The 57,671-nt window shown below is 62.7% G+C and carries 49 protein-coding genes and 4 pseudogenes (2 of these 53 only partly in view); 23 read left to right on the top strand and 30 right to left on the bottom strand.

Annotated elements, in window-relative coordinates; translation table 11 throughout:
- The 7 genes from BEI_RS11845 to BEI_RS19015 all read left to right on the top strand — a co-directional run.
- Positions 1 to 718: the 3' portion of a hypothetical protein gene (locus BEI_RS11845; protein WP_097789715.1), read on the top strand. 5 nt of this gene lie to the left of the window's left edge; the window shows 718 of its 723 coding nt (coding positions 6–723); its start codon lies beyond the left edge, outside the window; it ends in the stop codon at positions 716 to 718.
- Complete coding sequence (locus tag BEI_RS11840) at positions 712 to 1,761, top strand: AAA family ATPase (protein WP_097789714.1); 1,050 nt, start codon at positions 712 to 714, stop codon at positions 1,759 to 1,761. The genes BEI_RS11845 and BEI_RS11840 overlap by 7 nt, the downstream gene beginning before the upstream one ends.
- Positions 1,758 to 2,279, top strand: coding sequence for a hypothetical protein (locus BEI_RS11835; protein ID WP_097789713.1), 522 nt, complete (start codon positions 1,758 to 1,760; stop codon positions 2,277 to 2,279). Before BEI_RS11840 ends, BEI_RS11835 begins: the two co-directional genes overlap by 4 nt.
- A 33-nt stretch (positions 2,280 to 2,312) precedes the next feature.
- On the top strand, positions 2,313 to 4,829 hold the full coding sequence (locus BEI_RS11830) for an McrB family protein (RefSeq protein ID WP_097789712.1): 2,517 nt from the start codon (positions 2,313 to 2,315) through the stop codon (positions 4,827 to 4,829).
- A gap of 6 nt (positions 4,830 to 4,835) precedes the next feature.
- Positions 4,836 to 7,259, top strand: coding sequence for a DUF2357 domain-containing protein (locus tag BEI_RS11825; RefSeq protein ID WP_097789711.1), 2,424 nt, complete (start codon positions 4,836 to 4,838; stop codon positions 7,257 to 7,259).
- Positions 7,259 to 10,132, top strand: coding sequence for an ATP-binding protein (locus BEI_RS11820; RefSeq protein ID WP_097789710.1), 2,874 nt, complete (start codon positions 7,259 to 7,261; stop codon positions 10,130 to 10,132). The genes BEI_RS11825 and BEI_RS11820 overlap by 1 nt, the downstream gene beginning before the upstream one ends.
- 697 nt (positions 10,133 to 10,829) lie before the next feature.
- Positions 10,830 to 11,225 carry a hypothetical protein gene (locus BEI_RS19015; RefSeq protein WP_153045788.1) on the top strand — a complete coding sequence of 132 codons (396 nt, stop codon included), beginning with the start codon at positions 10,830 to 10,832 and terminating at the stop codon, positions 11,223 to 11,225.
- A gap of 317 nt (positions 11,226 to 11,542) precedes the next feature.
- Here BEI_RS19015 and BEI_RS11810 read toward each other — a convergent pair whose 3' ends face one another.
- The 5 genes from BEI_RS11810 to BEI_RS11790 all read right to left on the bottom strand — a co-directional run bounded on the left by BEI_RS11810 (position 11,543) and on the right by BEI_RS11790 (position 17,555).
- Positions 11,543 to 12,613, bottom strand: a complete 1,071-nt coding sequence (locus BEI_RS11810) for a tetratricopeptide repeat protein (RefSeq protein ID WP_097789708.1) — start codon at positions 12,611 to 12,613, stop codon at positions 11,543 to 11,545.
- Positions 12,614 to 12,754: 141 nt separating this feature from the next.
- Positions 12,755 to 13,945, bottom strand: a complete 1,191-nt coding sequence (locus BEI_RS11805) for a tyrosine-type recombinase/integrase (RefSeq protein ID WP_097789707.1) — start codon at positions 13,943 to 13,945, stop codon at positions 12,755 to 12,757.
- A 624-nt stretch (positions 13,946 to 14,569) separates the two neighbouring features.
- The gene (locus BEI_RS11800) at positions 14,570 to 15,868 is read right to left on the bottom strand and encodes an amidohydrolase (protein WP_097789706.1); all 1,299 of its coding nucleotides are present in this window, start codon (positions 15,866 to 15,868) and stop codon (positions 14,570 to 14,572) included.
- Between the two features lie 18 nt (positions 15,869 to 15,886).
- A complete protein-coding gene (locus BEI_RS11795; protein ID WP_097789705.1) occupies positions 15,887 to 17,350 on the bottom strand; it encodes a sodium:solute symporter family protein in 1,464 nt (487 codons plus the stop codon).
- On the bottom strand, positions 17,343 to 17,555 hold the full coding sequence (locus BEI_RS11790; RefSeq protein ID WP_097789704.1) for a hypothetical protein: 213 nt from the start codon (positions 17,553 to 17,555) through the stop codon (positions 17,343 to 17,345). The genes BEI_RS11795 and BEI_RS11790 overlap by 8 nt, the downstream gene beginning before the upstream one ends.
- A gap of 181 nt (positions 17,556 to 17,736) precedes the next feature.
- Between BEI_RS11790 and BEI_RS11785 the strand changes: the two genes are divergently transcribed.
- The 9 genes and pseudogenes from BEI_RS11785 to tnpC form a co-directional block, all read left to right on the top strand.
- A complete protein-coding gene (locus tag BEI_RS11785) occupies positions 17,737 to 18,627 on the top strand; it encodes a LysR family transcriptional regulator (protein WP_097789703.1) in 891 nt (296 codons plus the stop codon).
- Positions 18,628 to 19,320: 693 nt separating this feature from the next.
- The gene (locus BEI_RS11780) at positions 19,321 to 21,024 is read left to right on the top strand and encodes a sodium:solute symporter family protein (protein WP_097789702.1); all 1,704 of its coding nucleotides are present in this window, start codon (positions 19,321 to 19,323) and stop codon (positions 21,022 to 21,024) included.
- A 57-nt stretch (positions 21,025 to 21,081) separates the two neighbouring features.
- Positions 21,082 to 21,210, top strand: a complete 129-nt coding sequence (locus tag BEI_RS19290) for a putative transporter small subunit (protein WP_227644464.1) — start codon at positions 21,082 to 21,084, stop codon at positions 21,208 to 21,210.
- A gap of 151 nt (positions 21,211 to 21,361) precedes the next feature.
- The gene (locus tag BEI_RS11775; protein ID WP_097789701.1) at positions 21,362 to 21,535 is read left to right on the top strand and encodes a group II intron maturase-specific domain-containing protein; all 174 of its coding nucleotides are present in this window, start codon (positions 21,362 to 21,364) and stop codon (positions 21,533 to 21,535) included.
- Positions 21,536 to 21,605: 70 nt separating this feature from the next.
- Entirely contained in the window at positions 21,606 to 21,974 is a 369-nt protein-coding gene (gene tnpA / locus BEI_RS11770) for an IS66-like element accessory protein TnpA (RefSeq protein WP_097788507.1), read from the top strand.
- Entirely contained in the window at positions 21,971 to 22,306 is a 336-nt protein-coding gene (gene tnpB / locus BEI_RS11765) for an IS66 family insertion sequence element accessory protein TnpB (RefSeq protein ID WP_097788508.1), read from the top strand. Before tnpA ends, tnpB begins: the two co-directional genes overlap by 4 nt.
- 80 nt (positions 22,307 to 22,386) lie before the next feature.
- Positions 22,387 to 23,097, top strand: a pseudogene (locus tag BEI_RS11760) (transposase domain-containing protein); the annotation flags it as partial.
- 93 nt (positions 23,098 to 23,190) lie between these two features.
- Positions 23,191 to 24,444 carry an IS256 family transposase gene (locus tag BEI_RS11755; RefSeq protein WP_097788505.1) on the top strand — a complete coding sequence of 418 codons (1,254 nt, stop codon included), beginning with the start codon at positions 23,191 to 23,193 and terminating at the stop codon, positions 24,442 to 24,444.
- A 32-nt stretch (positions 24,445 to 24,476) separates the two neighbouring features.
- Positions 24,477 to 25,328 (top strand): annotated as a pseudogene (gene tnpC, locus BEI_RS11750) (IS66 family transposase); the annotation flags it as partial.
- A 322-nt stretch (positions 25,329 to 25,650) separates the two neighbouring features.
- On the opposite strand, the gene nqrF reads toward tnpC, so the two are convergent.
- The 3 genes from nqrF to BEI_RS19160 all read right to left on the bottom strand — a co-directional run bounded on the left by nqrF (position 25,651) and on the right by BEI_RS19160 (position 29,438).
- A complete protein-coding gene (nqrF, locus tag BEI_RS11740; protein WP_097789700.1) occupies positions 25,651 to 26,874 on the bottom strand; it encodes an NADH:ubiquinone reductase (Na(+)-transporting) subunit F in 1,224 nt (407 codons plus the stop codon).
- Positions 26,875 to 27,114: 240 nt separating this feature from the next.
- Complete coding sequence (locus tag BEI_RS11730) at positions 27,115 to 28,368, bottom strand: IS256 family transposase (RefSeq protein WP_097788505.1); 1,254 nt, start codon at positions 28,366 to 28,368, stop codon at positions 27,115 to 27,117.
- A gap of 296 nt (positions 28,369 to 28,664) precedes the next feature.
- On the bottom strand, positions 28,665 to 29,438 hold the full coding sequence (locus BEI_RS19160; RefSeq protein ID WP_193765104.1) for a Spy/CpxP family protein refolding chaperone: 774 nt from the start codon (positions 29,436 to 29,438) through the stop codon (positions 28,665 to 28,667).
- A gap of 852 nt (positions 29,439 to 30,290) precedes the next feature.
- On the opposite strand from BEI_RS19160, the gene BEI_RS11720 reads away from it, so the two are divergent.
- The gene (locus BEI_RS11720) at positions 30,291 to 30,980 is read left to right on the top strand and encodes a cation diffusion facilitator family transporter (protein ID WP_227644463.1); all 690 of its coding nucleotides are present in this window, start codon (positions 30,291 to 30,293) and stop codon (positions 30,978 to 30,980) included.
- A gap of 66 nt (positions 30,981 to 31,046) precedes the next feature.
- Positions 31,047 to 31,673 (top strand): annotated as a pseudogene (locus tag BEI_RS11715) (transposase family protein); the annotation flags it as partial.
- Between the two features lie 208 nt (positions 31,674 to 31,881).
- Here BEI_RS11715 and BEI_RS11710 read toward each other — a convergent pair.
- The gene (locus tag BEI_RS11710; RefSeq protein ID WP_097789698.1) at positions 31,882 to 33,165 is read right to left on the bottom strand and encodes an IS110 family RNA-guided transposase; all 1,284 of its coding nucleotides are present in this window, start codon (positions 33,163 to 33,165) and stop codon (positions 31,882 to 31,884) included.
- A gap of 88 nt (positions 33,166 to 33,253) precedes the next feature.
- Here BEI_RS11710 and BEI_RS11705 point away from each other — a divergent pair.
- The 3 genes and pseudogenes from BEI_RS11705 to BEI_RS11695 form a co-directional block, all read left to right on the top strand.
- Positions 33,254 to 33,619 (top strand): annotated as a pseudogene (locus BEI_RS11705) (integrase core domain-containing protein); the annotation flags it as partial.
- Between the two features lie 132 nt (positions 33,620 to 33,751).
- Positions 33,752 to 33,895 (top strand): hypothetical protein, encoded by a 144-nt coding sequence (locus BEI_RS19285; RefSeq protein ID WP_227644462.1) that lies wholly within the window; start codon positions 33,752 to 33,754, stop codon positions 33,893 to 33,895.
- The gene (locus BEI_RS11695) at positions 33,892 to 34,806 is read left to right on the top strand and encodes a DMT family transporter (RefSeq protein WP_097789697.1); all 915 of its coding nucleotides are present in this window, start codon (positions 33,892 to 33,894) and stop codon (positions 34,804 to 34,806) included. Before BEI_RS19285 ends, BEI_RS11695 begins: the two co-directional genes overlap by 4 nt.
- A 299-nt stretch (positions 34,807 to 35,105) precedes the next feature.
- Here BEI_RS11695 and BEI_RS11690 read toward each other — a convergent pair whose 3' ends face one another.
- From BEI_RS11690 to BEI_RS11600, 18 genes are all read right to left on the bottom strand, one after another.
- Positions 35,106 to 36,209 carry an ABC transporter permease gene (locus BEI_RS11690; protein WP_097789696.1) on the bottom strand — a complete coding sequence of 368 codons (1,104 nt, stop codon included), beginning with the start codon at positions 36,207 to 36,209 and terminating at the stop codon, positions 35,106 to 35,108.
- Positions 36,210 to 36,212: 3 nt separating this feature from the next.
- Positions 36,213 to 37,358, bottom strand: a complete 1,146-nt coding sequence (locus tag BEI_RS11685) for an ABC transporter permease (protein WP_097789695.1) — start codon at positions 37,356 to 37,358, stop codon at positions 36,213 to 36,215.
- The gene (locus BEI_RS11680; RefSeq protein ID WP_097789694.1) at positions 37,355 to 39,085 is read right to left on the bottom strand and encodes an ATP-binding cassette domain-containing protein; all 1,731 of its coding nucleotides are present in this window, start codon (positions 39,083 to 39,085) and stop codon (positions 37,355 to 37,357) included. The genes BEI_RS11685 and BEI_RS11680 overlap by 4 nt, the downstream gene beginning before the upstream one ends.
- The gene (locus tag BEI_RS11675; RefSeq protein ID WP_227644461.1) at positions 39,082 to 40,089 is read right to left on the bottom strand and encodes an HlyD family secretion protein; all 1,008 of its coding nucleotides are present in this window, start codon (positions 40,087 to 40,089) and stop codon (positions 39,082 to 39,084) included. The genes BEI_RS11680 and BEI_RS11675 overlap by 4 nt, the downstream gene beginning before the upstream one ends.
- 407 nt (positions 40,090 to 40,496) lie before the next feature.
- A complete protein-coding gene (locus BEI_RS11665) occupies positions 40,497 to 42,257 on the bottom strand; it encodes a PHA/PHB synthase family protein (protein ID WP_097789692.1) in 1,761 nt (586 codons plus the stop codon).
- A complete protein-coding gene (locus tag BEI_RS11660) occupies positions 42,257 to 43,276 on the bottom strand; it encodes a bifunctional enoyl-CoA hydratase/phosphate acetyltransferase (protein ID WP_097789691.1) in 1,020 nt (339 codons plus the stop codon). The genes BEI_RS11665 and BEI_RS11660 overlap by 1 nt, the downstream gene beginning before the upstream one ends.
- Positions 43,273 to 43,788 (bottom strand): hypothetical protein, encoded by a 516-nt coding sequence (locus tag BEI_RS11655; protein WP_097789690.1) that lies wholly within the window; start codon positions 43,786 to 43,788, stop codon positions 43,273 to 43,275. The genes BEI_RS11660 and BEI_RS11655 overlap by 4 nt, the downstream gene beginning before the upstream one ends.
- 45 nt (positions 43,789 to 43,833) lie before the next feature.
- Entirely contained in the window at positions 43,834 to 44,292 is a 459-nt protein-coding gene (locus BEI_RS11650; RefSeq protein WP_097789689.1) for an ATPase, read from the bottom strand.
- Positions 44,293 to 44,349: 57 nt separating this feature from the next.
- Complete coding sequence (locus BEI_RS11645; protein ID WP_097789688.1) at positions 44,350 to 46,152, bottom strand: DUF3141 domain-containing protein; 1,803 nt, start codon at positions 46,150 to 46,152, stop codon at positions 44,350 to 44,352.
- Between the two features lie 17 nt (positions 46,153 to 46,169).
- Positions 46,170 to 46,751, bottom strand: a complete 582-nt coding sequence (petA, locus tag BEI_RS11640) for a ubiquinol-cytochrome c reductase iron-sulfur subunit (RefSeq protein WP_097789687.1) — start codon at positions 46,749 to 46,751, stop codon at positions 46,170 to 46,172.
- Positions 46,748 to 46,933 carry a Na+/H+ antiporter NhaA gene (locus tag BEI_RS11635; RefSeq protein ID WP_097789686.1) on the bottom strand — a complete coding sequence of 62 codons (186 nt, stop codon included), beginning with the start codon at positions 46,931 to 46,933 and terminating at the stop codon, positions 46,748 to 46,750. Before BEI_RS11635 ends, petA begins: the two co-directional genes overlap by 4 nt.
- A gap of 21 nt (positions 46,934 to 46,954) precedes the next feature.
- Positions 46,955 to 47,614 (bottom strand): methyltransferase family protein, encoded by a 660-nt coding sequence (locus BEI_RS11630; protein WP_097789685.1) that lies wholly within the window; start codon positions 47,612 to 47,614, stop codon positions 46,955 to 46,957.
- Positions 47,607 to 47,852, bottom strand: coding sequence for a DUF2933 domain-containing protein (locus BEI_RS11625; RefSeq protein ID WP_097789684.1), 246 nt, complete (start codon positions 47,850 to 47,852; stop codon positions 47,607 to 47,609). The genes BEI_RS11630 and BEI_RS11625 overlap by 8 nt, the downstream gene beginning before the upstream one ends.
- A 2-nt stretch (positions 47,853 to 47,854) precedes the next feature.
- Complete coding sequence (locus tag BEI_RS11620; protein ID WP_227644459.1) at positions 47,855 to 50,290, bottom strand: copper-transporting P-type ATPase; 2,436 nt, start codon at positions 50,288 to 50,290, stop codon at positions 47,855 to 47,857.
- A gap of 90 nt (positions 50,291 to 50,380) precedes the next feature.
- On the bottom strand, positions 50,381 to 50,635 hold the full coding sequence (locus BEI_RS11615; RefSeq protein WP_097789682.1) for an SHOCT domain-containing protein: 255 nt from the start codon (positions 50,633 to 50,635) through the stop codon (positions 50,381 to 50,383).
- A gap of 399 nt (positions 50,636 to 51,034) precedes the next feature.
- Positions 51,035 to 51,361 (bottom strand): DUF5676 family membrane protein, encoded by a 327-nt coding sequence (locus BEI_RS11610; protein WP_227644458.1) that lies wholly within the window; start codon positions 51,359 to 51,361, stop codon positions 51,035 to 51,037.
- Positions 51,354 to 51,659: a YHS domain-containing protein gene (locus BEI_RS11605; protein ID WP_227644457.1), complete on the bottom strand. Its 306-nt coding sequence runs from the start codon at positions 51,657 to 51,659 to the stop codon at positions 51,354 to 51,356. The genes BEI_RS11610 and BEI_RS11605 overlap by 8 nt, the downstream gene beginning before the upstream one ends.
- A gap of 209 nt (positions 51,660 to 51,868) precedes the next feature.
- Positions 51,869 to 52,294, bottom strand: coding sequence for a hypothetical protein (locus BEI_RS11600; RefSeq protein ID WP_097789681.1), 426 nt, complete (start codon positions 52,292 to 52,294; stop codon positions 51,869 to 51,871).
- Positions 52,295 to 53,011: 717 nt separating this feature from the next.
- Here BEI_RS11600 and lgt point away from each other — a divergent pair.
- Positions 53,012 to 53,836, top strand: a complete 825-nt coding sequence (gene lgt, locus BEI_RS11595; RefSeq protein WP_097789680.1) for a prolipoprotein diacylglyceryl transferase — start codon at positions 53,012 to 53,014, stop codon at positions 53,834 to 53,836.
- Positions 53,837 to 53,850: 14 nt separating this feature from the next.
- Positions 53,851 to 54,933: a L,D-transpeptidase family protein gene (locus BEI_RS11590; protein WP_097789679.1), complete on the top strand. Its 1,083-nt coding sequence runs from the start codon at positions 53,851 to 53,853 to the stop codon at positions 54,931 to 54,933.
- 216 nt (positions 54,934 to 55,149) lie between these two features.
- Here the strand turns inward: BEI_RS11590 and BEI_RS11585 are convergent, their stop codons facing one another.
- From BEI_RS11585 to BEI_RS11575, 3 genes are all read right to left on the bottom strand, one after another.
- The gene (locus BEI_RS11585) at positions 55,150 to 55,872 is read right to left on the bottom strand and encodes a cytochrome c biogenesis CcdA family protein (RefSeq protein ID WP_097789678.1); all 723 of its coding nucleotides are present in this window, start codon (positions 55,870 to 55,872) and stop codon (positions 55,150 to 55,152) included.
- A 343-nt stretch (positions 55,873 to 56,215) separates the two neighbouring features.
- A complete protein-coding gene (locus BEI_RS11580; RefSeq protein WP_097789677.1) occupies positions 56,216 to 57,295 on the bottom strand; it encodes a YncE family protein in 1,080 nt (359 codons plus the stop codon).
- A 150-nt stretch (positions 57,296 to 57,445) separates the two neighbouring features.
- On the bottom strand, positions 57,446 to 57,671 hold the 3' end of the coding sequence (locus tag BEI_RS11575; RefSeq protein WP_097789676.1) for a hypothetical protein. Its footprint extends 455 nt past the window's final position; the window shows 226 of its 681 coding nt (coding positions 456–681); its start codon lies off the right edge, out of view; it ends in the stop codon at positions 57,446 to 57,448.

Here is a 57,671-nt window from a genome sequence, read left to right as displayed (position 1 = left end):
CGAGCAGACGGAAATCTTTTTGGCGCGCTTTGCTCGGCTGGAGAAGCTTGCAGCCCGTGAGGCACGACAGGAAGAATCGCGGGGAGTGATGGCCAATGTCAGGGTTGCGCAAGAGCGCAATGCGATCTTCCGACGCAACGCCAGCGACATCGAACTACTGGCCAAGCTACGCAACGTGCTGGTCCACGAGCGAGGTGCACGATTCGGGCCACGCTATCTGGCCGAGCCGTTGCCTGAGCTGGTGGTTCAGCTGGACAACATCATTCAGCAGATCGAGAAGCCGGCTCTTGTTGTCCAGCACTTTCAGGTGCCGATCCGTGAATTCGATCCGGATGACTCTATGGTGGAGGTTCTGCACTTCCTTGCATCTCAGGACTTTTCCCAGACTTTCGTGAGGGTCGATGGGGCACTGAGGATCTTAACCGCTAACACCATCCAACGATGGCTGGGCCGCAACGCCACGGATGAGTTGATCGAGTGTACTGTGCCAGTCAGCCAGGTGATGGCCTATCAGGAACTACCAGGCGAGCTGCGCTTCGCTTCTCGCCAGACGACTCTGGTGTCTGCCCTAGACGCCTTCGATGGTGAGAAGCACCCTCATCTAGCCGCCTTGGTGATTACTGAGCATGGGCGTGAGCATGAGAAGCCCTTGGCCCTGCTGACGCCGTCGGACCTTGGACGAGTCTCCCAGATACTGGAAGGAAAAGCGCCATGTTGAAGTCCCTGGAGCTACAGCAATTCACTCTATTCCCCGAGGCCAGGCTGAGCTTCGCACCGGGGCTGAATGTGATTGTTGGGGAGAACGGCACCGGTAAGTCGCACCTGCTCAAGGTGGCCTATAGCGCTATCGCCAACGCTTACGAGCAGGGCAACGAGCCCAGTGTGGCTGACCCGACGAAGGCGCTGCTGCAGAAAAGTATCGCCGACAAGCTGATCAAGGTGTTTCGGCCAGAGTCTCTAGGCCGGCTGGCAAACCGTCGTCAGGGAACTCAGACCTGCAAGGTGTCAGCCTCCTTCGAGCAGACGGCGCTGGATACCGCTTTCAGCTTCAGCACCCGCTCTCAGACCGAAGTCAAAGTCGAAAACCTTCCCGGTGCCTGGCAGGAGAAGGCGCCGGTCTTTATGCCGACGCGTGAGCTGCTGAGCCAATATCACTGGCTACTGCCGCTCTACGAAAGCCGCCATGTGGATATCGAAGAGCACCACATCGATCTCTGCAAACTGCTGGGCGCACCCGCTATCAAGGGGGCGCGCGAAAAGGCCGTGGCCGAGCTGGTGGCCCCGCTGGAAGAAGCCATGGGCGGCAAGGTGGTGCTGGATAAAAATGGCCGTTTCTACCTGCGCATCCCGGGGCAGGGTAACCTGGAGATGCCGCTGGTGGCCGAGGGGCTTCGCAAGTTGGCGATGCTGGCTCGCTTAATCACCACCGGCTCACTGCTCGACAAGGGCTATCTGTTCTGGGATGAGCCCGAGGCCAATCTCAACCCCAAGCTGATCAGGCTGGTGGCTCGCGCTGCCTTCGCGCTGAGCCAACAGGGGATTCAGGTGGTGATCGCTACCCATTCGCTATTCCTGCTGAAGGAGCTGGAACTGCTCGCCCTTGAAACCAAGGGCGTCGAGAATCAGCAGCGCTACTTTGCTCTGGTCAAAGGTCCTGAAGGGGTCCAGGTGGAGCAGGGCAACCGCGTTGATGACCTTCAGACCCTAGTGCTGCTGGATGAGGAACTGGCCCAGTCGGATCGCTATCTGGAGTTGGCATGACCACCACGCTGACGGAACAGCAGCTCGCCTTCACCTTCGCGGATGGTGCCGAGCCCTCTCAGTATGATGACTGGTCCTTCTACCGCAACCAGTTCAATGCGGTTTGCGGAGGTACCAAGGCCGTGGATTTCGTCTGCCTCGACGGCGACCAGCTCTGGCTGATCGAGGTCAAGGACTACCGGCGGCACCGTCGCACCAAAGTGATTGATCTAGGTGATGAAATTGCCCACAAGGTGCGCGACACACTCGCCGGTCTGGTAGCGGCCAGCTGTAATGCCAACGATGCAGAAGAACGGCATATGGCACGGCAGGCAGTGGGCCGCTCACGGCTGCGGGTAGTCCTGCATCTGGAACAGCCCCGCAATCCGTCGAGGCTGTTCCCGCGTGCAGTCGATCCGGATGATGTGCGGCTCAAGCTTAAACAGCGGCTCAAGGCCGTCGATCCACACCCAAAGGTCGTTGACCAATTCGCCTTAGGCGCTGAGGTGCCCTGGACGGTTGATGGAGTGGCAGGATGAGTTTGACACCATGGAAGGGGACTGAGGGTCGGTATGAGCATTGAACAGGCGATACAGCAGCTCACGCGCAGCGATGTGATCCGCACCATCGATGCGAACGGTCAGCGCATACCGCCTGGTGAGCGCTTCTCATGCCTCTATCAGGGGCGCCGCTTCGATCCTAAGCAGCTGGTGGCGGAGTCTCTGGCGCAAACCAAACAGCACAAGGTCGACCCTGAGGCGCTGGAGCAAGCGCTTTACGAGCCCTTTGTCGAGGCGCTTAAGGAACGCGAGTTTTCGGTGGTCAGCAATCCCCGTCAGATCGGTGATACTGGCCTGACCGTGATGGTCTACGAGGTGAAAAAGCCGCCTCTGGTGCAGGAGAACTTCAAGCGCCTGTTCTCGGCCAACCAGAACCGCTTCTACTGGAATCGGGACAAGTTCTCTCGGCTGCGCCAGGGGGCCCCGGTGTTCGTGGTCAACAACAGCGCTGCCCGAGTGCTGTTTGGTTACGTTCAAGACACCCTGATTCGCGCCGAGTTTGATGAGGAGAGTCATGTCAGCCGCTTTACTCATCAAGGCGAGACGTTCGAGGTCAGCGGCGAGTATCCAGAGTTCGTTTGCATCGAGGTCAGATCGCTTCAACATCCGCCGTCGGGGTGGCAGTGGAAGACCTTCGGCAGCGGTGAGCACTCCTACATCGCTGGGCCTGAGGTGAACGCTAAGGCTGTGCCGAATAACCTGGAACGGGTCAATCTGCTGCTCGAGGTCTTCGCAAGGGAAGAGGAGATAGTCCTGCAGCTGCAGACCTGCTACCAGGCGCTGCTTAGCCACCTGGTGGATTACGATGAACCCGAGCAGCAGCACGAGCCCCGCGTCTGGTATGTGATGCAGGGGAAAAGCTTTACTTCTGAGATGGGGTTGTCCTACCTCCTGTCGAAGCTTGAAGGTAAAGGCGGACGTTCCTTGAATCACTGGCTGGCGGTGGGGGACGTCAGGCCGGGTGACATCATCGTTCACCACTCTGCGGGCGAGGTTCGTGCCATCTCGCAGGCCGACTCGATGCCATACGTGACATCACAACCTGACGATCTCCATGATGTTAGGAGTGGTGATGGTCAACGTGTTGACCTGAGAGTGCTTGTTCACCTGAAACACCCTGTCACCCTGGATGACATTCGGAAGAAGAAGGGCAGGCTGCAGAAGGCCCTGGCCGATGTGCGAGGCCCCTACAATCGCGATGGCACCGGAAAGCAGGGCTACCTTTTCGAGTTTACCTGGGAGGCCTTGGCGATCCTGCTGGATGGGCGCTCCCTAGCGCTGCCCGAGGAGCTCCAGCGCTGGCTGCCTTCCCTCGATGAACTAGCGGATGACGCTGAGGAGACACCTGACGAGGAACTTCTCTCTGAGGAAGCCCAGGAACGCCGCCTGCCCGTCGAAATCACCCAAACCTCGGCCAGGGAGTGGCTTCCTCGCGTGCAAGCCTATATGGCGAGTCAGGGATTCCATTACTCACTGGCAGAGGTAGCCAACTTCTACCTTTGTATGCGGACTAAACCGCTGGCGATGCTGGCGGGCATCTCGGGGACCGGCAAGACCCAATTGGTGCGCCAGTTTGCCAAGGCCATCGGATACGGGGACTCCGACCACTGCGTGCTGATCGCCGTGCGCCCCGACTGGGCCGATAGCTCAGATCTGATTGGCTACGCCAATATCCAGGGCAAGTTCGAGACCAAGCCGCTGCTGGACGTGATGGCCCGTGCCATCGAGCACCCCGACGAGCTCTACTTCGTGATTCTGGACGAGATGAACCTGGCCCGGGTTGAGCATTACTTCTCTGAGTTCCTGAGCTTTATCGAGACGCGGGAGCGTGACAACGACGACGTCATCGTCACCGAGGCGCTGATCAGCCGCGCCGACGTGAACGGCGGTCGTCCGGTCTACCTTCCGCAGAACCTGATGGTGGTGGGGACGGTGAACATGGACGAGACCACCCACGCCTTCAGCCGCAAGGTGCTGGACCGTGCCAATGCCATTGAGATGAACGATATTGACCTGGCGTGGGTCAGCCCGGAGCGCGATGTGGCGGCGGTCTCCGGCATCTATGCGGATGCCTTGAGGGCACCGTTCCTCAACTCGAATGACCTGAGCGATACCCACAAGCGGAACCTCGCGGCCCCCATGGCGATGCTGATGGAGGTCAACCGAATACTGGAGCCCGCCGGGCTGCACTTCGGCTACCGGGTGCGTGATGAGGTGGCCTTCTACCTTACCCTGCATGGTGAGGAAGCGCTGGAGAGCCTTGATGGCTTCGGAGTTGATGCGGCCATCGACTTCCAGTTGATGCAGAAGGTGCTGCCACGCATCCAGGGTAGCTCGCTGAGTGTGCTCAAGGTGCTAATACGCCTGCTGGAGCTGCTGGCCGAGAAGCCCCTCGACGACGAGGCGGAGTACCACAGCATCGAGAAGGAGGTCGATCCGCACGCCACCCGTTATCCCCGTAGCGTCAAGAAGCTGCTGTTCATGCTGCAGCGCTTCCATGACGACGGCTTCACTTCCTACTGGCTGTAAGCGGATATGACGGCGCTTTGCTTCGATCATCCCAACGGCACTATTTGCCACCTCTCGGTGAGCGATGTGCGGCTGCCGCGGGCGATCCTGGCGCAGCGGCATGAGGACCAGCGGGTGCGCTTTGCCACCCACGGATTGAGCCTGAACCGCGAGGACTCCGAACTGGAGGGTTCCCTGGAGGCGCCGTTGTTCTTCGAGTGGCAGCGGTTGGAGTGGTTGTTCGAGCCGGGCGAAACCTGCCACTTTCAGCCTCCGCTCAGGCTGTTCGTCAATGATGCTCCCCAGGAGCGGGTGAAATCCAAGCCGCTGCACGGCAAGACTCGACTGATGGGGTCCATCAACCTCGAGAACAGCGTAGGGCTGACGCGCTTCGATGTGCGCGACGCCAACGGCAAGGTGCTGTTTGCGCTGGACACCGAGGTGTTTCCACAGAAGCTGGATTACAAGGATGACTTTCCAGCGATGCTGGATGAGATCACCGAAATCCTCTATTCGCTGGCGTTCGATGCCTTCACTAAGACCTTCGCTTCGACCCGGCCGCGCTCCACCTACCATCAGCTCACTTCTGAGTGGTTGAACCTGTTCAAGGCGCTCTACCACAGCCTGGAGCAGAGCCTGGATACGCTGCTGCGCTCACCCAAGTCAGAGCTGCGCCGAGAGTCGCGGGTCAAGCCCATCCACAGGGTGAAGAGGGCCACACCTCGGGCGATCAAGGCCGCCACCCAGCGGCCGGACCGCTACTGCCGCGGGGAAGGGCTACAGGTCGCCCCCGGTGTTCGGCTCTCTCATCTGAGCGAGCAGCATAAGCGCATCAGCTACGATACCCAGGAGAACCGCTTCGTCGCCTGGGCGATCACCGACATCCTGCGCCAGATTCAGCGCGCCATTCGCCACCTGAGTGGCAAGCAGGGGCTCGATCCACAGCGCATACAGCTCGAGGTAGAGGCGCTGGAGCGCAGCAAGTCCCATCTTCGCCGCCGCTTACGGGGCCCGGTGCTTAGCGAGGTGGGCAAGTTCAACCACCAGATGTTCTTCTCCACGGCACTGACCATGGCGCCGGGATACAAGGAGTTCTATCACCGGTTTCTGCTGCTTCGGAAAGGCCTGACCATGGCCGAGCACCCGATGTTCAAGATGGACTACAAAGATGTTGCCACCATCTACGAGTACTGGTGCTTCCTGAAGACGGTGAGCCTGCTGCGGGAGAACCCCAAGTACGACCTGGCCAGCAACGACATCGTCAAGCTGGAGCACAACCGCTTCAAGGTGAGCCTGAAGAAGGGCAAGTGCTCAGGGGTCAACTTCGTCCAGCGCGGCACCGGCGACGACATCTCGATCTACTTCAACCGCTCGTTCCAGCGTGTGCCCTATACCTACACCTTCGACCAGCGCCCGGACCAGTTCATCGAGTTCTCGCGTCGCGGCTTCGGTAAGGATCAGGACAAGAAGTCGTTCAAGGTGGTGATGGACGCCAAGTACCGCTTCGATCGGGAGTCGGCCGGCTACCCGGCGTCGGCGAACCCCTATGGGCCGCCGCTGGATACCATCGCTCAGCTGCATCGCTATCGTGACGCCATCCTCTGGGAGCAGGGGCAGGATGAAACCGTCAAGGTGGCCAACAAGAGCATCGGCGGCGTGATCCTGTTCCCGTACCCCGAGGACGAGCAAGACTTCGTTGCACACCCCTTCTACAAGAGCATCGACAAGGTCAATATCGGGGCGATTCCACTACAGCCGGGCCGAACCAGGAAGAACACGCTGTTCCGGCAGTACCTGGACAGCCTGTTCGAGCAGCCGGGTGAGGTGATCACCGAGTCGCTCTACCACTACGATAACCGGGTCTATCAGCAGCGCCGCCAGTCGAGCAAGGACCTGGTGATGGTGGGGCTGATCCCTGACCGGCAGCGGGCGGCCAGATTGGAGTACCATTTCGAGCAACAGGTCTTTTACACCCAGCGCCATGAGTCATCGCGCTATCCGCTGCATGAGGTGAAGGCGGTGGCGCTCTATGACCAAGCCAGCCGCTCGATCATCGGCTGGGCTGATGTGCTGGACATCGAAGTGCTGCTGGGCAGGGAGCTCAGGCAAACGGGCACAACCTGGGAGCCCAGCAAGCCCGATCAACCCTACTATGTCTATCGCCTCGGCCCGATCCAGCATATCAGCCTGCCGTCAGGCGTCCAGATGAAGGGCTACCGCACCGGTCGCTACTTCATCTCGCGGCTGGGCCTGGAGCTGGCGATCGACGAGCAAGAGCCGCAGCTGCAGTTCATCGACAGCTGGGAGCAGTTCATCAAATGGAAGACGCTGAAGACGCGCTACCCGGTGGTGCGTGTGCAGCGCAATCGTAATCAAGACAACGATCCGGTCACTGGCAGGCCAGTGAGCGATCTGAAGTTTATCCCGGAATCAGACGTGGAGCCGTCATAATGTCACTGAAAGCCTGGCGAGACATCGCTACGCCACACAAGGATGTGCTGGGAGGCACCTTCAAGCAGTCGGAATTCGCGGCTGACATCACCCAGGTGGCGACTGGAACTGCCCCCGAGGAGTACCAGGACGCCGAGAAGTTCTTCTCACGCACTTACATCACCGAGGGCATGCGGCTGCTGCTGATCTCGGTAGCTCAACGGCTCGCTGGTCAAGGCGGTGATCCGGTCATTCAGCTGCAGACGGCCTTCGGTGGGGGCAAGACCCACACCATGTTGGCGGTCTATCATCTCGCTTCGCGCAAGATCACCACCGATAAGCTGCATGGCGTACCGCCGGTACTGGACGAAGCCGGTGTCAGCGAGCTGCCGAGCGCTCGCGTGGCGGTGATCGATGGCATCAACATGGCACCGAGCCAGCAGTCGGTGAAGAAGGAAGGGCAGAAGGTCTCCACGCTATGGGGAGAGCTCGCCTGGCAGCTGCTAGGCGATGAGGGGCTGGCCATGGTCAAGGACTCCCATGAGCAAGGCACCTCGCCCGGCAAGCAGGTGCTGGTGGAGCTGCTTGAGAAGGCCGCGCCCTGCGTCATCCTGGTTGACGAGCTGCTGGCCTACATTCGCCAATTCGAGCTGGGGAAGTCCTACCCGGCGGGTACCTACGACAGTAACTTCAGCTTCATTCAGGCACTCACCGAGGCAATGAAGGCGGTACCCAACGCCATACTGCTGGCATCGCTGCCGGAGTCGGAGCTGGAAGTGGGCGGCACCATGGGCCAGCAGACACTCACCGCGCTGGAGAAGTATTTCGGACGCGTGGAGTCGGTGTGGAAGCCTGTCGGAGCCGAAGAAGCCTTCGAGATCGTTCGCCGTCGCTTGTTCGAGAACGCCGGCGATCGTGCTGAGGTAGAGGGTATCTGCCGCCAGTTTTCGGATTTCTACCGACAGCATGCCCAGAAGTTTCCCACCGAAACGCAGTCCAACGAGTACTTCGAGCGCCTCTGTAGCTCCTACCCGATCCACCCAGAGGTGTTCGACCGTCTCTACGAAGACTGGTCGACGCTGGACAAATTCCAGCGCACCCGCGGCGTACTGCAGTACATGGCGATCGTGATTCACCAGCTGTGGGTCTCGGGCAACCGCGACGCCTTGATCATGCCGGGGTCACTGCCGCTAGAAGACAGCAGCGTTCGCGACAAGAGCATTCACTACCTGCCTCAGGGCTGGCAGCCGGTGATCGAGCGTGAGATCGATGGGCCGCGCTCCGCGGCTCTCGACCTGGATAGCCATGTCGCCCTGTTCGGCGGTGTGCAGGCGGCGCGGCGTGCTGCCCGCACCATCTTCCTGGGCAGCGCCGCTTCCAGTAGCGTCCAGGCGGCCCGGGGCATCAAGCAGGAGCGCATCCTGCTGGGTACCGTTCAGCCTGGTCAGTCGCTAGGCGTTTTCGAGGATGTGCTCAAGCGCTTGCGTGACCGTCTCCACTACCTCTACTCCGAGCAAGATCGCTTCTGGTTCGATACCAAGCCCAACCTGCGTCGTGAGATGGAGAGCCGCAAGCAGAACATCAGCGAGCGCGATGCGCTGATACCTCTGCTCAAAGAGCGCACTACCCAGCGGATGGGGCGTCAGCACCACTTTTCCGGCATACATGTCTTCACTCAATCGGGCGATGTGCCAGACGAATATGGTTCAGGGCCCCGGTTAGTGGTATTGCCCACCGACGCCGCCTATAGCCGCACTGAAGCCAATCAGGCCTACAAGGTGGCCGAAGAGATTCTGCGCAAGCGCGGCGAGCAGCCGCGACAGAAGCAGAACCGACTGATCTTCCTAGCAGCCGACTTCGACGTGGTTAGTCGCCTTAAGGATCAGGGGCGTACCTTTCTGGCTTGGAAATCGATCGTCGAGGACATCGATAACGGCACCCTCAACCAGGATCTCGTCCATCTGCGCCAGGCCAAGCAGAGTCGCGAAGCCGCGGAATCCTCGCTGTCTCAGCTTATACGTGAGACCTACAAGTGGCTGATGGCGCCGGTCGAGGAGTTCGTCAGGGGCAAGCCCACACTGGAGTGGGAAGTGGTGCAGATTTCCACCACCACCCCCAACCTGGTCGAGACCATCGAGAACAAGCTGCGCGAGGAGGAGTGGCTGATCTACGAATGGTCGCCAATCTTTCTGCGCAACATCCTCAAGCAGTGGTATTTCAAGGATGGTGTGACCGAGGTCAGCGCCCTCAAGGTCTGGCAGGACAGCTGCCACTACCTCTACCTGCCGCGCCTGGTGAACGACGAGGTGTTCAAGAACGCTATGCACCAGGGCGTCGCCTCGGAGGACTTCTTCGGTTACGCCTCCGGCAAGGAAGGGGATACCTATCTTGGTTTCGCCTTTGGCCAGGGCAGCATCGGCGGCTTGGATAGCGAGGCGCTCATCATCGAGCGTGAAGCTGCTAAAGCCTACCGTGACAAGCTGGCCGCGGAGGCTGCTCAACGTGCCCGAGAGCAGGATGAGCGCAGCGGTGATCAACCTGCACCTGCATCCATTGGAGAGGGGGCCCCGAGCACAACAGGCTCCTCTGGACCCACCGTGCCGATGGGCGGAGGGCTGGCTGGCGGTTCTTCCGATCAGGCAGAAGTTGCTAATGCAATCAAGAAGCACTTCTACGGCAACGTAGACCTGGACCCTCTCAAGGCGAAGATGGACTTCGCCACGTTGGTCGACGAGATCGTGGAGCAGTTCACCCTGCGCAGCGGCGTCGAGGTGAAGATCTCCGTGGAAATCGAGGCCACCAGTGCCGATGGCTTCGATGAGGCGCTGCAGCGGACCATCAAGGAGAACTGCAACGTGCTGAAGTTTAGCAGCTCGGAGTTTGAGGGGGAGTAGCCGGATATGAATGCCCAGAAAGTGAACTTCCACTTTCTGGGCGCACTCTTATAAGGCTGATGAGTTATAAGGAAAAATCCCTGGTCGGTTTTGCTATGTTTTCAGTATGGGGCCGGAATGTCTAAGAGTGTAAGAAACCGTGTTCTTAAAGAATACGTTGGTGATGATGTCGCGGGTGTCAATAAAATCCAGTGTGGTGTTGTTTATCATGTCGTTGAGGGAAGGAATGCGTGGCATTCGACATGGGTGAGTCAGTACTCGAAAAAGAGCATGCATACTTCTTTGAAATCTGCGAAAGAATATGCTGAGAGGTGTAGGAAAAGTGGTAGCGTTTTTAGAATAAAAGAGCTTCCTTGTCTTGTTTTTAGAACGTGCAAAAAAACCGTGATAATAACTGCTATCAACTCTTCAAAACCTCTCTCTGAGCACTATCTTGCCTGTGAGTGTTTGGAAGATTTTGGTGAGATTGTAAGTGATTACAGGAAAAGGCTTTCTTGTTCGAGAGATATGGTAAAAGGGTTTTTCCCTAACAGCTTTGGCTGGAAGCGCAGTGTAAAAAAGAAAGATCATGTGATTATTCTTGAGCATGAGAATAATGAGATAAGAGTCGAGCCGTTAAAGAGTGAGAGTAAGTTGTTTGTTTCGAAATCAGTGGGGAGCGATAATTTTCTAGAGTGGAAGATGAGGGGGGGCAAGTTTGTGCGATCTTTCAGTTCGCCAAATATGTAGTAACTTATCAAATATTGCTGATGGTTTTTTTGAGGATGAGGAAAGTCAAGACAAAGTGGTTGGGATAAGAGGTGATGATGGTAGGGAAGAGCTGGCGAAGAAGCTCCGTGTTCACATTAATAAAGGAAATTATAAAATTAAGGGTAGTGAAGAATCAAGAGAAAATGCAATTGGGGTCTTTCTTGATGTGATTCTACTGTCTTACACTTTTGACGCTTTGCGTAAAGTAGATGGTGATGAGTTGGTCATGGTTTTTGTGAATTGGCTAAGGGTACTGGAGCATCGAACTGTGGACGAAACTAAAGAGATCGTGATGAAGTCCGCTTTTAGTTCCCCGGCGTCAACTATTTTTATTAATAAATGAGTCTGGGAATCATAGCGATGTGGTGCTACCTATTCTCATGGCTCCAGACTTACACGCTGTGAGTGGTGTTGGTGAGCATCGCCAACGACGATGCCAGTGGGCTCGACTATTCGCCGGACGAGGGGGAGGCCGAGGCCCGGGAGCGTGAGATTCGCGGGGCTATCGCCGAGATCCAGCGTGAGGAAGTCGGCACTAGCGACAGAGATAACGAGTTCTCCTCGAGACCCTGCGCTTGCTGTGGCACACACTTGGCGGGGGCGCGGCACCAGATCCTGGGAAGCAGCCGGGAGCGGTGAGCTCCCGGCCAGGGTGGCAGCTTACTTGCCAGCCATCCGCTTGGCGGCGTCGTATTCGGCGTCTAGTCCGGACTGCGAGTCCAGCGAGGGATCGATCTGCTTCAGGCCGACGTGCATCATCGACAGCAGCTGCAGACCGGAGAAGTCGCCGTCCAGGCTCTTGAGCGTGTAGCGCTTGTCCGGGTCGTTGATCGACAGGCCGCTCTCGCCGAGCTTGGCGATCTCGAATACCACCTTGGCAAGCTCCTGCTGCTCCATGTTCTCGAAGGTCTCGAAGGCGCCGGTCATGTACATCACCGCATCCATGCGCAGGCCACCGTCGGCCTTTTCTTTCATGGTGCCCTGGGCGAGGCGGCTCAGCGCCTTCTTGGCCTCGGTGGTGATGGGGGAGTTCGGCTCTAGCTCGATGATGCGCTGGTAGATGCCGATGGCCTGTTCGTGATTCTGCGGGCCAAGCTCCTCCAGGTTCAGCGCCAGGCCGTACAGAGTGCCGATATCCTTGGGGTTGGCCGCCAGGGCGCGTTCGAAGAACGGTTTGGCCTCTTCGTGCTTGCCACGCTTGGCCAGCAGGCCTGCCAAGTTCCGATTGACCCAAAGGTCATCGGGCAGCTTCTCCGCGGCGTTACGCAGGGTGGTTTCCGCTTTGTCCAGCTCGCCGAGCTTTACGTAGGAGAAGCCCAGGGCCGCATGGGCGTGGGCATAGTCCGGCTCTGCCTCGACGCAGGCCTGCAGCGGCGAGATCGATTCCTCAACCCGGCCCATCTCCGAGAGGCAGACACCGTAGTTGTAGAGAATCTCAGGGTCGTCGGTCATCTCGGCCATGACTTCGAGCGCCGGCAGCGCATCCTCGAGGAAGCGGTGCTCAAGCAGACCCAAGATGTACTGCTTGGGTTCGACGCCCTCCTGCGGGACCGCCACCCCGCGGACATGCCCGTCCTGGATGACGATCGCAGCTGTGTAGCCCTTGGCCGCGTACTGTAAGGTAATGCTCTGCAGGACGGCATCCTCAAAGCCCGGGTCATCTCGCGGCGGCAGCCCATCGAGATGGATGTCGTCGAGGCTGCGTTTGAAGATCTCGGGGGCTTGCGGCATTGCTCCACCTACGATGCGAAGATTTGTGAGGCCGACATGGTATCAAGGATTCCATGGGGATAGTGACCGTCACGCTGGATTTGCTCTTGCGCTCAGCGCTGTCTCTGGTTCGCAACGGGTCATGGTGCAGGCATAGGCAGCTCAGGCAATGTAGTCAGCCCACTCCTGCATCATCGCCCGCCGCTTCTCGAAAAGGTCGCCACGGCGGTAGGCGGCTTCCACCTTGTTCTCGATGGTGTGAGCGAGAGCCATTTCGGCGACATCCCGCGGATAGCTGGTGACTTCCCCCGTCCAGTCGCGAAAGCTCGAGCGGAAGCCGTGGGGTACGTAGTCGCCACGCTCGCCACCGACGCCATACCCCATGCCGCGCATCAGCTGCAGCATGGCCATGTTGGAGAGGGGGCGACCATGACGAGCGCCGGGGAATACGTGTGTATTGCCCTGTACCTTCGGCAGCTGGGCCAACAGCTCCACTGCTTGCCGTGACAGTGGCACACGGTGTTCGCGGCGTGCCTTCATCCGGTCAGCTGGGATCGTCCAGGTTTCATTGTCGAGGTCGATCTCCAGCCAATCAGCGCGCAGGACCTCTGAAGTGCGCGTAGCTGTGAAGATCAGGAACTGCAGTGCCTTGGAGGAGAGGCTGGTATAGCCCTGAAGCTCGGCCATGAAGGCAGCGACATCGTCGTAGGGCATGGCAGGGTGGTGAGTCACCTTTTTTACCCTTGCCGGCTTGGCCAGCAGCTTGTCGAGGTGACCACGCCAGCGGGCAGGGTTTACGGGGTCCCGGTAGCTGTGCGCTGCGGCGTAGTCGAGAACGTTCTCAATGCGGCCTTGAACGCGCTTGGCCGTTTCGGTCTTGTTGGTCCAGATCGGCGACAGGATCTTCAGGACGTCCTGGGTGGTGACCTCATCGACCGGCATGGAACCGATCACCGGTCGGGCATACGCCTTGAGCGTGCTGACCCACTGCCGCGCGTGCTTGGCGTTCCGCCAGCTACGGCGGTGAGATTTTATGTAGCGAGCGGCACAGCTGGTGAAGGTAGGAGTCGTCTCGTCTGCTTGCTCTTCCTCTACCTTTGCCTCAAGAGGGTCAAGGCCCTCCTTGACCAGGCTACGGTTCTTGCCGGCACGATCACGCGCCTCAGCAAGGCTGACGTCCGAATAGCTACCAAGGCCCATGTCGCGAAGCTTGCCATTGCGCCGGAACCGATAGATCCAGCTTGCTCCCCCTTTCTTGCCGATCTTGAGGTACAAGCCTTCGCCATCGTTGGTCAATCCGGGCTTGGCCTCCCTGACCAGCTTTTGCACCCCGCGTGTGGTGAGCTTGCCCATGGCCGCCTCCTGCCTCCTTGTTGTCGGAGGGATCAGCGTACCATAACCTAGCCCATACTCCAGCCCATACTTAGATTCTGCAATCGACGATACAGCTTTGGATTCTCTTGGACGGAAATGTCAAAAAAATATAGTTAAAACAATGAGTAAATGGATTGGGTTGGACTTGCCTGTATTATAAGTAGGCGGACTCCCCCTCCGCCACATAATATCGAAAAAGCCGCTGAGATCAGCGGCTTTTTCTTTATCTGTTCTTATTTAACCCACACTTTGATCCCCACCTAGTGCCTGGCTTCCATAGCTCCTTCTAGGATGTAAGATGCCTCTGGCCTGCTTTCCTCTCCGCGCTCTCGCATTTCCTGTGATCTTCGCTCGCCCCTTACCTGACCGACCGTAAGACGATCCGCCAGCTGGAGTATCATATATCAGGCGACACGCTCACCCACTCGGCGGAGAGCATTCGGGTCAGCAATACCATCGACGATGATGTTTCCTTGATCGAGCCCACGCAAGGTGAAAGTTCGAGCTCTCAAGGCTTGATCGTGTCGGCATTTCCCGTGGGCGCACGTTGGCGGTCCTCCCCCTGGGGGAGGACCGCGAGCGATGCAGAGGGCGAAAGCGACGTCAGATCAGGTAGGCGAGCGCCCCGGCCGCCATGGCCTCGATGCCGGTGCGCAGGGTCACGGAGTTGCCGGGGAAGTAGTAGGGCGAGTGCGGCATCTCGAGGTGGCGCATCTTCTCGGAGACGCTCTTGCCCGGGGTGGCCTCCCAGCGCTCCTCGAGGGTCGATCCGATGAACCAGTAGACGTAGGGAATATCCTCGCCACCGAAGCCACCCGCCTCGGCGTTGCCGAAGAAGGGGAAGTCCTCGCTGCCGTTCAGGCGGGGCATGTCGTAGAGATTGGCCTCGCCGAAATGGTCGCCATGGGCGCGGCGGACTCGCGCCACCGCCGCCGGGTCATTGTCGAGGGCGATGGTCTCGTTGAGTACACGGAACTCCGGTGGTTTCGGAGAGCGGCCGGCCTCGCACTCGGCCCGCACGATGCGCTCGATGGCCTCCACCACCTGCCGGTGAAGGCTATTGTCGAAGCTGCGGATATTGATCTCGAGTGCTGCCGTATGGGGAATGATGTTGGCCTGGGTGCCGGCGTGCAGCTTGCCGACGGTCACGACCACGGTCTGCTCCGGCGGCACCTCGCGGGAGACGATGGTCTGCAGGCGGGTGACCACGTGGGCGGCGATCACCACCGGGTCCACGGCTTGGGCGGGCATGGAGCCATGACCGCCGGCGCCATGGATCGTCACCGCCAGGTTGGTGCAGGCGGCCATGGTGCTGCCGGCGCGATGGCCGATGGTGCCGGCCAGCGCCGGCATGTTGTGCTGGCCGAGGATCACGTCCGGCCGGGCGAAGCGGTCAAAGAGGCCATCGTCCAGCATGGCCTTGGCCCCGCCGAAGATCTCCTCGGCGGGCTGGCAGACCAGCATCAGGGTGCCGGACCAGTGCTCCTTGAGCCCTGCCATCACCGCGGCGGCCCCCACCACGCAGCTGCTGTGCAGGTCGTGACCACAGGCATGCATCACGGGGACCGAGCCGCCTTCGCTCTCGACCGTCCGTGTGCTGGCGAAGTCCACGCCCGTGTCCTCCTTGATGGGCAGGGCATCCATGTCACCGCGCAGCATCACCGTGGGGCCCTCGCCGTTATGCAGCAGGGCCACCACACCGGTGCCGCCCACGCCGCGGGTCACCTCATAGCCCAGTGTCTCCAGGGCCGTGGCGAGTCGCTGGCTGGTCTCGTGCTCCTCGAAGGGCAGCTCGGGATGCTGGTGAATCTGGCGGTAGAGCGCCTGAACCTCCTCGAGGGTCGCCTCCACCTGGGCGCCGATGGCGCCCTTGAGATCCGACATGTCGGTTGGTGTCGTCATCGTGGTCTCCATGGCGGTTCAGTGGCTCGAGGTGTCGGGCACGCGATGGTCGTTGTGCGAGGCATGGCTCAGGCGCTGCCAGACGGCGACCGCCACCACGTTGAGCAGCATGGCCCAGACGCCGGCGTGCCAGCCCAGCGGTGAGCTCCACACGAACTCCATCAGCAGGAAGGTCAGGCTGCCGATCAGCGCCCCCGCCATCACGCTGGCGCGGCGCAGCTGAGGCATGAACAGCGCACCGATCACCATCGGGAACAGCTGAATGATCACCCCGTAGGCGGTGAGCAGGATCATCACCAGGGAGCCGGGGTTGAGCAGCGCGATCAGATACGCCGCCAGCGACAGCCCCAGCACGCTCCAGCGTGTCACGTTCACCGTTGTCTTCTCGCTGGCGTTCTTCATCACGGTGGGGCCCATGACGTCGCGCACCAGCACGATGGCCGCGGTATGCGCCAGGTTGGCCCCGGTGGACATGGCCGCCGCCAGGGCGCCGGAGAGCATCAGGCCGATCACCCAGGGCGAGAAGTTGGCCACGTCCATCACCATCTTCAGCAGCACGGTGTCGGCACGCGCCAGGGGCGAGTCGGCGAAGGCCAGGATGCCGGCGAAGCCGATGAACAGCAGCGGCACCAGCAGGTAGGCGTAGAGGGGGTAGAAGACGCTGACCTTGCGCAGGGTCTTGCCGCTGTCCGCGGAGTAGAACTTCATGAACAGGTGGGGCCACATGGCGCCGCCGAAGGCACTGACCAGCACCGCGGTGCTGAAGTAGCCCCAGCCCATGCCGGTCGCCCCGGGCATGGTCAGATACTCCGGTGCCTGCTGCTGAAGCTGGGCGAACATCTCGCCCACGCCGCCATAGAGGCGTTCGGAGATGGCGAGCCCCAGGAACCAGGCGATGGCGATCATCATCACGCCCTGCACCAGGTTGGTCCAGCCGATGCCGCTCAGGCCGCTGCAGAACACATAGGCGGCCACCACCACGAAGGCCAGCAGGCCGCCCAGCCAGAAGGGCACCATGCCGTCGGTCGCGGCCTGGAACAGCAGGCCGGCACCGGCGATCTGTATGGTCAGGTAGGGCACCAGGGCCACTACGCCGATGAGGCCGGCCAGAATGCCGAGCGGTTTGCTCCGGTAGTGATCGGCGATCATGTCGCCCTGGGTCAGGTAGCCCCGCTCGCGGCCCAGCTTCGCCACCCGCGGGCCCAGGGCCCAGATGGTGATCGGCACCAGCGACAGGTAGGCGAGGATATAGAAGGCTGGCGCGCCGTGCTTATAGGCCCATCCGGGGGTGCCGAGGAAGGCGAAGGCGGAGAAGATCTCGGCGCCGAGGATGAAGAACAGGATCACCACGCCCACGTGGCGGCCGCCGGCCACATAGCCTTCCAGGCTGGAGCTCGACTGGCCACGAGCGCGCAGGCCCACCACCAGCACCATTGCCAGGTAGACCAGCGTAATGCCGACGATAATCACGGAATCACTCATGGCGGTTACCTCCGTGACGGACGACGAAGGCGACCCACATGCCGGCGAAGAGCACCAGCATCCAAAGGGCGTACCAGAAGAACAGGAAGGGCAGGCCCAGCACGGTGGGCTCGAGGCGGTTGGCGATCAGGGCGCCGGGCCAGATCATGGCCAGGGTGCATACCAGGAAATGCAGCCCCGTGAGGAGGTGGTAAGTCTTGCTCATGGGAGTCGTCCAGCTCGCCCAGGGCGAGTCTTGTTATGGGTTGTCACCTCACTATGGGGCAGGTCAATTGATACCGAAAATATAGGTTTTGGATGGCACCCATGCCTTTTCGGCATGGTAATGCGCTACTCCATCGTCGATACTGGGCGTCCTCGTAGCCTGCGGCGGTATCGGTGCCCTGATGGAATTTCGACAGCTTGAGTACTTCGTGGCGGTGGTGGAGACCGGCTCCATTTCCGCGGCCAGCCGGCGTGTACACGTCGCCCAGCCGGCGCTCACGCGGCAGATGCGGCTGCTGGAAGACGACGTGGGCACGCGACTCTTCGAGCGCCACGCCCGAGGCGTCAGGCTCACGGTGGCGGGTCGCGCCCTCTATGACGAGGCCCTCTCTCTGCTTGATGAACGGGTGCAACTCAAGGCGCGCCTGACGGCGCTGGGCAGCGGCCTGAGTGGCAAGCTGAGCCTCGGCATCACCGTGACCCATCTCTGGGTGCCCGAAGTGGCCCAGTTGATGGGGAGCTACCGGACCCGTTACCCCGGGGTCGCCTTCGAGGTCTTTCCGCTACTGTCGGGCCCCCAGCTGGACCGGCTCAGGGAAGGCACGCTGGATGCCGGCATCCTCTATCTCGATGGTCCCGATTCTCCAGGATTGGCAACGCGTCTGCTGCAGAATGACCACCTGATCCTGGCGGTGCCGGAAAGCTCGCCCTGGGCATGCAGGCCACCGTCGAGCCTGGAGGAGCTGGAGGATGCCGATTTCGTCTGGGGGTTCCGCAGTGCCTCACCGGTCTACTACGACCGGATGCTGGCTCACTTCGAGCGTCTGGATTTCTCACCCCGTGTCGTCCAATACGGAGCGGATAACATCACCATCCTGAGCATGGTGGCGGCAGGACTGGGGATCGCCATCGTGCCCGCGGCCAGCAGCGCTCACCCCATGCCCGGTATCCGGTTCATGCACCTGCCGGAGCTCGATACCTGTGATATGCCGCTCTGGATGGCCTGGCGCTCGGCGAGTGATGCGCCGGCACTCCACAACCTGATTGGCCTGGTCGACGAGGTATTGGGGTGATCAGGTTTCCCGGGCCGTGAAGCGAAGCGCTTCTGAGCCGTATAGGCTATCCCCCGGCCAACTGGAGAACCGGGTGCGTCACGACAGACGCATCAAGTCATGGAGCTCCCGCTGCCAGACTCGGTGGTCACAGATATCTTCAGGGGTAACACCACGGTGGCCGTGGCTCGTCGGCATCGGCTCATCGTTTCAGGGTGATGTGTCCTGGCTCGATGCAGAAGGCGGCGCGTTTGCCTCCAGTTGGACATCTTGCCGGCAAAGCATTAGGGTACGTCGCCCGGGTCATTGGCTCATGCCATTCAGGCCCGCCTTCATCCCGCAACGGGATACGCTGGTTTCGCTACCCCGATGACGCTCATCAGCCAGTTCGCATGTGCTTTGCTGATGTCATCGATAGAGAGGAAACTCATGTCGCCCCATTACACCGATCAGGGCCGCTGCATGCCACGCCGCCCGCCACCGCTTCCCCCCTGCCAGGGCTGACGTCGACCCCACGACGTTTCCCGCCATTGCCGTCACGACGGCGACAACGCGCTTCCCATCGCTCCGGGGTCGGGTTTTCCAGCCGCCCGGCATGGCCTCCTCGTGCGTGTTCTCCGTGTCGTCGCGGCAGCATTTCATCGCGACCTACACACGCCGGCAGGGCTGGCGTGTGTGTGGAAAGCGTCCCTTCCACCCACCGAGGGATTGCCCTTGAACAACGCATCACTCCATCAATTCTCGACCCTGACCGTCATCCTGCTGATGCTCGCCTTCTATGGCGGCACCTACCTGCTGACGCTCGGCATTCGCAAGAAGAAGGAGGATGCCGATGCCTTCATGGTCTCCAACCATCGCGTCGGTTTCGGCATCGGCGCGGCCAGCATGACCGCCACCTGGATCTGGGCCGCCTCCTTCTACGCCGCCGCCACCTCCGGTTACACCTACGGTGTCTCGGGCCCGATCCACTACGGGCTGTGGGGCGCGCTGATGATCCTGTTCATCTATCCGTTCGGGCGGCGCTTTCGCCAGCTGGCCCCCAATGCCCACACCCTGGGCGAGCTGATCCACGCCCGCCACGGTTCCTCCAGCCAGCTGATCCTGGCCATCTCCAACGTGCTCGGCAGCATCATCAGCCTGATGGTCAACTTTACCGCGGCCGGCGCCCTGGTCTCGGTGCTCTCGCCGCTCTCCTTCCAGGCCGGGGTGATCATCGCCGGGGTCGGCGTGCTGCTCTACACCCTGTGGTCGGGCTTCCGCGCCTCGGTATTGACCGACTTCGCCCAGCTGGTGGCGCTGATGGCCATCGCCGTGGTGATCATTCCCGCGGTCTTCTTCGCCATGGGCGGCCCGACTGAGCTGGTCGCCGGGCTCGACAACCTGACCGCGGAGCAGGCCGATTTCTTCTCCGTCGATGCGATCCTCAACCAGGGCGCGCCCTTCTTCGTCGCCGTGCTGGCCTATGCCATCGGCAACCAGACCATTTCCCAGCGCCTCTTCGCGGTCAACGAGGATCACATCAAGCCGACGTTTCTCACTGCCACGGTGGGCTACGGCGCCATCGTCATCGGCCTGGGCATGATCGGGCTGATGGCTCTGACGCTGGGCATCGAGCCGCTGAACGGCGACATGAACAACCTGATCCCGCAGATGGTGTCGGGCTATCTGCCGCCGCTGTTCATCGCGCTGTTCTTCATCCTGGTGATCGGCTCGCTGTCTTCCACCGCCGACTCCGATCTCTCGGCGCTGTCGGCGATCATGATGGCCGACGTCTATGGCAAGAACATCGCCCGAGGCAGGGCCGATCCCCAGCGCATGCTGCTGGTCGGCCGGTTGACCATGATCATCGCCACCGCGGTCGGCATCGTCTTCGCCAGCTTTTCCCTGGACATCCTGGTGATGCTGGTATTCGTCGGCGCGCTATGGGGGGCCATCGTCTTCCCGGTGATCGCCAGCTGCTTCTGGAGCCGAGTCACCAACGCCGCCTTCACCACCTCGGTGCTCGTCGCCATGCTGACGTTCTGCGTGGCGCGTTTCGAGTGGCTGCCGCTGACCGGCCTCATCGGCCTGGGCTTCGAGGCTCTGGCGAGCATCGGCGGGGGGATCATCATCGGGCTGATGGTGTTCGGCTTCCTCGGCCGGGTGGCCGGCTTCATCGCCGGTATGCTGGCGTTCGTGGCGATGCTGGCCTTCGCCACGGACTTCCTGCGCGACTACACCGTGCTGCTGGCGTCCCTCACCGCCTACGGGACCAGCACCCTGGTGTGCGTGGTGATGAGCCTCGCCAGTCGCCAGGAGCGCTTCGACTTCGACAGCATTCGCGAGCGGGTCGGTGACTATGACGATCACCTCACCGACGCGGAACCGACCGAGTCGGCCGGTGATCCAGCCACGGCATCTCTCGCAGCGCAGCGCTGAGCCATTCCCCTGTCAACGTGGCGCCGGTGCGCCGGCGTCCCCCATCGGAGATCGACCATGACCACACTCTTCGCCTTCTATGTACTGATCTGGCCGGCCCTGACCCTGGGCGTGCTGCTGCTGATCTGCCGCGCCGTACTGCGCGATCGTCGCGAGGCGCGTCGCCAACACCGTGGGCTCGTCTGAATTAGCTGCCACTTCACGTTGCCGGTTCAGGTGAATGACCCTCTTGCCAAACGGTCGGTTCGTGAGGGGCAGCCGGCTCAGGTGCAAACTCCCTAGAGCGCGACGCCTTCGCGCGGTATTTACTTCCACGGAATCGGGATAACTCCACCCGCTGGAAGCGCTGGATGGCTGGATACGCCGTCGACTGCGCTGTGTGAGCTGGCGACAGTGGAAACGCCCGAGAGCTCGGCGCCGGAAACTCCTGGCGCTGGGCCTGGATGCGCAACGTGCCCGGAAATCAGCGGGGAACGGGCGAGGCCCCTGGTGGAATGTAACCGGTCGCTGAACACACCTTCTGCGAAGGGCCTTGGCCGGTGACAGTAGGTGCCCACGTAACAATAGATGGGCACCTATTCATGACATCCCCAAGCACCGAACGCGAGGTCCGTCGTCGCCGTCGCTATACCCCGTCGTTCAAGGCCAAGATCGTCGCGGCCTGCCTACAGGGCGACGCCTCGATTGCCCAGATCGCCCTGCAGCACGGGCTCAACACCAACCTCGTCCAGACCTGGATTCGCAAGGCCAAACGCCAGAGCCAACTGCCGACCGTGCCGGAGTTCGTGCCACTTCCGGCCCCGGCAGCAACGGCTGATTCCCCTACGCCTCCCACTTCCGCCGCGGCAATCCGGATCGAGGTGCCCTCGGCGCATGGCACGATCACCGTGCGTTGGCCGGTCGCCGAGGCGGCCCAGTGCGCGCAGTGGATGAAAGGGCTGCTGGGATGATCCGTATCGACGAGATCTGGCTGGCCACCGAGCCGCTGGACATGCGCGCCGGCCCGGATACGACGCTGGCTCGGGTGGTGAAGGTGTTCGGCGCGGCTCGCCCGCACTGTGCCTATCTCTTTGCCAACCGTCGCGGCAACCGCATGAAGGTGCTGGTTCACGATGGCCTGGGCGTCTGGCTGTGCGCCCGGCGTTTGAACCAGGGCAAGTTCCACTGGGCCGGTAACTGGCACGGCGATCGCGTCGCGCTGTGTTCCGAGCAGGTGACGGCGCTGGTGCAAGGCCTGCCCTGGCAGCGTCTCGGTGCCGACGGGGTGATCTCGGTCGTGTGATGAGCGGCACAGACTTGGCGGCCCGGCTATTCGCGGATGCGCTAATCCCGCTGTCGCCGGCGGGCTGGCATACTTGGCGGATGAAAACGCCGCCCGATCTGTCCCAGCTCACTCCCGATCAACTCCGTCACCTGGCGGCAACCCTGATGTCGCAGGTCGAGCAGCAGGAACAGGCACTGGCGCAGAGTCAGAAAACGCTGCGGCATACCGAGCAAGTCAATCAGAAGCTGAGCTACGAACTGGCGCTGCTCAAGCGCCATGCCTTCGGCAAGCGCAGCGAGCAGCTCAACGTCCTGCAGATCAGCCTGCTGGACGAGGTGGTGGATGCCGACATCGCCGCCATCGAGACCGAGCTGGAGGACCTGAAGCTCGCCTCCGCGACACCGACGCCCAAGAAGGCGCCCAAGCGCGCCCCCTTGCCGCCCGAACTCCCGCGCACCGAGATTCACCATGATCCGGAGAATGATCTCTGCGCGTGTGGTTGTCAGCTGCGGCGGATCGGCGAGGAAATCAGCGAGAAGCTCGACTACACGCCGGGCGTGTTCCACGTCGAGCGCCATATCCGTGGCAAGTGGGTCTGCGACCAGTGCGAGACGCTGACCCAGGCGCCGATGCCGGCGCAGATCATCGACAAGGGCATTCCCACCGCCGGCCTGTTGGCCCAGGTGCTGATCGCCAAGTATGCCGACCACCTGCCGCTCTATCGTCAGGAGCAGATCTTCGCCCGGGCTGGCGTGGCGATTCCGCGCTCCACCCTCGCCGAATGGGTCGGCGTCTGCGGCGTGGAGCTATGGTGACTTCTGGTGTATGGGAGGAGGTAGGAAGGGTGGCGTATCCTGTTGATTGATCTCGCCAGATCACAATCAACACGGAATGGATACGCCATGACCGATTCTACCCTCCGAGCTCTTTCACAACCAGAACCCCAGGCCACTGACCCGCTGCACGAGCTGCTGCGCCAAGGTGCCCGTGACCTGATCGCCAAGGCCATCGAGGCCGAGTTGACCACCTTCCTGGCGCAGTATGCCGATCAGCGGCTCGACGATGGGCGCCAGGCTGTGGTCCGCAACGGCTACCTACCTGAGCGCACGGTCCAGACCGGGGTCGGGGATGTCAGCGTGCAGGTGCCCAAGGTGCGTGACCGCAGCGGGGGTGGCGCTCGCTTCAACAGCAGCCTGCTGCCGCCCTACCTGAAGCGAGCCCGCAGCATCGGGGAGCTGATCCCCTGGCTCTACCTGAAGGGGATTTCCACCGGCGACTACCAGGAGGCCCTGGCGGCGCTGCTGGGCGACCAGGCCAAGGGGCTGTCGGCCAACACGGTGTCACGACTCAAGAAGCAGTGGGAAGACGAGCATACCAAGTGGCGGAAGCGAGACCTGGCCGACCGGCGCTACGTCTACTGGTGGGCCGACGGTGTGCACAGCAACGTCCGCATGGATGACCGCCTGTGCCTGTTGGTCATCATCGGTGTCACCGAGCATGGTCGTAAGGAGCTGGTGGCCGTCGAGGACGGCTTCCGCGAGTCGGCGGCCAGTTGGGAGACCCTGCTGACGGGCCTGCGAGAACGTGGCCTGACCACGACCCCAAAACTGGCGGTGGGCGACGGTGCCATGGGGTTCTGGGCGGCGCTGAGCAAGATTTACCCGGAAACTGACCATCAGCGCTGCTGGGTCCACAAGACAGCTAACGTGCTGAACAAGCTGCCAAAGTCGGTACAACCCAAGGTCAAGGCCGACCTCCATGACATCTGGATGGCCGAGACCCGCGACCAGGCGCACCAGGCCTTCGATCGCACCCTGAAACGCTTCGAGGCCAAGTACCCCAAGGCCATGGCATGCCTGGCCAAGGATCGGGACGAGCTGCTGGCGTTCTACGACTACCCGGCAGAGCACTGGGTGCACATCCGCACCACCAACCCGATCGAATCGACCTTCGCCACGGTCAGGCTACGGAGCAAGCGGAGCCGGAACTGCGGCTCCCGGGCGACGACCCTGGCGATGGTTTTCAAGCTGCTTCAGAGCGCTCAGAAGCGCTGGAGGCGCATCAAGCACTTCCAGAAGCTGGAGCTGGTCGTCAGCAACGTCAAGTTCCAGGATGGAGAGCAGGTAACCGATCAATCAGACAGGAATGCGGCCTGATCGCCATCCACCAGAATTGACAATAACTGTGCGGCGTGCGGCTCCAACCGCTGATCGATGCCTTACGTGACCTACTGCTCAGCGAGCCGGTGCTGCATGCCGACGAGACCCCGGTGCCGATGCTGGCCCCGGGCAAGAAGAAGACGCACCGCGCCTACCTCTGGGCCTACGCCACCACGCCCTACGCCGGGTTGAAGGCGGTGGTCTACGACTTCAGCGAGAGTCGCGGCGGGCAGCATGCCCGTGACTTCCTCGGCGACTGGCGGGGCAAGCTGATCTGCGACGACTACAGCGGCTACAAGCAGAGCTTCGCCAACGGCGTCACCGAGATCGGCTGCATGGCCCATGCGCGTCGCAAGTTCGTCGACCTGCATGTGGCCGGCAAGAGCCAGATCGCCAAGCAGGCCATCGAGCTGATCGGCCAGCTCTACCAGGTGGAGCGCGAGGCACAGACGCTCACCGCGGAAGAGCGCCAACGACTGCGAGAGACACGAGCGAGGCCCATCGCCGACGCGCTGCACCGCTGGATGCTGGCTCACCGCGAGAAGGTGCCGAACGGCTCGGCGACGGCCAAGGCGCTGGACTACAGCCTGAAGCGTTGGGTGGCGCTGACACGCTACCTCGACGACGGCGGGCTGACGATCGACAACAACCGGGTTGAGAACCTGATTCGCCCCTGGACGCTGGGCCGCAGCAACTGGCTGTTCGCCGGGTCACTGCGCAGCGGCCAGCGCGCCGCCACCATCATGAGCCTGATCCAGTGCGCCAAGCTGAACGGCCATGAGCCCTACGCCTACCTGAAGGATGTGCTGGAACGGCTGCCGACACATAAGGCCAGCCAGCTCAGCGAACTCCTGCCTCACAACTGGCAGCACACCGACTGATTACCGGCAAGCGGTGTTGCCCGTTCGCTTACGGTGGAATGCCGGTGCCTCGCACATGAATCAGGCCCTGCCGCGCAAGTGGTTCGGGCAGTTGGGCCTGATTTCGGTACTGGATACGGTAAGAGGACTTAGTCGTTCTTCATGAACCGCCGTATACGGAACCGTACGTACGGTGGTGTGGGAGAGCGCCGGGGCTGACCCCGGCCCCTACCCGATGCGTTCGTGCTGCCGGGCCAGCGAATGGATGACACCTTCTTGGGTTTCGGCGAAGAAGGGGCCTTGTGGCTCGGTGGGTTAGCCGGGACCCTGCCCATATGGATATTCAGCCGAACTTATCGAACAGGATGTTATCCGGCTCCACGCCGAGGTCCGTCAACATCTCCACGCAGGCATCGATCATGGGAGGCGGTCCGCACAGGTAGTACTCGATATCCTCAGGCGCAGAATGATTTGCCAGGTATCGGTCCCGTACCACCTCGTGGATAAAGCCATGTGCCCCTTGCCAGTCATCTTCCGGCTGGGGAGCCGATAGGGCCAAGGTCCACTGGAAGTTCTCGTGTTCAGACGCCAGGCGGTTGAAGTCCTTTACATAGAAGGCTTCCTGAAGGCTTCTGGCTCCGTACCAGAAGCTGATCCGTCGCCTGGAATGCAGGCGTTCGAGCTGATCGAAGATATGAGAGCGCATCGGAGCCATCCCTGCGCCCCCGCCGATGAACACCATCTCCGCATCACTCTCGCGGGCAAAGAACTCTCCGAAGGGGCCACTGACCGTCAAGGGAGCACCGGCCTTTAGGCTGAAGAGGTAGGAAGAGACGATCCCCGGCGGTGCCTTAGGATGGGAGAGTGGGGGCGGCTCGATACGCACATTGAGCATCAAGATGCCTTTCTCTAAGGGATAGTTGGCCAAGGAATAAGCTCGCTCCGTCATTTCTTTCACATAGGAGGAGTACTGCCACAGGCCAAGCTCATTCCAGGACGCATGAAACTCCGGGTCAATATGGAAATCCGCATAGTTCAGTTGATGAGGTGGGCATTGAACAAGGACGTAGCCACCTGCGCGGAAGGGGAGCGATTCGCCTTCAGGAAGTTCCAGCACCACCTCCTTGATAAAAGTAGCCACGCTACGACTGGAGAGAACCTGACATTGCCATTTTCGAGCGTTTAGGTGTTCCTCCGGCAACTCGATGGTCATGTCCGACTTGACCTTGACTTGACAAGCCAGTCGGATCCCCCTACGTCTTTCGGATAGTGTGGTCAATGACAACTCGCTTGGTAGGGGGGAGCCGCCACCCTCGCGTACGCAGACTTTGCAAGTGCCGCAAAGTCCCCGTCCACCGCAGCCCGCCGGGAGATAGATATCTCGGCTAGCCAAGGTATCCAGCAGTGTTCTGCCTGGCTCGATGTTCAAGGGGGCCGAGGCATTTCCGTTAAGGAACAGCTTTACTTGCCCCCCAGCGACAAGCCACTTCCTGGCGATGAGTAACGCTGCCACCAACAACATCACCACACCACTGAAAGTTGTGATCCCGATCAGAATCTCGGCCATATCCCTACTCCAGGCAGTGATAAGGGAGAGCGAATGACATTGCCAATCCGAAGGAGACTAGCCGCACTTCATGGTGCATGAGCCTTCTAGCATGACTGCCCGAAGGATCAGCATGATGACGTCGTTGACCGTGCTCCTGACGGAGTTGTTCATGCCCTTGTCATCTGGGTCCGCGGCTCCCACCACGTTGATGCGATGGCTGATGGGGGCGCAGTTATTGTCAATTCTGGTGGATGGCGATCAGGCCGCATTCCTGTCTGATTGATCGGTTACCTGCTCTCCATCCTGGAACTTGACGTTGCTGACGACCAGCTCCAGCTTCTGGAAGTGCTTGATGCGCCTCCAGCGCTTCTGAGCGCTCTGAAGCAGCTTGAAAACCATCGCCAGGGTCGTCGCCCGGGAGCCGCAGTTCCGGCTCCGCTTGCTCCGTAGCCTGACCGTGGCGAAGGTCGATTCGATCGGGTTGGTGGTGCGGATGTGCACCCAGTGCTCTGCCGGGTAGTCGTAGAACGCCAGCAGCTCGTCCCGATCCTTGGCCAGGCATGCCATGGCCTTGGGGTACTTGGCCTCGAAGCGTTTCAGGGTGCGATCGAAGGCCTGGTGCGCCTGGTCGCGGGTCTCGGCCATCCAGATGTCATGGAGGTCGGCCTTGACCTTGGGTTGTACCGACTTTGGCAGCTTGTTCAGCACGTTAGCTGTCTTGTGGACCCAGCAGCGCTGATGGTCAGTTTCCGGGTAAATCTTGCTCAGCGCCGCCCAGAACCCCATGGCACCGTCGCCCACCGCCAGTTTTGGGGTCGTGGTCAGGCCACGTTCTCGCAGGCCCGTCAGCAGGGTCTCCCAACTGGCCGCCGACTCGCGGAAGCCGTCCTCGACGGCCACCAGCTCCTTACGACCATGCTCGGTGACACCGATGATGACCAACAGGCACAGGCGGTCATCCATGCGGACGTTGCTGTGCACACCGTCGGCCCACCAGTAGACGTAGCGCCGGTCGGCCAGGTCTCGCTTCCGCCACTTGGTATGCTCGTCTTCCCACTGCTTCTTGAGTCGTGACACCGTGTTGGCCGACAGCCCCTTGGCCTGGTCGCCCAGCAGCGCCGCCAGGGCCTCCTGGTAGTCGCCGGTGGAAATCCCCTTCAGGTAGAGCCAGGGGATCAGCTCCCCGATGCTGCGGGCTCGCTTCAGGTAGGGCGGCAGCAGGCTGCTGTTGAAGCGAGCGCCACCCCCGCTGCGGTCACGCACCTTGGGCACCTGCACGCTGACATCCCCGACCCCGGTCTGGACCGTGCGCTCAGGTAGGTAGCCGTTGCGGACCACAGCCTGGCGCCCATCGTCGAGCCGCTGATCGGCATACTGCGCCAGGAAGGTGGTCAACTCGGCCTCGATGGCCTTGGCGATCAGGTCACGGGCACCTTGGCGCAGCAGCTCGTGCAGCGGGTCAGTGGCCTGGGGTTCTGGTTGTGAAAGAGCTCGGAGGGTAGAATCGGTCATGGCGTATCCATTCCGTGTTGATTGTGATCTGGCGAGATCAATCAACAGGATACGCCACCCTTCCTACCTCCTCCCATACACCAGAAGTCACCATAGCTCATGGGGGCGCCCCAAGACCTTTAGGCGCTTGAAGGTCATACATACGATACTGAATCAGAGAGTCTTTCCCATATGAGTAACCTTCAGTTCATTTCATGAGGCATTGGCCGCGTGGGAGTCTCCATGGGGCATGGTGACAGGTAGCTGAGTCAACTTCCTGTCACCATGCTGTCCAGCTTGTTGGTGCGTAGAGAGCCTTACTGACGCTGTCGACGAGGCATGTCCTCCTCGAGTTGCTGTCGCTGATCGTCCGTCAGCAAGTCGTGCATGGCATTACGCAGCCGAACCATCTCCGCCACCATCTCGCCCTGCAGGTCGGCCATTTGGCCATGTAGAGCCTTTACCTGCTCGGGGTTGGGGCGTTCATCATTCATCTCGGCCATGAGGTCATCGCGCAGGTTCATCAGTCGACCCATTCGTTCGAATTGGGTTAGTCGGTGTTCATGCCTCAGTTGGCGAAAATCGCTGCGCTGCTTGGAATCGAACACCTGCATCATATCGAACCTCGGGCCACCCATCATGCCGGGTCCCATGCCCATGCCTGGGCCACCCATCATGCCGGGCCCCATGCCCATGCCTGGGCCACCCATCATGCCGGGTCCCATGCCCATGCCTGTGCCACCCATCATGCCGGGTCCCATGCCCATGCCTGGGCCACCCATCATGCCGGGTCCCATGCCCATGCCTGGGCCACCCATCATGCCGGGTCCCATGCCCATGCCTGAGCCCCCCATGATGCCGGGCCACATTCCTGTGCCCGAGCCACCCATGATGTCGGGGCCCATCCCTGTTCCAGGGCCAATCATCATACCGGGCCCCATACCTGTGCCTGGGCCGCTCATCATGCCGGGGCCCATGCCCGATCCGCCCATCATCCCGCTGGGCATATCCTGGGCGAGGGCGAGGTCGACACTGCCGCTTCCGAGGGCCATGGCCAAGCCAAGGGCTAGGATGCGCTTGCGAATGTTCATGCTCTCCTCCTTACCTGGTGGGCGTTTGCCTATCCAGGGATTGTCTTGACCGAATCTGGATACGTCTGTGCGGATGTGTGTTCGGCTCAGGACCGCAGTCGCTGGGTCAGAAGATAGATCGGAACTGGTGATGGCTCGGGGAGAGTTCGCGGTTTGCCACTGGTTACGACAACCCAGGGGGACATGGCCTGGGCGTCTATGTTCATGGGAAGGGGATCGAACTTGAGATCCGTACGCACTAGGGCGTTGCCGACGGAGCGAGCCGCATGGTCATGGTGGCAGTCCGGCCCGGTGGGGTATGCCTTGTCAACAAACCTGCCATGCTCAGCTGTATCCGACGGAGACATGGCGCTGACATGGAGGGACGTGGTGGAGAAGGGCGGCTGGCCGGTGACGACGGCACTGAAGAGGAGCAGGACTATACCCAGCAGGACGGACATCCCATGGCGACGCCAAGTGGCAGTGGGTAGCGTGAAACGCTTGGGAGGAAGGACGCGCCTGACCATGCGGCAAGGCTCCAGAAGAAAGCTACGCCACTTCACCATAGCCCAGGGGCAGCCCTTTTCCCTTGACCCGCATCAAGTTCATTTTGGGCTGACTACCTCGGGGCGGCACCGACGTTGTTGTCCTTATTAGCGTTGTGGAATATTCGCCTCATTGACGAGGTTGCCCTCGAGCCGTTCGTAACAGTCGGTGACCCAATCAAGTGGCGAATCGAAAAGGGGACGTGACAACACTGGCCAGGGGAGGGCGTCATGAATGAGCCCCTGGCCATGCAGGAGCCCGGACGTGATCGCTCAAAACGACGTCCAAGACCGAACAGCACGTACTGAAACGGAGAAAGGGGGACTTATGAATCACGGTCACGGCGGCCACGGCCATGCGGGGCACATGCCTTCCAGTGGACCCGGCATGGCGATTTCGGCCTGGCTGACGGGGATCTACTTCTTCATCGAGATGGGCATCGGCCTGTGGACCGGCTCGGTCGCGGTGATCTCGGACGCCTTCCACACTTTCTCGGCGGTGGGTGGCGTGCTGGTGGCCATCATCGCCGCCCGGCTCGCCCGCCGACCGGCCGATGAGGATCGAAGCTTCGGCTGGTATCGCGCCGAGATCGTGGGTGCACTGGTCAACGGCGGCTTTTTGCTGGGTATGGCGCTGATCGTGATCGTGATGGCCGGCATGCGCATGACCGCCCCCATTGATCTGCCCACATCACCCATGCTGTGGGCAGCGGCCGGCGGTCTGCTTACCGAGATCATCTCGCTGGGCCTGATCTGGAAACAAAGCCGCAGTGACCTGAACGTCAAAGGCGCGTTGTGGCACATCATCCAGACTTTCGTCGGCAGCCTGCTCATCATCGTCACCGCGCTGGTGATTCGATTCACTGGGTTCTTGCTGATCGACCCGCTGCTTGGCATGGCCTTCGGCTTCGTACTCTTGTGGGCGAGCTGGGGTATCCTGCGCGATGCCACCCATTTGCTGATGGAAGGCACGCCCGCCGAGATTCGCCTAGCTGTAGGGTCCCGGATGATCAGATGAGCTATAGGAGTTATCCTTTGCTGGCCGCCAAGGAGCTTCTTCAGCAGCTCATCCGGGAGCAGGGATATGGACATCAAGCTACATAAACAGGCGACCACCACACCGAAGATTCGCGCCGAGATCCAGGCAGCGCCTTCCAGCATCAGCGACAGCGAGCTGGCGCGCCAGTACGGCGTCGCCGACGCGACCATTCGCCGCTGGCGGTATCGGGATGATGTGCAAGATCGCTCGCATACCCGGCACAACCTGCTGGCGACGCTGACCTCTGAGCAGGAAGCCGTATTGATCGCCGCAAGGGAATTCCTCCGTCTCGGCTTGGATGACTTGCTGGTGGTCGCTCGTGAGTTCCTGAACCCCCGGCTGTCCCGGTCAGGCCTGCACCGCATGTTGAAGCGACGCGAAGTTCCGACCTTGGCGGAGCTGGCCCGACAGGACGCGGGTGATCGCGAGCAACCAACACATCAGCGATTCCGGGCCTATGACCCTGGCTTCGTGCATGTCGATATCAAGCACCTGCCGCAGATGCCCGACGAGCAGCAGAAGCGGTACCTGTACGTGGCCATCGACCGTGCGACCCGCTGGGTGTACCTGGAGGTGCGACGCAGCCAGTCTGCCGAGGATGCTCGATCCTTCATGAAGCGCTTGGTTGAGAAAGCGCCGTTCAAGGTCGAGAAGGTCCTGACCGACAACGGGCTACCTGCGGTTGCCGTGCCATCATGGACAAAAAGATCCTTGCCGATGTCAGCATAGCTCAGACATCAGCAAGGCCAATCATTCCTGGCAGCCCGCCATATCCGGATTCAGCGGCTCACCATAGTGACAGGAGTCCGAACCAAGGAGGTCGGCTCGACTGGGCTTAACAGAGGCTCATAACATCCTGGCGGGCGGGCTCAACCATTATCTACGGGGTCCTTGCGGCCCTACGGCTTGGTAAAGAAGTCCCGCCGCCAGGAATGCAGTACTCATGATAGCCGCGATAGTCGACATCATGCTTGATCAGGGCATGAGCCACCCGTGCCATCTTCACCGCCACGGCCGTCAGCCCTTTTCGTTTGAGATCGCCATCGGTCGGGTCCTTGCCGACGTAGCGATCGAATTTGGTATGGAAGCTGTTGTCTCGCATCCGTACGGCAACCGTGGCTGCGAGCCAGTAGGCATAGCGCAGCCGGGCATTACCTCGCTTGGCCAATCGGTAGCGACTGCACGTGTTGCCGCTCTGTGACGCGGCGAGGTTGAAACCACAAAACTTCAAGTACTGTCGATGGTGCGAGAAACGCCGCAGGTCCCCGCTCTCCGCCAGAATCATCAAGGCAATGATTGGCCCCACGCCGGGAAGTGTCTGAAGGCGAGCGAAGTCCTTGTTATCTCTCATGCACGTCGTTGCCATCGCCTCCAAGGCCTGACGTTGCTCTGTCAGTGAGAGGTACTGCTTCACCTGAAGCTGAAAAGTGCGCACCGCCGGAGAATCCGGCACGACCGGCAGGCCCATGCTGGTCTGAGCTGCTTCGTAGATGCCTTCCAGAAACTGCTGCTTGGCTACCTTGCGCCCTACGCTCTCCCAGGCGGCTTCGACAAACGACTCGCGGGCTAACGCGGTGATACTGGCCGGTGTGGGAAACGCCAGCAGGAAATGACAGAACCAGTGGGCCCGTGACCTGCTGAGGTAGCGCTCCATCTCCGGGAAGTACAGCGCCAAGTAGTGGTTGACCAGGCTATGCTGGCAGCGTGTTCGGGCTCGAGCGATCTGCTGATAGGTGTTCGAGATCTCCTGGAGGTCGAAGTAACCTTCACGGAGAGGATCGTGAAAGGGATGTGTCATGCCCTGGGTCAGCAGATACATCAGAACACGTGCATCCTTCCGGTCATGTTTGTCCCACGAGGTATACAAGGCCTCTCGAACCCGAGCAGCTGCCAAGGATGAGGCGAGGTGCACCGATATCCCTGCCTGAGCCAACCGGTAGGCAAGAGGCCGATGAAAGTCCGCTGTGGGCTCCAGCACGGCCAGCACAGGGGCGTGCTGCTGTTGCAAGAAGTGAATCAGGTCGTCGTGCCCAGCGCGTGTGTTGGGCATTTTAAGCACCTTTTCGCGACCATCGGGCCAGCGAACCAGTACATCGTGGTAACGCTTGGCAATATCGATCGCGACACACACGGTGTCTGGCATAAGCTGAGTGGAGGCAGCCATCGTCGGTCTCCTTGTGATGATGTGGGTCACACAAGGATCTCTTAGGCCACGATGGCTGCCGCTAACCAGATTGTTCCGTAGGTACTATGGGAAATCATTCACCGATCGCTTCACACGCGCGGGAGAACGGCAACCGAGTGGTCGTCACCCCTTCGATCGGGAATGCCAAGCACATGGCATCCAACATCGACTCATCAAGCCAGGGCGACCACAAACCAATGGTATGGTCGAGCGCTTCAACGGCCGCATCAGCGATGTACTGGCGACCCGAAGGTATGAGTCCGGTGAAGATCTGGAACAGACGCTGAAACGCTACTGCTGGCTTTACAATCACCACATCCCGCAAAAGGCACTGGGTCATCAGCCGCCCATCTCAGCGATGAAAGACTGGCAGACGAAGCGGCCGGCGCTATTCAAGAAACGTGTTATCAATCACGCGGGACCCGACACCTAGCTGAGGTGACGGAAGCACTGGTAGCGCTTGACGGCGTGGAAAATGCCCATCACGTCCACGCCTGGGCATTGACCAGCGGCCGTTACGTATTCTCCGCACCTGCGAATCTCCGATGACACCGATCCACAGGCCGTGCTCAAAGCCGCCTATAGCATGCTCAAGGATCATTACGGCTTTTTCTTCGCCACACTGCAGGTGGAGACCGCCTGTCTCGACGAGTCCGGTGCCGAAGCGATCGATATCACGCGTCTGGGGAGCAAGGGAAGCCAGGTATGAATACCCTCCTTCTGCTTGCGTTGATCACGGTCTCCGAGGCGACCATCGGCGTGTTCGTAAAGCTCACCGATGGGCGGATTCCGATCCAGAAGTTGACCTTCTATGCCATGGCCTTCGCGGCCGCTTTCCTGTTCTTGGCGCGGGCTCTTGCTACTCGGCAACGGCCGCGGTTTCCCAAGGGCAACGTCAAGGACACCGCCATCATCGGCGTACTGATCGCCGCTCAGGGCGGCGTCTTCAATTTCGCCATGTCGCTGGTGCCGATCGCCAATGCGGTGATCTTCTGGAGCATCGCGCCATTCTTCGTGTTCATCTTTTCGGCGCTATTCTTGGGTGAAAAGGCGCGCAGGAGCTATGTCCTGATCTTCGCCGTCGCCCTGGTCGGCATTGCGCTGGCCAATCCGCTCGGCGGCGGCCATATGCTGGGCAACTTCGTGGCGCTGGCCACCGGGGCGATCTATGCCGCGATGGTCACCTACATGCGCTACGAGGGCAAGACCGAGACCGGGAATGACATCGCCTGGTCGCTGCTGGTCGCAGCGCTGGCGCTCTCGCCGTTCCTGTTGATCACCGGTCCCGGCCAGTTGGCGACGACGATCGCCTATCCGGCGCTTGGCGTGGAACTGCCGGTGATGCTCTGGGCCGCAAGCCTGGGCATCGTGTCCACGGGCTTCGCCTATTTCGGCATCTCCATCGTCTTGAAGTCGCTCAATGCCAATGTCTATGCCCTGGTCGATATCATCGTCTCGCCGGTGGTGGCCTCGAGCCTGGGTTTCCTGATCTTCGCGGAGGTGCCGGGCCGTGGCATGATCTATGGCGGCGCCTTGCTGCTCGGCGCCGGCTTCTGGCTGACCCGCGAGATGTCGCGGGGTCGGGAACGCCAGGCCGTGCATCCCTGTCAGTGCGTATAGACTTCGCCGAGGATGAAATACATCAGCTTTTTGCCAAGAGCCTGGCCGAGTGTGCACGCACCAACGGGTGTTTACTCGGGGATTCGGACGCTGCGGCAAGTTCTGGTCAAGTCGGAACGGACTCCTTCTCAAGCTGTAGCTGCCGGTTCGACACCTCTTGGCGTTTGAGTGCCCAGGGGCGGATGGAGTCCGAGGCTGGCCTATGCGGCTTGCTTGCCCAGCGACGCCGGCTCAGAGGCAGGCTTCGTTGGAAGGAGGACGGTGAGCCGGCTGTTCGCGAACGCGTTGATAGATCACAGTCAGGCGACACGTCGCCGGAACAGCCAGGTGCCGGCCGCGAGCGTGGTGGTCGCGATCAGCGCCATCGGCCAGGTATGACGGAGGATGACCTCCGCGGGCACGGCCCTCAGGAATATGCCCTTGCAGATGATGATGAAGTGAGTGATCGGGTTGGTGGCGGCGAGCCACTGCAGCCAGTCGGGCATGTTCTCCACCGGGGTCGCATAGCCGGACAGCAGCACCGCCGGCACCATGTAGAGCAACAGCCCGATGACGGCCTGCTGCTGGGTCGAGGCCAGCGAGGAAATGAACAGCCCGATGCCGATGATGGCGGCGAGATACACGGTCATGGCGGCGTATAGCCCGATAAGCGAGCCCCTCAACGGCACCTCGAGCACGATCCCGCCGAGTGCCAGCATGGCGCTGGCGCTGGCAAGCGCGATGAGCAGCGCCGGTAGTGTCTTGCCGACGAGGATCTCGACCGACTGGAGCGGCGAGACCAGCAGCTGCTCGAAGGTGCCGAGCTCCCGCTCGCGGGCGACGGCCAGTGCCGAGACCATGAAGCCGACCACTGCGGTCAGGACCGCGAAGAGGGCGGGGACGGCCGACCACAGTGGCTCGACGTTGGGGTTGAACCAGGCTCGTGTGATCACCACGGTCGGCGGGCGCGAGCTGCCTTCGCTCAGTGTCTCGTTGAACTGCGCGACGATACGCGTGACATAGCCCAGCAGGATCTGCGCCGCGTTGGTGCGCCGCCCGTCGAGCAGCAGCTGGACCTGGGCGCGCTCCCCGGCGGCGATCCGATGTGAGAAGTCCGGTCCGAGGTGAAGCACCATGCTCACCTCCTGGGTCTCGAGCGCCGGCGCGATCTCGGCCACGCCTTTCAGATAGCGAATGCGCGTGAAGGTCTCGCCCCCTGCGAAGCGACTGACGAGCTCGCGGGCTTCCCGTCCCCTGTCCTGATCGAGGACCGCGATCGAGACGTTCGTGACTTCCTGGGTGATGGCGAAGGCGTAGACCAGCAGCAGGAATGGTGGCGAGAACAGCACCACCCAGCGCGTCTGCCGGTCGCGGGCGCTGGCCAGCAGCTCCTTGATGATCAATGCCAGAATGCGTCGCCACATGTTCTATTCCAGTCGCCTGCGCGTGCTTACGGCGGTCAGGGTGAAGAAGCCGACGGCGATCGCCTTGAGCCCCAGCAGGTCGGGCAGGAGCACGCTGCTGACGTCGCCGACGAGGAATAGGGTCTGCAGGGTCGAGACGAAGTAGCGGGCGGGCACCGCATAGCTGATGAGCTGCAGGGCCCAAAGCATGCTGTCGATTTCGAAGACGAAGTTCGAGAAATAGAAGGCCGGTAGGAAGGCCGACAGAATGGAGATCTGCGCTGCGACCAGCTGATTGCGGGTCACCGTCGAGATCAAGAGCCCCTGGCCCAGGGCGGCCCACAGGAAGAGCGCCGAGGCCAGCGCCAGCAGTGCGAAGGAGCCGCGGAAGGGCACGCCGAACAGGAAGACGGCGGTGGCGACCGACAGCGCCATGGAGCCCATGCCGAGCAGGAAGTAGGGCACCAGCTTGCCGGCCAGGAGCTCGAGGATCCCGATGGGGGTGGCGAGCAGGGCCTCCATGGTGCCCCGCTCCCACTCGCGAGCGACGACCAGCGCCGTCAGCAGCGCACCGATCAGGGTGAGAACGATGGCGATGGCACCGGGCACCAGGTAGTGGCGGCTCGAGAGCTCCGGATTGAACCAGACCTGCGATCGGAGCTCGACGGCTCCGGGCGCTAGGGGACGAGCCCGGTCGATCGACTCCTGCTCGAGCCAGTTCGCCCACAGCAGCTCCAGATAATTGTCCACCAGATCGGCGGTATTGGGATCGCTGCCATCGACGATGACCTGAATCGGCGCGCTTTCACCACGGTAAGCCCGCTCGGCGAAATCGGTCGGCAGCACGACGATACCGTGAATATCGCCGGCGACGAGATCCGCCTCGAAGTGGCGGCGATCGCGAGCGGATTCAATCCGGAAATAGGGTGAATGGGAGAGCGCCGCGGTGAAGCTACCGCTCTCGGGCGTCGGTTGTTCGTCCACCAGACCGATCGTGAAGAAGCGTGGGTCGAAGGTGACGCCGTAACCGAACAGGAACAGCAGGATCAGCGGTAAGACGGCGGCGACCAGGATACTGCTCGGGTCGCGTAAGGCCTGGCGGGTCTCCTTGCGCACCAGGCCGAGGACCCGGCGAAGCTTCTGCCTGCCCGGCGAGGCGTCCGCGTTCATGCCGCGCTCCTGCGGTCGTCGGCTTCGACCAGGGCGATGAAGGCATCCTCGAGGGTCGGCTCGGGCCGGCCCGCACAGCGAACTCGCTCCTTCAGATCGTCCGGCGCGCCGGTGGCGATGAGACGACCGCGATAGACCAAGGCCATGCGGTCGCAGTACTCCGCCTCGTCGAGGAAGTGGGTGGTGACCATGATGGTCATACCGTTCGCCACCATGGCATTGATATGCGACCAGAACTCTCGCCGGGTGCGAGGGTCGACCCCGGACGTGGGTTCGTCGAGAAACAGCACGTCGGGGGCGTGCATCACCGCGCACGCGAGCGCCAGCCGTTGCTTGAAGCCCAGCGGCAGGGTGCCGGCATTGACGCCGAGATAGGGGCCGAGGGCGAAGATGTCGACCATGCGTTCCAGGGCGTTGCGTCGCCGGCGGCCGCCGAGCCCGTAGATGCCCGCGAAGAAGTTCAGGTTCTGGCCTACGCTCAGGTCGCCATAGAGCGAGAACTGCTGCGCCATGTAGCCGAGCCGCGCGCGTGCCTGACTCGGGGCCTTGGCGAGATCGAGCCCCACCACCCGGGCCGTGCCGGACGTCGGGTGCAACAACCCGCAGAGCATCTTGAAGGTCGTCGACTTGCCGGCGCCATTGGGGCCGATCAGCCCGAAGATCTCGCCCCGCCCGACCCGCAAGCGGATCCCGTCGACGGCGGTGAAGGCTCCGAAACGGCGGGTCAGCCCCTCGGCCTCGACGACGCTGTCGACCGGTTGCTCGCGGGACGGGCCGCCCTCCGCGAAAGGTGACCGGCCTCGCGGGCCCCCGCCGAGCAGATCCATGAAGGCGTCCTCGAAGCGCGGGGGCACCGTTGTCATCACCGCCTCGGACCCGGCATCGAGGCTGGCCGGTGTTGGAGCCACGCCATCCTGGCCGACCACCAGCCGAACGCTGCGCCCCTGGATGACGCCGTCGATCACGTCGGGCCTTTCCAGGGCGCGCGTCAGCACGGCGCGTCGCTCACCGCTCATGTTACGCACCAGGAAGGTCCGCCCCTCGAGGCGTCGGGTCAGCGCTTGGGGCGGCCCCTGGTACAGCGCCTTGCCGCCACTCAACAGCAGCACCGAGGCGCAGCGCTCGGCCTCGTCGAGATAGGCGGTGCTCCAGACCACCCCGATCCCCTGATCGACGAGCGCGTAGACCAGCCGCCAGAGCTCGCGCCGCGAGAGGGGGTCGACCCCGACGCTCGGTTCGTCGAGCAGCAGCAGCCGGGGGCGCTTGATCAGGGCGCAGGCGAGGCCGAGCTTCTGCTTCATGCCACCGGAGAGCGCGCCCGCGAGTCGCCGGGTGAAGGGCGCGAGCCCGGTGAACGTCAGCAGTCGCGCGAGGGCTTCCTCCCGTTCCGTCCCGACCACCGAGCGCAAATCGGCGGAGAGTTCGAGATTCTCGATCACCGACAGCTCCTCGTAGAGGCCGAAACGCTGGGGCATGTAGGCGACGACACGGTGCAGGGCGATGACGTCTGCGGCCGGAGCGAAGCCGCAGATGTGGAGGGTGCCGTCGTCGGGGAGCAGTAGGCCGGCCATGAGGCGCAGGAGCGTGGTCTTGCCGGCCCCGTCGGGGCCGACCAGACCGGTGACCCGGCCGGCCTCGATGCGCGTGGTCAGCGCCTCGATGGCGGGCGTTCCCTCCTCGACGAAGCGTTTTGTGACCCCATCGATTCGGGCGAGCGTCTCGGTCATGATTCATCCCCCTGGTTCGGTTGCAGGACCACCGTCACCGGCATGCCCTGCCTGAGGCCGTTGTCCGGATTTTCGACGATCACCCGCAGCCGATAGACGAGGCTGGTTCTGAGCTCGCGGGTCTCCACCGTCTTGGGCGTGAATTCGGCACGCGGCGAAATGAAACCGACCTGGCCCCGGTAGATGCCGCCCGAGTCGGTGTGGATCTCGGCCGGCATACCCGGATAGATGCGGCCGAGCTCGGGTTCGTCCACGTAGGTGCGGATCCAGACCGGCGAGGTCAGAGACAGGGTATAGATAGTGTCACCCGGCGCTACGACGGTACCCGGCTCGCGTACGCGGGTCAGGATGATGCCACCATTGGGCGCGATCAGGGTCGCATCGGCGAGGCGTCGCTGGGCGAGATTGAGCGCGGCCCGATCGGCATTGAGCTGGGCGCGGGCCTGTTCGATGTCTTCCCGTCGCGGCCCGGCCTCCGCCAGTGCGAGAGCCTTCTCGGCGGCACGCAGCTGGGCCCGGGCTTCGTCCAGGCGCGCTTTCGCCTCATCGTGGACCTGGTGCGAGGCGAGATTGCGGGCCGCCAGTTCCTGTTGGCGGCGCAGGGTGGCCTGGGCCAGGCGTAGCGCCGCCTCGTGCTGCATGACCCGGGCGCGGGCCTGGTCGATCTCCGCCGGCCGCGTGCCGGCTTCCAGCGCGGCGAGCACGGCCGCCTGGCGCTCGAGGCGTGATCGGGCCAGGCGGACCTCGTCTTCGAAGTCCGCCGTCTCGAGGGAGGCAACGGTCTGTCCTGTCGCAACGGTGTCGCCCTCCTCTTGGGTGACCGTGGCAACCCGTCCCGCGACCTCGAACGCCAGATTGACCTGACGAACGTCGACATTGCCCAACAGCTCCAGTCGATCGCTGTTTTCGCGCGGATCCCCAGAGTATATCCAGCCGAGGCCGGCCACGCCGGCCAGCACAAGGAGAACCGACGCGGCGACGATCGTGCGCTTCGAAATCTGCACAGGAATCGCCCTCCCATTATCCGGAGCCCATCGAGCTCTATGCGAATGGGGAGCTCGATGAGGATGTCGAAATTGAACTCGCTATCTCCATTTCAAGCTCCAGCGATCAAGGTCTTAAATCATCCCTCATCCCTCGAACAAACCGTTCGGGCTCTGCTTCGAACCGTTTCGGCAATTTAAGGAACAGAGGTAATAGCGCTTTCCTTGATACTCACTTCCCATGGCGGAGGAAGTGAAATCAATCTGCCTTCCGCAAACCGGATCCACGAATGTTCTTCGCCCAACCCTGTCTCGTTTCACTGTTACCAGTCCCCCGTTTTTCTACCCACTTCATTGCCTGCATGCGGGCTGAGATGCCGTGTCAACCCGCACCGAGGTACGCATCTGCCGTTTTTGCCGTAATAGGCTCAGCGCTCTCGTACGTAATATCCGGGCGCCTCATCAAGCGCCTGATGGCTTTTGGTGACTCCCGGCTCACGGGAGGGCACGCCCTGGGTGCTGTGATCGGCCAGCCAGCCCTGCCAGCAGGGCCACCAGGAACCGTCATGATGCGCGGCAGTGGCCTGCCAGCCGTCCGGATCCATGAAGGGAGCGTCAGGCTGGATGGTCGAGATCTGGTGGAAGCGGTGTGCATCGCCGGGCGGGTTGACGATGCCGGCGTTGTGCCCGCCGCTGGACAGCACGAAGGTGACATCCGCCCGCGTCAGCCATTGGACCTTGTAGACGGAGCGCCAGGGGGCGACATGGTCCTTGAGCGTGCTCACGGCGAACACGGGAATCTCGATATCGGTCAGGGAAACAGGCCGTCCGTTCACCCGGTAGCGCCCGCCGGCGAGGTCATTGTCGAGGAACAGCCACCGGAGGTATTCGCTGTGCATGCGCGCCGGCATGCGAGTGCCATCCGCGTTCCAGGCCATCAGGTCGAACATGGGGGGCCGCTCACCGACAAGATAACTGCGGACCATCTTCGACCAGATCAGGTCCTGGGAACGCAGCAGCTGGAAGGCGCCGGCCATCTGGCGGGTGTCCAGATAGCCCCGGACGGCCATGAGATCCTCGAGGAAGCGCACCTGATCCTCGTCGATGAATAGCATCAGCTCTCCGGCCTCGCTGAAGTCAGTCTGCGCGGCAAGCAAGGTGAGGCTGGCCAGGCGATCGTCGCCGTCCCGTCCCATGGCGGCCGCGGCGATCGACAGCAGGGTTCCTCCCAGGCAATAGCCCACGCCGTGGACGCGCTGCTCCGGGCAGATGGCCGTGACGGTGTCGAGGGCCGCCATGACGCCCAGCCGCCGGTAGTCGGCCATGCCCAGGTCCATATCTTCGCTGCCCGGGTTCTTCCAGGACACGACGAACACCGTGTGGCCCTGTGCCACCAGGTAGCGAACCAGGGAGTTCTCCGGGGAGAGGTCGAGGATGTAGTACTTCATGATCCAGGCCGGCACGATCAGCACCGGCTCGGCATGGACCTCCTGCGTGGTGGGCGCGTACTGGATCAGCTCGATGAGCCGATTGCGGTAGACCACCTTGCCCGGCGTCACCGCCACGTTCTGGCCGACCCGGTACGCCTCGACCCCTACCGGCCCTTCGCCGGCCTGGCGGCGTCGCCAATCCTCCAGCAGATTGCTGGCGCCACGGGCCAGGTTGGCGCCACCCTCGCGCCGCGTCTGGTCCAGCAATTCGGGGTTGGTGGCGAGGAAGTTCGACGGCGACCAGACATCGAGCATCTGCCGCGCACCGAAATTTACCATCGCCTCATGATGCCGCGAGACGCCGGGGACGCCGGTGGTGGCCGCATGCCACCACTGTTGCTGCAGCAGGAAACCCTGGTAGAGCGAGTTGAAGGGCCAGCGCTGCCAGGCCGCGTCCTGGAAGCGCTTGTCCTGAGGCAGCGGCTCGATGCAGCGTTCGCAGTTAGCGTTCCGGCAAGCCTGCTCGCAATAATTGCCGAATCGTTGCCACTTGCGAAGCGCCTTGCCGAGAAGCTCAGCCTGCTTGTCCGGCGACAGGAGCAGGTGTTGCGCCCAGTCCCACCAGGCCTGCTGGACCGCGGTCGGCGACAGCCCGCCCGTGAACAGGCTCACCATGGCATGCAGGCGTGGGTCGGTGGTCGTCGCCGGTGGGCTCGCTGGTGGCACGTCGATAGTGATAGTAGGGGGCTTGGTGTCCATTAGCGCACCTCCCGGGGGCAGCAGGCCGACTCGGGTTGCGGGGAACAGCAGAAGGTGGATTCGACTTCGCCAGTGGAGGGTAGGGGCAGGTGGATGCCCGTTCGGTACATCAACGCCGCCACGGCCAGTCCGGCTAGGCGTGCCTCGGGCGGGTCGGCCCGGGAGCTCAGCACTACCGGCACCGCCAGCCCCATGACCACGCCGGCCGCCGTGGCGCCGGCATGGTACTCGAGGTTCTTGGCCAACACGTTGCCGGACACCAGATCCGGCATGAGCAGGATGTCGGCCTTCCCCGCCACCGCGGAGTCGATGCCCTTTTCGCGCGCGGCTCGCTTCGAGATGGCATTGTCGAAAGCCAGCGGTCCGTCGACCTCGGCGCCGGCAATCTGGCCGCGTCGGGCCATCAAGGTCAGGGAGGCGGCATCCAGGGTGGAGACGATCGCCGGATTCACCGTCTCCACGGCGGAAATGATCGCCGCTCGTGGCCGCTCGAGCCCGATCAGGTGCATCAGCTCGATGGCATTCTCCAGGATCTGTGCCTTGGCATCGAGGTCCGGCGTGATGTTCACGGCCGCATCGGTCACGGCCAGCAGGCGTGGGCAGTCGGGCACGTCCACCAGGAAGACGTGGCTCACGCGCCGGCCGGGCTGCCTCAGGCCCTTGTCCAGCAGGGCATGCATGAAGGTGTCGGTGTGGATGTGTCCCTTCATCAGCGCATCGGCCTGGCCGCTGCGCACCAGTTCCACCCCGGTGCGAGCGGCCTGGACCTCCGAGTCGGCCTCGACCACCTTGAGGGGGTCGACGTCCCAGCCCAGCCCCGTGGCCTGCTCGAGGATCTCGGAGGAACGGCCAATGAGCACGGGCTTGGCGATGCCCAGGCTCGTCGCCTCGCGAAGCGTCTCCAGAACCGCGGTCTGGGCGGCGTTGACGACCGCGACCCTGATAGGTGTCGAGCCTCTGGCCGTCTGAATCAGGTCATCGAGCGTGCTAAGGACGATGGGGCTTCCCGCGTTGGTCATGTCACCCCCTGGGTGTTGGCTAACGTGCGCGGCACAGGCAGGGCGACCGCGGGCAGAGCGGGGAAGGACGCCGTGTCGAAGCAGGCGAGCTGGGGCACATCGGGGAACTGCGTGCGCATGGCGGTGATTCCGGTCAGGTTGTGTGGCAAGTGCAGCGGAGCCAGCGGCGTCAGGCTCTGCAGTAGGCCGTCGTCGATCCGCTGTGGGCAGTCGCCATCCGGGCCAACATGGACCACCCCGTGCCAGATGCCGACGAAGGTCAGTCGACTCGTCTGCTGATGAAGAAGGGTATCAACCTTCTCGATGGCAGTGGCATGATCGGCCAGGCGCACTTGGTGGTCGTCAACCGTTCCCTGCGAATTCGTCATCTGGAGGCGACCTTGTGCAGTGTCGATCCCGCTGGCCGCTCTCCATACCAGGCGCTGAAGCCCCACCGTCAGGCCGAAAACGGTGAACTTCAGGCGGGATGACCCGGTGTTGACGGCCAGAATGGCCGCTCGGGGGCTTGGCATCGTCGCTTCCTCCTCCTCCAGGGGCGGAGGATGGTCCCGGATTATCTAGAGGTCTCGGGCGCGGTTGGTCTGCTGGGCCAGGCGCATTGCCTCGTGTTCCTCCAACTGCAAGAGCTCGCGAACGAGATCCCGAGCCTCGGGGATGTCGGCGCGTCCTTCCAGGTAGCGGTACAGCTCGATGACCTGGTCATGCAGTGAGAATACCTCCCGACAGATGTCATCGAAGCTCATCTCGGCATAGGGAGAACTGCACGCCTGGTGAGGGGTGATAGGGGTATGGGACAGGTAGTCGTAGACCCAGGTGTGCAGGGCCTTGGGGTCGGCCTGTTTCTCGAAACCGGCCACGGTTTTTTCCAGGGTCGCCTCGTGATTCGACAGATACTCCAGCAACCACTTGGCCCTTGCCTCTTCATGCTGGGTGGCACAGTGCCTGAAGCATTCTGCCAGCTTGGCATGCAGCTGATGGGTCCAGTCGATCAGGTCCTGAAAGGTCTCGATATTCATCCGATGCTCCCCTTGTCGAGTTGCTCTAACCGTATTTACCGGGAGCCGAGCCGGGGGTCAGCTCCGTCCCTCGTTCTCACTCGATAACCCCCAGCCGTAGAGGCTGTGAAAGGCTATCTCGCATAGGCTGTCGCGGGTCGTGCCGGCAAGGGTCAGCGCCGAGGTGATCGAGTCGCTCATCAAGGCTTCCCACTGCCGAAAGGGATTGTCGTCGTCGAGCGGTTCTCGTGCGGGTTCCGCCACCTCCGCCAGCCACTTCACGCCGCTCATCCAGGGGGCGAAGCGCTCCGAGAACAGCAGCCGGCTGGTGCGCGCCGGATGCAGTTGGCGCAGTGTCTCGGCCGTCCACGGATTGACGGCCAGGCGAACCCAGGGCCCGAGGAAGGTCTCGTAGAGGGCTACGTTGTACTCGGAGAGGGCTCGTACCCGGTCGAACGTCGGCGCCTGGTCGGGATAGTCCAGATCCTCCACGTGGCGCTCCTCGAAGCTCACCCGATACTGGGGCTTGTGGCAGTCGGGGTCACCTGTGGGGTTGTCGATGCGCATCTCGTAGAGGCCAGGGGCCAGGTCCTTCAGATCGCCGACGCTCTCGAGGATCGCCCGGTGCTCGAGGCGTGCGACCCTGGAGGAGACGAAGATCCCCAGGTGCCCGATGTGAGGGTTGAGCAGGTAGACGATGCGCTGCCCGGCCGCCTTTAGGGCTTGCGTGTCCGAGTAGATCGCGGGGATCCAGTCGAGCGCCTGATGGGGCGGGGTGATGTTGTCGCCGCCGGAGGCGAAGATCACCAGCGGATTTCGGATCCGCTTGAGGTCGATGGTGCAGCCGGGGCAGACCGTGAGCTCGCCGCGTTCGAGACGGTTGCCGACGAAGAGGTTGTCGACGATGGCGGTGATCTCTTCCTTGCTCAGCGTATAGAAGCCCGTCCACCAGCGCTCGAAGTCGAGGAAGCGCTCGCGCTGGCTGTCGATATTGGCGAACAGCTGGTAGTCCTTCTCCCATAGCGTATTCGCCGGCTTCAGGGCCTCGAAATTGGCGACCAGGTGGGCACCGTCGAAGCGGCCGTCGCCCAGGTCGGCCAGCAGGTGGGTCAGCCAGGCGCCACCCAGTAGCCCGCCGGCCAGGCGCATGGGGTTGATGCCGGATTCACCCGACCAGTAGGAGAGCGGCGAGCCGTTGAGCACCGCCGGCCCCGCCAGACCCTGACAGTCGGCGGAGAGCAGCGCGATGGCCCAGCCCGCCTGACAATTGCCGTAGAGCACCGGTGACTGGCCGGGGTGACGCTCGGCCACCGCCTCGACGAAGCGGCGCAGGACGTGCAGGACGTCGTCCAGGGTCTGGCCGGGCAGGGGCTCCGGGAAGAAGCTCACGAAGTAGACCGGATGGCCCTCGTGGAGGGCCATTCCCACCTCGGAGTCGCGCTTGAAGCCGCCGATACCCGGGCCGTGACCGGCGCGTGGATCGACGATCATGACCGGCGGCTTGCTGGCGACGAGGCAGTCCTCCAAGCAGTCATCGCCGACCCGAGTGATTCTCAGCAGGGCATAGTTGGCGGGGCGCGCCAGTCGACGGCCATCGAGGACCGTTTCGTAGTCGAAATCGAGCAGCGGCGGCTTGCCGGCCCGCTCGTGCTCGAGCATGTTGTTGGCGCGCTCACGCAGGGTGTCCAGGTAACGCACGGTGCGACGCCACAGGTCGAGCTGATAGGCGAGCAGTTCCGCTGCTGGGGGGCTCAGCGGGGTGCTCGATTCGAGCCCCGGTACGTTCACCTGGTCGGTGGCCTCTTGTGGGGCGGTAGATACGCGCTTGCGCGGGGCGTGGCGAGCCCCGGGAACTTTGGCTGTCGAGGTCTGGACGGTCATGGGGTTGCCTCTCGAGGTCAGGATGTCGTTGATTCGGGATCGACGCCGATCTCGATCTGGCGATCGGACAGGAAGCGGTACGGTGGGACCTCCAGATTGATCGGGGCCGGCACCGCCTTGAACACGCGTCCGGCGAAGTCGAACCGGGAGCCGTGGCAGGGACAGAAGTAGCCGCCCGGCCAGTCGTCGCCGACCGAGCCCGGCTCGGGTCGAAACAGGGGCACGCAACCGAGGTGGGTACAGATGGCGATGACCACCAGGAACTCCTCCCGGAGCGAGCGCAGTGGCCCGCTGATATAGCTCGGCTGCTGGGAGGCTACCTCGGCGAGGGGATCGCGAAGCCGGTCGGAGTCGGTAAGCGTCGCCAAGCGCTCGAGGATTGCCGGGGTACGATGCAATACCCAGACGGGCCGGCCGCGCCATTCCACGGTCAACTGCTGTCCCGCTTCCAGCTTGCCGACGTCGACCTTGACGGGGGCGCCGGCGGCCTTGGCGCGCGCACTGGGTTGCCAGGAGGCAACGAAGGGCACGGCCGTGAATACTGCCCCAGCACCGCCGGCCACCACGGTAGCACCGACGAGAAAACGTCTGCGTTTCATGGCTGGCTCTCGGACGTGGATCGCAAGACCGCCGAGCGAGGCAGCGTTACTGCCAGCACTGTAGCCTCGACCAATGCGGCCATGGCCAACACGCCCTGGCGAGCCGGGAGCAGGGCCGTCGCGGCATCGAAGGCGAGCCCGGCGATGAACAGGCTCATGGTGAAACTGATGCCGGTCACCATATCCCTCCCGTACGATATGCCTTACAGGCGCCAGCCATCTGACTCTGCGACCCGGAGCCGCGGAATGAAACGTGGCGTGCGGGCCGCGTAGGCCTGCCATTCCTCACCGAACTGGCGCGCCACCTCGCGCTCTTCGTGGATCGCCAGCCGTGAGTACATCCACACCAATACCGGGAACATGGCCAGGGTCAGCAGGGTGGGCCACTGCAGCAGGAAACCGGCCATCACCAGCACGAAGCCGGCATACTGAGGATGCCGGACATGGGCATAGAGTCCGGTCGTGGCCAGCTCCCCCCGCCGCTGGGCGGCATAGAGCGACCGCCAGCCGGCGGCGATCAGCCAGAAGCCTGCGGCGATGAACACCATGCTCAGTAGATGGAACGGCCCGAAGTGCGGATTGGCCTGCCAGCCGAACAGCATTTCCAGCAGGTGCCCGGCGTCGTGGCTGAACCAGTCCACCTGCGGATAGCGTGACTGCAGCCAGCCCGAGAGGAAGTAGAGGGTCAACGGGAAGCCGTACATCTCCGTGAACAGCGCCACCAGGAAGGCGCTGAAGGCCCCGAGAGATCGCCAGTCTCGGCCCGTCTGTGGCTTGAAGAAGCTGAACGCGAAGAAGATGAAGATCGCCGAGTTGAGAATGACCAGGCCCCACAGGCCGTAGGCCGGCGCGTCGCTACTCATCGTGCCCCCTCTTGTGGTCATCCTGCCCGCCGTGGGACCCGTGCCCGCCATGCCCACCGTGCATGAATACATGCATCAGCGGGCAGGCGAGCAGGATCAGCCAGGGGAGGGCACCGAGCAGGTGCACCTTGTGCTCCTCCCAGAGCAGGAAACCCATCACGGCCAGGGCGATCGCCACCATGAGCCAGAAGGTGCCCTTGCTCGGTCTGCGGTCCAGCCAGCGGTTGTCGTCGTCCATGATCAGATCCTCACCCGGCGCAGTCGCAGCGAATTCATCACCACCGACAGCGAGGATGCGCTCATCGCGAAGGCGGCGAACATCGGTCCGATCAAAAGGCCGAGGAACGGGTAGAGGACTCCGGCGGCGATCGGCACCCCGGCCCCGTTGTAGACCAGGGCGAAGAACAGGTTCTGCTTGATGTTGCGCATCGTGGCCAGCGACAGCTTGCGGGCACGGACGATGCCGTCGAGGTTGCCCTTGACCAGCGTGAAGCCGGCGCTTTCGATTGCCACGTCGGCGCCGGTGCCCATGGCGATGCCCACATCGGCCTGGGCCAGGGCGGGAGCGTCGTTGACCCCGTCGCCGGCCATGGCGACCTTGCGGCCTTGTTCCTGCAATTCACGGATGATGCGCGCCTTGTCCTCGGGCAGCACGTCGGCGCGGATCTCGTCGATGCCCAGCCGACCGGCTACCGCCTTGGCCGTGCGCTCGTTGTCGCCGGTGGCCATGATGATGCGAAAGCCCAGCCGGTGCAGCGCCTTCAGGGCGTCGGGCGTGGTTTCCTTCACCGGGTCGGCGACGCTGACCAGGCCGGCGATGGCACCGTCGAGCACGACGAACATCACCGTTTCCCCCTCGTCGCGGCGGCTGTTCGCGGTCTCGGCGATCCGGGCGCCGTCGAGGCCCAGTTCGGCCATTAGCTTGGCGTTGCCCAGCGCCACCGACTGGCCGTCCACGACGCCCGTGACGCCCTTGCCGGTCACGGCCTCGAAATCGCTGGCCTCGGCGAGGGAGACGCCGCGTTCCTCGGCGCCGGAGACGATGGCCTCAGCCAGGGGGTGCTCGGAGCCTTTCTCGAGGCTGGCCGCCAAACGCAACACTTCGGACTCGTCATGTCCCTCTTCCGGCAGCACCGCTACCAGCTTCGGTTTGCCCTCGGTCAGCGTGCCGGTCTTGTCGACCATCAGGGTGTCGACCTTGGCGAAACGCTCCAGCGCCTCGGCGTTCTTGATCAGCACACCGGCCTGCGCGCCGCGCCCGGTGGCCGTCATGATCGACATCGGCGTGGCCAGTCCCAGCGCACAGGGACAGGCGATGATCAGCACCGCCACCGCCGAGACCAGCGCATAGGACAGCGCCGGTGCCGGTCCCCAGATCGCCCAGGCGATGAATGCGACGATGGCGACGCCGATCACTGCGGGGACGAAGGTGCCCGCTACCTTGTCGGCGAATTTCTGGATCGGCGCGCGTGAGCGCTGGGCGGCGGCTACCATCTCGACGATCTGGCTGAGCATGGTGTCGGCGCCGACACGTGTGGCCTCCATGACCAGGCTGCCCGTGCCGTTGATCGTGGCCCCCGTGACCTTGTCGCCCGAGACCTTTTCCACCGGTACCGGCTCGCCCGAGATCATCGACTCGTCGACGGAGGAGCGGCCCTCGACCACCACGCCGTCCACCGGCACCTTGTCTCCGGGCCGCACCCGCAGGCGGTCGCCCACCTGAACGTCTTCCAGCGGCACTTCCTCTTCGCTGCCGTCGGGCCGGATCAGCCGCGCGGTCTTGGCGGCCATGTCGAGCAGTGCCCGGATCGCCTTGCCGGTGCCCTCGCGGGCGCGCAGCTCCATCACCTGGCCCAGCAGGACCAGGGTCACGATTACCGCCGCGGCCTCGAAGTAGACCCCGACGCTGCCGTCTTCCCGGCGGAAACCGTCGGGGAAGATGCCGGGCGCCAGAACCGCGACGATCGAGAAGAGATAGGCCGCGCCGACCCCCATGCCGATCAGGCTGAACATGTTGAGGTTCAGGGTGCGGAAGGAATTCCAGCCACGTACGAAGAACGGCCAGCCGGCCCACAGGATCACCGGCGTACTGAGCACCAGCTCGATCCACATCGCGTTGCGTTCACCGAAGAAGTCGCGAATGGCCGTGAGGCCCAGGTAAGGGCTCATTGTCAGTATCAGGACCGGAAGCGTGAGTACGGCCGCGACCCAGAAACGTCGGGTAAAATCGACCAGCTCGGGATTCGGCCCTTCATCGCCGACCGCCGCCGATTCCAGCTCCAGCCCCATACCACACAGTGGGCAGGCGCCAGGAGTGATCTGACGCACCTCGGGGTGCATGGGGCAGGTGTAGACGGCGCCGGTATGCCCGACCGGCACCTTGTCGTACTTGCCGCCGCGAACCGGCTCGCTTCCCGCATGGTTGTTGGCATGTCCGTGGCACTGGGCATGCTTATCATGATGGGAAGGCTCCTGAGCGTCGTCGCGTCCCACGGACACGAGGTGCATGCCGCACTTCGGGCAGTCACCCGGCTGGTCGGAGACGACCTCCGGGTGCATCGGGCATGTGTACTGGGAAGCCCCTTGATCGCTGGCTTTTATGGAGCCGGCATCTGGGCCTTCCTTCAGCTGATCGTGATGCGAGTGCTCGCGCCGCGTGATGTGCTGCTGAGTCATGAAGCCGTCTCCGTGACCTTGGTTGGCTGGGGGAATCTCAGGATCTACCTTCCCGCGAGTGAGGGACGCCGTGGTGCCTATGCAGCGTCGTCAATGCCGCAGATCGCGCCTGCGTTGCTCGTATTCCTGCTGATCGATCTCGCCGCGGGCGTAGCGTTCTTGCAGAAGGTCCAGTGCCGTTGGCCGCTGGTGAGAAATGGCCTCGCCCCGGCTTCGGGTCAGGCCACGCACCAGGAGAACGGCCAAGGCAATGACGGCGCCCCAAAACAACACCATCATGAGCCCGCCGAAGAGCATATGCCCCCAACCGTAGCTCCCCATATACGCCATCATGTCGCCCCACATGGTGGAATCTCCTTTCATGTTGAAATACCTTGCCCTGATGTCAGGCTAAAACTTGTGGGTAACCCAAGGGTCAAGAACGATAGCGGTGAAAGCCTGCGGGGCTTGATCCCGGTCAGCTTTCTTCGGTGGAATGGAATCAACCCTGAGCGCATGTGCTGATGGGTGAATCCATGTTAGTGGCCCCCGGCACATCGTGAGTATCGCGTGAGGTATCCGCTAGCTTCCGCCATTGCCCCCAGCGAGGAATGAACATCGGTACTCGTCGCTGATAGCCGGAGATGTCGCTTACGCTGCCAATTCCTTGGCAACATCGAATATGGTCGAAAAACCTGAAACGAGCCTGAAAGACTGCTTGTCGCGTGACATGTGTTGTCCATGGGGCTTGCCTCCCGCCGATTCTCACCGTCCAGAGCGTGTGGCAAAGAAGTTGTAGAGCGGGCCGAAGACCAGGGCCACGTACCAGCCGTAGCCAAAGCTTTCAGCCAGGCCCAGGAAAAAACTTGGCCAGCTCAGCCAGGTGAAACCAGGAAGCAGGCGCAGCCAACTCTCATACATCGCCTGGTCGGGAAATAGCAGGTCGAAGCCGACGCATAGGATGAAGGTCACGGCCAGAAAGAGCCCCAAGCTCAACCCCAGTGCGATCACGGGAATCCGTGGCGTGGCCTGAACCGGCAAGCGGGTTCCGTAACGCGGCTTGGCCGTCGACGGAAAATCGGCATCAGGCATCTTCGTTCTCCGGTTGGGTAGGCAAGGCCTTTGCTGCGGGTGCGAGATACTGTTCGGGTGCGGCCTCGAAGCGCTCCCGGCAGTCACGCGAGCAGAAGTAAAAGACGTGGCCATCGTGGACGCTCGGCTTGGCCCTTTCGGTGCGGACGGTCTTGCCGCAGACGGGATCGACGTCCACGGCTGACGGAATCCATTTCAACCCCTCGGTGGCATGTGAACCCTCTGCGCTATCCTCGCCATGCTTGCTCCTGCCATGGCGATGCCCCATGACATGGGCACCACAGCCAAAGCGCATCATCAAAACATCATCAAAAAGAGGATCGCTGCCCAAAGCAGGAAGTAAAACAGTGCGTTCATATATGCCTCATAGTTACTTCCGCTAAGTCGTGCCCCACACCGAACCCGCGGGCGTGCTCGAGAATGTTCATGTGTTTCTCTTGACGGGGCACGGGCTCCTCCCGCGCGTCGACGTCTGGAATCGCGCGGGGCCAGGGAAATGGGGATGACTTAGACCCTGAAGCGTTGAGTCAAAAGGTAGACTGCAACCGACGATGAGGCGGGAAGGGCACTTGGCGTGCCGCAGGCGGTGACAACTCGAGGCGCCATGACGGGGAACGTCATGCTCAAGGGAAGGGGCTCGAACTCCAGGTCCTCACGCTCCAGGCGCAACAGGGCGCTGCCGGCATGGCGAGTGCCATGGCCATGGTGGCAGTGCGGCCGAGGGTGTTCCGTGTCGATGCGTTCGGCGTTCGCGTGCGTGTCCGAGTGAAGCTCGAGGCCAACCTGGCCAGACGCGGTGGAGGCGGGCACATCCGCCGCCGTGGCGGCGCTGGAGAGCAGCAGTACCATGCCCAGCAGGATGACCATCCCAAGGCGCGGCCAGGCTACGGCGGGCCGCGTGGACCGCTTGGGGATCAGGGCATGCTTGGCCATGCGGAAAAGCTCCTGTGGAAGGAGGTGCTCTTTCACCATAGCCCAGGGGTGGCCCCTTTACCCTTGATCCGCATCAAGTCCATGTGGGACCAACAACCCCGGGGCAGGACCGATGTTGTCGTCTGCAGCAGCGTCATGGAATACTCCCGACGAGATCCGTGCTTCCGGCAACGAGGCGACGCCGATGCCCCGTTCTGTTATGACATGGCTGCTGTGTATCCTGCTGGGTATCGGCCTGGCAGTGCCCGGTGTCGCTGTGGCTGCCAGTGCTGGTCACCATGCCGGTGATGCCTGTGCTGTCGAGTCGGATCGGATTTCGGTTTCGTCATCTGTCGAGCTGGTGGCAGCCGATTCGCATGATGGAGCCATGACCTGCAGTGTCCCCTGCGAAAATTGCACCGCCGGGATACTTCCCACCAGGAGCCAGTCCGGCATTCCTCTATCGCCAACCCTGGCAAGCGTCGCGAACTGGCCGCAGACATTCCCCGAGCGCCTCGATCGCCCTCCACGCGCCTGAGCGACGACCTCCTGCTGGGCATCCGCCCATTCACCCTCGTCGATGTCCCATGGCGACGTCTTGATGACTCCATGCGGTCGTGACGCGTGGTGCCAAACAGGCGGGGCATCACGACAAGGGTCACTGATGATGACTCGCCGATGGGCCCCCTGCCGATGTGGCGAATGATCACCCCCCTTCCACACAGGGATGGACACAAGATGATGCAGTATCCTCAGATCGATCCGATTGCCATCGCCATCGGGCCGGTGCAGGTCCACTGGTATGGCCTGATGTACGTTGTCGGCTTCGTGGCGGCATGGCTGTTGGGTCGCTATCGCGCCCACCGACTGGGCTTGAGCCAGGACGACATCGGTGACTTGATCTTCTACGGGGCATTGGGCGTCGTGCTCGGCGGACGCCTGGGCTATGCCCTCTTCTATGGCATGGACCAGTTCCTGGCCAACCCGCTATGGCTGTTCAGGCTCTGGGAGGGGGGCATGAGTTTCCATGGCGGCCTGACCGGTGTCCTGGTCGCTGCCCTGCTGTTTGCCCGCAAGCACCGTCTCGGCTTCTTCCAGCTCACCGACTTCATCGCTCCGATGGTGCCGATCGGTCTGGGGGCCGGGCGCCTCGGCAACTTCATCAACCACGAACTGCCGGGGCGGATCAGCGACCTCCCCTGGGCCATGGCGTTCCCGCACATGGGATCGGAGCCGCGCCACCCCTCGGCGCTCTACGAATTTGCCCTGGAAGGCGTGGTGCTGTTTGCGGTGCTCTGGTGGCTGTCGCGTCGGCCGCGCCGCCGGGGGCTGATCTCCGGGCTCTTCCTGCTGCTGTACGGCATCTTCCGCTTCATCGTGGAATTCGTTCGGCTGCCCGATCCCCATCTGGGGTTCATCGCCTTCGGCTGGCTGACCATGGGCCAGCTGCTGAGCCTGCCGATGGTGGTGGCGGGGATGGCGCTGGTGGCGTGGTCACGTCGCCAATCTCGTCCTCTGGACGAGCAGCGACACCCGGAAGGTTCCATATCGACTCCCCGATGACAGAGGACAGTGTCATGACGATCGACACCGATGGGTCTGGCCGAACAGGAGTGATTCAGGCTCTGCACTGGCTGCAGGTTGCGGTGGTGCTGCTGGCCGTCGGAAACGCCCCCCTCCAGGCGGCTGGGGCGCCAGACGACTGGCCCAAGGGCCACTACCCGCTGCCCGAGCGGGGCGACCTGATCGGGGAGGACTACACCGTCGAGGCGGGGGCCGAGGAGACGTTGCTCGACCTCGCCCGCGAGCACAACCTGGGGTATAAGGAGATTCGTCGCGCCAATCCCGATCTCAGTGTGTGGATGCCCGGGGAGGGCACCGAGGTAGTGATCCCGGCGCAGCGCCTGCTGCCGCCGGTGCCCCGCGAGGGCATCGTGATCAACCTCGCCGAACTCCGCCTCTACTATTACCCGGAGGTGGAGGAGGGCGAGGCGCCGCGGGTCGAGACCCATCCTATCGGCATCGGGCGTGAAGGTTTCGATACCCCTCTCGGTAAGACCGAGACCACCATGCGGATCGAGAATCCTGCCTGGTACCCGCCCGAGTCGGTGCGTCAGGAAGCGGCGGCGCGTGGCGAACAGGCTCCCGCGGTGGTCCCGCCGGGGCCGGACAACCCCCTCGGCGACTACGCGATCCTGCTCGGCTTCGACGGCTATCTCATCCATGGCACCAACCGGCCGGACGGCATCGGCATGCGTGCCAGCCGTGGCTGCATCCGCATGTTCCCCGAAGACATCGAATCGATCTTCGCTCGGGTCCCCGTCGGCACCCAGGTCAACATCATCGATCAACCGATCAAGGCCGGCTGGCACGAGGGCACGCCCTACGTGCAGGCCTACCAGCCGCTGGAGGTGCAGGAGAACGGCATGGCGCACCTGCTGGATACATTGACGTTGCTGGGTCAGCCTGTCGGTGGGGAATCCATGGCACTCGACTATCAACAGCTGCGCGGGGTGCTGGATGCAGCCGATGGCCAGGCCGTCGCTATCCGACCGGCGCCGGAACCCCAACCCGTGGTGGCCGAGGCGAAGAGCGAGACCGGCGGCATCTACGAACACCTGGGGGGCGACCAGGCCTTGTACGAAGCCCCGGAAGTGTGACGTCCCGGCAGTCAGGTATCGCCTGATTCGCGCCGGGACCGGGGACCACACTCGTGGACGGGCGGCTTCGTCGTCCCGGAACGCGGCCAGGGCGCCATGGCTTTCAGCAACGTGTTGGGCGAGCCTGGCGCGGTGCCACGGAACACGTCGTGACCATGGATGGCGTTACGTCGAGAAGTCGCAGGAAACTCGACGGTTGGATTCCGATCGGCACCCTCAGCCGATCGTGGCCAAGGCCGGGAACCAGTCCACCAGGATGCTGGAGAGCCGGGTGAGCGTCCCCGAGACGATCAGCAAGCCCATGAGGACCAGGATCACGCCTGCGACCGGTCGGGCATAGGCACTCCACTTGCCGAGACTGCCCCGATAGTGGCTGAACTTGTTGAGCAGCAGGGTGCTGGCCAGGAAAGGCAGAGCCAGGCCCAGGGAGTAGGTCGCCAGGTAGAGCATGCCGGCCTGGGCATTGGCGGTGGTCGAGGTGGCCATCAGGATCGCGCCCAGGATCGGGCCGATGCAGGGCGTCCAGCCGATGGCAAAGGAGATGCCGAAGAAGGTCGCCGCCATGGGAGATCCCCCTCGCAGCTCGGGCGACCACTGAAAGCTGCGCTGCAGGACGGGCAGCCGGAACACGCCCGTCATGAACAGGCCGAGCACGATGACGATGCTGCCGGTGATCCAGTTGAGCTCCTGGCGATAGCCGCGAAGGAGTTGGCCGATGCTGGTGACCCCCAGGCCCATCAGGATGAAGACCACGCTGAAGCCGAAGACGAAGAAGGTGCTCAGCAGCAACGCCTCGAAGCGCCGATCTGCCTTGCCGGCACTGCCGCCGGTGACCACCGATAGATAGGCGGGCAGCAAGGGCAGGGTGCAGGGCGAGAAGAACGACAGCAGCCCGCCGAAGAGGGCGCCGATCAGGCCGATGGAGGAGAGCGTTTCCACTGAGCTTCTACCTGGGTGTCATGAAGTGAATGGAGATCGGCCGGCGATTGTCAGGGTTGCCGGCCGGAATTGGTCAGGTGGCGCGTGCTGCCCCTAGGGGGCACACGCGCGATGGAGTATTGGGCTGCAGCGCATCGCCTCGCTTGCCTTCGTCGTCGGCAGCAGCTGGATCCAGGGCCGTGCCTCGGGGATCTCGGCACGGCCATCCAGACAACGATACCGCTCGATGACCGGATCGTGAAAGGCGAACACCTTACGACAGGTCCCATCTACTCTCATCGGGGAATGGGGCAGGTGACCCGCCTGGAGCGCGTGATGGGAGCATGGGGACCAGTCGGCTTATTCACCTGGAACGCGAAGCCTGGAGCGATATCTGGTGGCCGATGCCCCCCAGTTCCACGGTCTGCAACACCTCGAGGGAATCCGGGTCGACGATCCACAGGAGGGGTTCTGCGCGGCTGGTGACCAGCACCCGCCCATCGGTGGGCGCCACGGCGAGATGGTAAGGGGCCGGAGATAGCTCGGCGCTGTGTCCTGTGCCGTCCTCGAGGGAGATCCTGACGAGGCGGTTGTCGCCCTGACTCGTCGCATAGAGCCTCTGGCCATCCGGACTCAGGTCGATGCCGTGAGGTGCCGCGCCGATCTCGTATTCTTCGGCCACACTCCCTGTCGCGAGATCCACCGCCAGAGTTCTCCCCCCGCTATCATCGTTGACGTACAGGCGTTCGCCATCCTCCGAGAGCACCATATGCTCCGGGCTGCCACCGACGCGCATGTTGCGCCGCACGAACCAGTGCTGGGGGTCCACCTCGCTGATGGTGCCATTACCGGCGTTGCTGACCAGTATGCTACCCCCCTCCGCGTGCTGAACCAGGTAATTCGGGTTCGGCCCCGTAGCCAAGGAGGCGATCACCTGGCCGCTTTCCAGCGACACCACGCTGATGCCGCCGCCGGTGGGATGGGTCGAGACGACATGCTGCCCGTCTTGCGTGACCAGGACATGATGCACGGGCCCTGGCACCTCCAGGGTCCTGATGATGCGGCTCGTGGCCGTGTCGGCGACGTAGAGCAGGCCGGTACTTGCTCCCTCCTGCGAGGCCGTTCCGCCATCGCCATGATGGGCCGCGTGCTCGTCTTCTGTCACGCCCTCGGGGCGGGCGATCTTGCTGCCGGGCTCATGGGGGCTGAGACTGCCGAGGATGAGCTGCTCACCGTCGGGAGTCAGGGCAGAGCCATGCGTGTTGATCGTATCGGTCACGGTCGATATCACCTGGTGACGATCGAGGTCGATGATACCCACGGCATCCGCCGTGCCCATCGGCACGAATGCCCGATCGCTGGTCGCCATGGCGGCAGTCGAGGCGCCGAGGACGACGCCGGCTACGAGACAAGCCAGCCACGGTCTCTGCAGAGAGTTTGTCATGAGATGCATTTCCTAAGTGTTGGGGCACCGGGGGCGTGGGCGACTGCCAGCAGGCGGTCGGGGTGTCATGGGACAACGTCGATGAGATCGTCATCGCTCAAGCGTCATCGGCAGACCTCATCGATCATGGCCTGTCAGCACGGGGTTCCTCTAGTGTTCATCCGCGGCCTCCCCCTCGTGATGGCCATCGGGCATGTGGTCGCTCATGGCCTCATTCGCTTCGCCGTGTGTGTGCTCGCGCGGGGCTTCGCTCGACCGGAGCTGATGGGGATGGCGCATGTTCAGTGTCTCCGGAGGGTCGAGGGTGACCCGGATGAAGGGACTTCCCACCGCCTTATGACAGGCGTTACAGACCTGAACCGTCTGCTCCAGCGCC

The organism is Halomonas beimenensis (assembly GCF_002549795.1).
Taxonomy (GTDB): Bacteria; Pseudomonadota; Gammaproteobacteria; order Pseudomonadales; family Halomonadaceae; genus Halomonas; species Halomonas beimenensis.
The sequence above is the reverse complement of the archived record's forward strand: the minus strand, read 5'-3'. Positions and strand labels throughout refer to the sequence as shown.

Coding starts and splice junctions, on each gene's coding strand:
- BEI_RS11625 (WP_097789684.1), bottom strand. CDS start 47,852: ATGGACGACGACAACCGCTGGCTGGACCGCAGACCGAGCAAGGGCACC.
- tnpB (WP_097788508.1), top strand. CDS start 21,971: ATGATCCGTATCGACGAGATCTGGCTGGCCACCGAGCCGCTGGACATG.
- BEI_RS19160 (WP_193765104.1), bottom strand. CDS start 29,438: ATGAACATTCGCAAGCGCATCCTAGCCCTTGGCTTGGCCATGGCCCTC.
- BEI_RS11785 (WP_097789703.1), top strand. CDS start 17,737: ATGGAATTTCGACAGCTTGAGTACTTCGTGGCGGTGGTGGAGACCGGC.
- BEI_RS11645 (WP_097789688.1), bottom strand. CDS start 46,152: ATGACCGTCCAGACCTCGACAGCCAAAGTTCCCGGGGCTCGCCACGCC.
- BEI_RS11605 (WP_227644457.1), bottom strand. CDS start 51,659: ATGATGCGCTTTGGCTGTGGTGCCCATGTCATGGGGCATCGCCATGGC.
- lgt (WP_097789680.1), top strand. CDS start 53,012: ATGATGCAGTATCCTCAGATCGATCCGATTGCCATCGCCATCGGGCCG.
- petA (WP_097789687.1), bottom strand. CDS start 46,751: ATGAAACGCAGACGTTTTCTCGTCGGTGCTACCGTGGTGGCCGGCGGT.
- BEI_RS11820 (WP_097789710.1), top strand. CDS start 7,259: ATGTCACTGAAAGCCTGGCGAGACATCGCTACGCCACACAAGGATGTG.
- BEI_RS11660 (WP_097789691.1), bottom strand. CDS start 43,276: ATGACCAACGCGGGAAGCCCCATCGTCCTTAGCACGCTCGATGACCTG.
- BEI_RS11620 (WP_227644459.1), bottom strand. CDS start 50,290: ATGACTCAGCAGCACATCACGCGGCGCGAGCACTCGCATCACGATCAG.
- BEI_RS11630 (WP_097789685.1), bottom strand. CDS start 47,614: ATGAGTAGCGACGCGCCGGCCTACGGCCTGTGGGGCCTGGTCATTCTC.
- BEI_RS11730 (WP_097788505.1), bottom strand. CDS start 28,368: ATGACCGATTCTACCCTCCGAGCTCTTTCACAACCAGAACCCCAGGCC.
- BEI_RS11590 (WP_097789679.1), top strand. CDS start 53,851: ATGACGATCGACACCGATGGGTCTGGCCGAACAGGAGTGATTCAGGCT.
- BEI_RS11790 (WP_097789704.1), bottom strand. CDS start 17,555: ATGAGCAAGACTTACCACCTCCTCACGGGGCTGCATTTCCTGGTATGC.
- BEI_RS11720 (WP_227644463.1), top strand. CDS start 30,291: ATGAATCACGGTCACGGCGGCCACGGCCATGCGGGGCACATGCCTTCC.
- BEI_RS11690 (WP_097789696.1), bottom strand. CDS start 36,209: ATGTGGCGACGCATTCTGGCATTGATCATCAAGGAGCTGCTGGCCAGC.
- BEI_RS11635 (WP_097789686.1), bottom strand. CDS start 46,933: ATGGTGACCGGCATCAGTTTCACCATGAGCCTGTTCATCGCCGGGCTC.
- BEI_RS19290 (WP_227644464.1), top strand. CDS start 21,082: ATGACCACACTCTTCGCCTTCTATGTACTGATCTGGCCGGCCCTGACC.
- BEI_RS11800 (WP_097789706.1), bottom strand. CDS start 15,868: ATGACGACACCAACCGACATGTCGGATCTCAAGGGCGCCATCGGCGCC.
- BEI_RS11600 (WP_097789681.1), bottom strand. CDS start 52,294: ATGGCCAAGCATGCCCTGATCCCCAAGCGGTCCACGCGGCCCGCCGTA.
- tnpA (WP_097788507.1), top strand. CDS start 21,606: ATGACATCCCCAAGCACCGAACGCGAGGTCCGTCGTCGCCGTCGCTAT.
- nqrF (WP_097789700.1), bottom strand. CDS start 26,874: ATGGCCGAGATTCTGATCGGGATCACAACTTTCAGTGGTGTGGTGATG.
- BEI_RS11655 (WP_097789690.1), bottom strand. CDS start 43,788: ATGCCAAGCCCCCGAGCGGCCATTCTGGCCGTCAACACCGGGTCATCC.
- BEI_RS11825 (WP_097789711.1), top strand. CDS start 4,836: ATGACGGCGCTTTGCTTCGATCATCCCAACGGCACTATTTGCCACCTC.
- BEI_RS11795 (WP_097789705.1), bottom strand. CDS start 17,350: ATGAGTGATTCCGTGATTATCGTCGGCATTACGCTGGTCTACCTGGCA.
- BEI_RS11615 (WP_097789682.1), bottom strand. CDS start 50,635: ATGTGGGGCGACATGATGGCGTATATGGGGAGCTACGGTTGGGGGCAT.
- BEI_RS11835 (WP_097789713.1), top strand. CDS start 1,758: ATGACCACCACGCTGACGGAACAGCAGCTCGCCTTCACCTTCGCGGAT.
- BEI_RS11695 (WP_097789697.1), top strand. CDS start 33,892: ATGAATACCCTCCTTCTGCTTGCGTTGATCACGGTCTCCGAGGCGACC.
- BEI_RS11840 (WP_097789714.1), top strand. CDS start 712: ATGTTGAAGTCCCTGGAGCTACAGCAATTCACTCTATTCCCCGAGGCC.
- BEI_RS11680 (WP_097789694.1), bottom strand. CDS start 39,085: ATGACCGAGACGCTCGCCCGAATCGATGGGGTCACAAAACGCTTCGTC.
- BEI_RS11610 (WP_227644458.1), bottom strand. CDS start 51,361: ATGCCTGATGCCGATTTTCCGTCGACGGCCAAGCCGCGTTACGGAACC.
- BEI_RS11710 (WP_097789698.1), bottom strand. CDS start 33,165: ATGGCTGCCTCCACTCAGCTTATGCCAGACACCGTGTGTGTCGCGATC.
- BEI_RS11805 (WP_097789707.1), bottom strand. CDS start 13,945: ATGGGCAAGCTCACCACACGCGGGGTGCAAAAGCTGGTCAGGGAGGCC.
- BEI_RS11830 (WP_097789712.1), top strand. CDS start 2,313: ATGAGCATTGAACAGGCGATACAGCAGCTCACGCGCAGCGATGTGATC.
- BEI_RS11650 (WP_097789689.1), bottom strand. CDS start 44,292: ATGAATATCGAGACCTTTCAGGACCTGATCGACTGGACCCATCAGCTG.
- BEI_RS11755 (WP_097788505.1), top strand. CDS start 23,191: ATGACCGATTCTACCCTCCGAGCTCTTTCACAACCAGAACCCCAGGCC.
- BEI_RS11685 (WP_097789695.1), bottom strand. CDS start 37,358: ATGAACGCGGACGCCTCGCCGGGCAGGCAGAAGCTTCGCCGGGTCCTC.
- BEI_RS11665 (WP_097789692.1), bottom strand. CDS start 42,257: ATGGACACCAAGCCCCCTACTATCACTATCGACGTGCCACCAGCGAGC.
- BEI_RS11580 (WP_097789677.1), bottom strand. CDS start 57,295: ATGACAAACTCTCTGCAGAGACCGTGGCTGGCTTGTCTCGTAGCCGGC.
- BEI_RS11810 (WP_097789708.1), bottom strand. CDS start 12,613: ATGCCGCAAGCCCCCGAGATCTTCAAACGCAGCCTCGACGACATCCAT.